52 protein-coding genes and 3 pseudogenes (2 of these 55 only partly in view) are annotated in these 56,701 nt (G+C 56.0%); 29 read left to right on the plus strand and 26 right to left on the minus strand.

All coding sequences use genetic code 11. The features are described from left to right. The 3 genes from IYV58_RS00255 to IYV58_RS00265 all read right to left on the minus strand — a co-directional run. Positions 1 to 860, minus strand: the 5' portion of a protein-coding gene (locus IYV58_RS00255) for a glycoside hydrolase family 88 protein (protein WP_195729361.1). The gene continues 319 nt to the left of window position 1, outside the view; the window shows 860 of its 1,179 coding nt (coding positions 1-860); its start codon is at positions 858 to 860; its stop codon lies off the left edge, out of view. Next, positions 857 to 1,339, minus strand: coding sequence for a PTS sugar transporter subunit IIA (locus IYV58_RS00260; RefSeq protein WP_004127145.1), 483 nt, complete (start codon positions 1,337 to 1,339; stop codon positions 857 to 859). The genes IYV58_RS00255 and IYV58_RS00260 overlap by 4 nt, the downstream gene beginning before the upstream one ends. Before the next feature lie 174 nt (positions 1,340 to 1,513). After that, entirely contained in the window at positions 1,514 to 4,117 is a 2,604-nt protein-coding gene (locus tag IYV58_RS00265; RefSeq protein WP_195729362.1) for a sigma 54-interacting transcriptional regulator, read from the minus strand. 548 nt (positions 4,118 to 4,665) lie between these two features. On the opposite strand from IYV58_RS00265, the gene IYV58_RS00270 reads away from it, so the two are divergent. The 7 genes from IYV58_RS00270 to IYV58_RS00300 are packed head-to-tail and all read left to right on the plus strand — an operon-like array spanning position 4,666 to position 9,485. Further along, on the plus strand, positions 4,666 to 5,646 hold the full coding sequence (locus tag IYV58_RS00270; protein WP_004127151.1) for a 6-phosphofructokinase: 981 nt from the start codon (positions 4,666 to 4,668) through the stop codon (positions 5,644 to 5,646). 11 nt (positions 5,647 to 5,657) lie between these two features. After that, positions 5,658 to 5,972 carry a PTS sugar transporter subunit IIB gene (locus IYV58_RS00275; RefSeq protein WP_004127154.1) on the plus strand — a complete coding sequence of 105 codons (315 nt, stop codon included), beginning with the start codon at positions 5,658 to 5,660 and terminating at the stop codon, positions 5,970 to 5,972. Further along, on the plus strand, positions 5,965 to 7,332 hold the full coding sequence (locus tag IYV58_RS00280) for a PTS sugar transporter subunit IIC (RefSeq protein WP_004127157.1): 1,368 nt from the start codon (positions 5,965 to 5,967) through the stop codon (positions 7,330 to 7,332). Before IYV58_RS00275 ends, IYV58_RS00280 begins: the two co-directional genes overlap by 8 nt. Beyond that, entirely contained in the window at positions 7,319 to 8,161 is an 843-nt protein-coding gene (locus tag IYV58_RS00285; protein WP_032741988.1) for a class II fructose-bisphosphate aldolase, read from the plus strand. The genes IYV58_RS00280 and IYV58_RS00285 overlap by 14 nt, the downstream gene beginning before the upstream one ends. 56 nt (positions 8,162 to 8,217) lie before the next feature. Next, positions 8,218 to 8,487: a hypothetical protein gene (locus tag IYV58_RS00290; protein ID WP_004127160.1), complete on the plus strand. Its 270-nt coding sequence runs from the start codon at positions 8,218 to 8,220 to the stop codon at positions 8,485 to 8,487. Between the two features lie 9 nt (positions 8,488 to 8,496). Then, positions 8,497 to 8,934 (plus strand): PTS sugar transporter subunit IIA, encoded by a 438-nt coding sequence (locus IYV58_RS00295; protein WP_004127161.1) that lies wholly within the window; start codon positions 8,497 to 8,499, stop codon positions 8,932 to 8,934. After that, positions 8,931 to 9,485 (plus strand): P-loop nucleotide/nucleoside kinase family protein, encoded by a 555-nt coding sequence (locus IYV58_RS00300; protein WP_004127162.1) that lies wholly within the window; start codon positions 8,931 to 8,933, stop codon positions 9,483 to 9,485. The genes IYV58_RS00295 and IYV58_RS00300 overlap by 4 nt, the downstream gene beginning before the upstream one ends. 90 nt (positions 9,486 to 9,575) lie before the next feature. Here IYV58_RS00300 and IYV58_RS00305 read toward each other — a convergent pair whose 3' ends face one another. Next, the gene (locus IYV58_RS00305; RefSeq protein ID WP_004127163.1) at positions 9,576 to 9,899 is read right to left on the minus strand and encodes an AzlD domain-containing protein; all 324 of its coding nucleotides are present in this window, start codon (positions 9,897 to 9,899) and stop codon (positions 9,576 to 9,578) included. Further along, the gene (locus IYV58_RS00310) at positions 9,899 to 10,558 is read right to left on the minus strand and encodes an AzlC family ABC transporter permease (protein WP_004127164.1); all 660 of its coding nucleotides are present in this window, start codon (positions 10,556 to 10,558) and stop codon (positions 9,899 to 9,901) included. Before IYV58_RS00310 ends, IYV58_RS00305 begins: the two co-directional genes overlap by 1 nt. A 100-nt stretch (positions 10,559 to 10,658) precedes the next feature. Here IYV58_RS00310 and IYV58_RS00315 point away from each other — a divergent pair, with 100 nt between their 5' ends. From IYV58_RS00315 to IYV58_RS00365, 11 genes and pseudogenes are all read left to right on the plus strand, one after another. Continuing rightward, a complete protein-coding gene (locus IYV58_RS00315; protein WP_004127167.1) occupies positions 10,659 to 11,207 on the plus strand; it encodes a helix-turn-helix domain-containing protein in 549 nt (182 codons plus the stop codon). A gap of 229 nt (positions 11,208 to 11,436) precedes the next feature. Next, positions 11,437 to 11,850, plus strand: a pseudogene (locus IYV58_RS00320) (DeoR family transcriptional regulator); the annotation flags it as partial. Beyond that, a pseudogene (locus IYV58_RS00325) lies at positions 11,846 to 12,040 on the plus strand (MFS transporter); the annotation flags it as partial. The pseudogenes IYV58_RS00320 and IYV58_RS00325, both read left to right, overlap by 5 nt. Positions 12,041 to 12,147: 107 nt before the next feature. Further along, the gene (locus tag IYV58_RS00330) at positions 12,148 to 13,143 is read left to right on the plus strand and encodes a substrate-binding domain-containing protein (RefSeq protein ID WP_004127172.1); all 996 of its coding nucleotides are present in this window, start codon (positions 12,148 to 12,150) and stop codon (positions 13,141 to 13,143) included. Positions 13,144 to 13,257: 114 nt separating this feature from the next. Next, complete coding sequence (locus tag IYV58_RS00335) at positions 13,258 to 15,381, plus strand: alpha-galactosidase (RefSeq protein ID WP_195729363.1); 2,124 nt, start codon at positions 13,258 to 13,260, stop codon at positions 15,379 to 15,381. Positions 15,382 to 15,422: 41 nt separating this feature from the next. Continuing rightward, on the plus strand, positions 15,423 to 16,688 hold the full coding sequence (locus IYV58_RS00340; protein ID WP_139529967.1) for an MFS transporter: 1,266 nt from the start codon (positions 15,423 to 15,425) through the stop codon (positions 16,686 to 16,688). Positions 16,689 to 16,743: 55 nt separating this feature from the next. Beyond that, complete coding sequence (locus tag IYV58_RS00345; protein ID WP_049113468.1) at positions 16,744 to 17,334, plus strand: DapH/DapD/GlmU-related protein; 591 nt, start codon at positions 16,744 to 16,746, stop codon at positions 17,332 to 17,334. 94 nt (positions 17,335 to 17,428) lie between these two features. Continuing rightward, positions 17,429 to 18,217: pseudogene (locus tag IYV58_RS00350) on the plus strand (carbohydrate porin); the annotation flags it as partial. A 471-nt stretch (positions 18,218 to 18,688) separates the two neighbouring features. Next, the gene (locus tag IYV58_RS00355) at positions 18,689 to 19,699 is read left to right on the plus strand and encodes a LacI family DNA-binding transcriptional regulator (RefSeq protein ID WP_004127185.1); all 1,011 of its coding nucleotides are present in this window, start codon (positions 18,689 to 18,691) and stop codon (positions 19,697 to 19,699) included. A gap of 69 nt (positions 19,700 to 19,768) precedes the next feature. Then, positions 19,769 to 21,157, plus strand: coding sequence for a glycoside-pentoside-hexuronide (GPH):cation symporter (locus tag IYV58_RS00360; RefSeq protein WP_004127186.1), 1,389 nt, complete (start codon positions 19,769 to 19,771; stop codon positions 21,155 to 21,157). Positions 21,158 to 21,254: 97 nt separating this feature from the next. Continuing rightward, positions 21,255 to 22,619 (plus strand): right-handed parallel beta-helix repeat-containing protein, encoded by a 1,365-nt coding sequence (locus IYV58_RS00365; RefSeq protein ID WP_195729364.1) that lies wholly within the window; start codon positions 21,255 to 21,257, stop codon positions 22,617 to 22,619. A 54-nt stretch (positions 22,620 to 22,673) separates the two neighbouring features. Here the strand turns inward: IYV58_RS00365 and rhaM are convergent, their stop codons facing one another. The 9 genes from rhaM to rhaB form a co-directional block, all read right to left on the minus strand. Further along, positions 22,674 to 22,988 (minus strand): L-rhamnose mutarotase, encoded by a 315-nt coding sequence (rhaM, locus tag IYV58_RS00370; protein WP_087828797.1) that lies wholly within the window; start codon positions 22,986 to 22,988, stop codon positions 22,674 to 22,676. Next, positions 22,985 to 24,133, minus strand: a complete 1,149-nt coding sequence (gene fucO, locus IYV58_RS00375) for a lactaldehyde reductase (RefSeq protein ID WP_004127190.1) — start codon at positions 24,131 to 24,133, stop codon at positions 22,985 to 22,987. The genes rhaM and fucO overlap by 4 nt, the downstream gene beginning before the upstream one ends. A 115-nt stretch (positions 24,134 to 24,248) precedes the next feature. Continuing rightward, on the minus strand, positions 24,249 to 25,253 hold the full coding sequence (locus IYV58_RS00380; RefSeq protein ID WP_195729365.1) for an ABC transporter permease: 1,005 nt from the start codon (positions 25,251 to 25,253) through the stop codon (positions 24,249 to 24,251). Then, entirely contained in the window at positions 25,250 to 26,254 is a 1,005-nt protein-coding gene (locus tag IYV58_RS00385) for an ABC transporter permease (RefSeq protein ID WP_195729366.1), read from the minus strand. Before IYV58_RS00385 ends, IYV58_RS00380 begins: the two co-directional genes overlap by 4 nt. After that, positions 26,254 to 27,765 carry a sugar ABC transporter ATP-binding protein gene (locus IYV58_RS00390; RefSeq protein WP_004127195.1) on the minus strand — a complete coding sequence of 504 codons (1,512 nt, stop codon included), beginning with the start codon at positions 27,763 to 27,765 and terminating at the stop codon, positions 26,254 to 26,256. Before IYV58_RS00390 ends, IYV58_RS00385 begins: the two co-directional genes overlap by 1 nt. Positions 27,766 to 27,861: 96 nt before the next feature. Then, positions 27,862 to 28,848: a rhamnose ABC transporter substrate-binding protein gene (gene rhaS / locus IYV58_RS00395; RefSeq protein WP_004127197.1), complete on the minus strand. Its 987-nt coding sequence runs from the start codon at positions 28,846 to 28,848 to the stop codon at positions 27,862 to 27,864. A gap of 85 nt (positions 28,849 to 28,933) precedes the next feature. Continuing rightward, positions 28,934 to 29,764, minus strand: a complete 831-nt coding sequence (gene rhaD / locus IYV58_RS00400; RefSeq protein WP_139529970.1) for a rhamnulose-1-phosphate aldolase — start codon at positions 29,762 to 29,764, stop codon at positions 28,934 to 28,936. A 136-nt stretch (positions 29,765 to 29,900) separates the two neighbouring features. Beyond that, a complete protein-coding gene (gene rhaA / locus IYV58_RS00405; RefSeq protein ID WP_087828801.1) occupies positions 29,901 to 31,160 on the minus strand; it encodes an L-rhamnose isomerase in 1,260 nt (419 codons plus the stop codon). Then, positions 31,157 to 32,623: a rhamnulokinase gene (gene rhaB, locus IYV58_RS00410; RefSeq protein ID WP_087828802.1), complete on the minus strand. Its 1,467-nt coding sequence runs from the start codon at positions 32,621 to 32,623 to the stop codon at positions 31,157 to 31,159. The genes rhaA and rhaB overlap by 4 nt, the downstream gene beginning before the upstream one ends. A gap of 311 nt (positions 32,624 to 32,934) precedes the next feature. Here rhaB and rhaS (IYV58_RS00415) point away from each other — a divergent pair, with 311 nt between their 5' ends. Both rhaS (IYV58_RS00415) and rhaR read left to right on the plus strand, forming a co-directional pair. Further along, on the plus strand, positions 32,935 to 33,771 hold the full coding sequence (gene rhaS, locus IYV58_RS00415; protein WP_004127210.1) for an HTH-type transcriptional activator RhaS: 837 nt from the start codon (positions 32,935 to 32,937) through the stop codon (positions 33,769 to 33,771). A 74-nt stretch (positions 33,772 to 33,845) separates the two neighbouring features. Continuing rightward, positions 33,846 to 34,694, plus strand: a complete 849-nt coding sequence (gene rhaR / locus IYV58_RS00420; RefSeq protein WP_004127212.1) for an HTH-type transcriptional activator RhaR — start codon at positions 33,846 to 33,848, stop codon at positions 34,692 to 34,694. Between the two features lie 5 nt (positions 34,695 to 34,699). On the opposite strand, the gene rhaT is transcribed toward rhaR, so the two are convergent. Then, a complete protein-coding gene (gene rhaT / locus IYV58_RS00425) occupies positions 34,700 to 35,734 on the minus strand; it encodes an L-rhamnose/proton symporter RhaT (RefSeq protein ID WP_004127216.1) in 1,035 nt (344 codons plus the stop codon). Between the two features lie 291 nt (positions 35,735 to 36,025). On the opposite strand from rhaT, the gene sodA reads away from it, so the two are divergent. Both sodA and yiiM read left to right on the plus strand, forming a co-directional pair. Next, positions 36,026 to 36,646, plus strand: a complete 621-nt coding sequence (sodA, locus tag IYV58_RS00430) for a superoxide dismutase [Mn] (protein ID WP_004127220.1) — start codon at positions 36,026 to 36,028, stop codon at positions 36,644 to 36,646. Between the two features lie 71 nt (positions 36,647 to 36,717). Then, complete coding sequence (gene yiiM / locus IYV58_RS00435; protein WP_024360578.1) at positions 36,718 to 37,392, plus strand: 6-hydroxyaminopurine reductase; 675 nt, start codon at positions 36,718 to 36,720, stop codon at positions 37,390 to 37,392. 92 nt (positions 37,393 to 37,484) lie between these two features. On the opposite strand, the gene cpxA is transcribed toward yiiM, so the two are convergent. Then, a complete protein-coding gene (gene cpxA / locus IYV58_RS00440; protein WP_004107505.1) occupies positions 37,485 to 38,858 on the minus strand; it encodes an envelope stress sensor histidine kinase CpxA in 1,374 nt (457 codons plus the stop codon). After that, complete coding sequence (cpxR, locus tag IYV58_RS00445) at positions 38,855 to 39,553, minus strand: envelope stress response regulator transcription factor CpxR (RefSeq protein ID WP_004127228.1); 699 nt, start codon at positions 39,551 to 39,553, stop codon at positions 38,855 to 38,857. The genes cpxA and cpxR overlap by 4 nt, the downstream gene beginning before the upstream one ends. Before the next feature lie 149 nt (positions 39,554 to 39,702). Here cpxR and cpxP point away from each other — a divergent pair, with 149 nt between their 5' ends. From cpxP to pfkA, 3 genes are all read left to right on the plus strand, one after another. Next, positions 39,703 to 40,206: a cell-envelope stress modulator CpxP gene (cpxP, locus tag IYV58_RS00450; protein ID WP_004127232.1), complete on the plus strand. Its 504-nt coding sequence runs from the start codon at positions 39,703 to 39,705 to the stop codon at positions 40,204 to 40,206. Positions 40,207 to 40,355: 149 nt separating this feature from the next. Continuing rightward, entirely contained in the window at positions 40,356 to 41,252 is an 897-nt protein-coding gene (gene fieF, locus IYV58_RS00455; RefSeq protein ID WP_195729367.1) for a CDF family cation-efflux transporter FieF, read from the plus strand. Between the two features lie 202 nt (positions 41,253 to 41,454). After that, positions 41,455 to 42,417 carry a 6-phosphofructokinase gene (gene pfkA / locus IYV58_RS00460; RefSeq protein WP_004127238.1) on the plus strand — a complete coding sequence of 321 codons (963 nt, stop codon included), beginning with the start codon at positions 41,455 to 41,457 and terminating at the stop codon, positions 42,415 to 42,417. Positions 42,418 to 42,476: 59 nt separating this feature from the next. Here the strand turns inward: pfkA and rraA are convergent, their stop codons facing one another. The 7 genes from rraA to priA form a co-directional block, all read right to left on the minus strand. Then, on the minus strand, positions 42,477 to 42,962 hold the full coding sequence (gene rraA / locus IYV58_RS00465) for a ribonuclease E activity regulator RraA (protein WP_004127241.1): 486 nt from the start codon (positions 42,960 to 42,962) through the stop codon (positions 42,477 to 42,479). Between the two features lie 92 nt (positions 42,963 to 43,054). Then, on the minus strand, positions 43,055 to 43,981 hold the full coding sequence (menA, locus tag IYV58_RS00470) for a 1,4-dihydroxy-2-naphthoate polyprenyltransferase (RefSeq protein WP_004127244.1): 927 nt from the start codon (positions 43,979 to 43,981) through the stop codon (positions 43,055 to 43,057). Between the two features lie 243 nt (positions 43,982 to 44,224). After that, positions 44,225 to 45,559 (minus strand): HslU--HslV peptidase ATPase subunit, encoded by a 1,335-nt coding sequence (gene hslU, locus IYV58_RS00475; RefSeq protein WP_004127247.1) that lies wholly within the window; start codon positions 45,557 to 45,559, stop codon positions 44,225 to 44,227. Between the two features lie 9 nt (positions 45,560 to 45,568). Continuing rightward, positions 45,569 to 46,099, minus strand: coding sequence for an ATP-dependent protease subunit HslV (gene hslV / locus IYV58_RS00480; protein ID WP_004127251.1), 531 nt, complete (start codon positions 46,097 to 46,099; stop codon positions 45,569 to 45,571). A gap of 91 nt (positions 46,100 to 46,190) precedes the next feature. Continuing rightward, a complete protein-coding gene (ftsN, locus tag IYV58_RS00485) occupies positions 46,191 to 47,165 on the minus strand; it encodes a cell division protein FtsN (RefSeq protein WP_071830616.1) in 975 nt (324 codons plus the stop codon). Between the two features lie 91 nt (positions 47,166 to 47,256). Next, positions 47,257 to 48,285 carry a DNA-binding transcriptional regulator CytR gene (cytR, locus tag IYV58_RS00490; RefSeq protein WP_195729368.1) on the minus strand — a complete coding sequence of 343 codons (1,029 nt, stop codon included), beginning with the start codon at positions 48,283 to 48,285 and terminating at the stop codon, positions 47,257 to 47,259. 150 nt (positions 48,286 to 48,435) lie between these two features. Then, positions 48,436 to 50,631: a primosomal protein N' gene (priA, locus tag IYV58_RS00495; RefSeq protein ID WP_087828804.1), complete on the minus strand. Its 2,196-nt coding sequence runs from the start codon at positions 50,629 to 50,631 to the stop codon at positions 48,436 to 48,438. A gap of 241 nt (positions 50,632 to 50,872) precedes the next feature. On the opposite strand from priA, the gene rpmE reads away from it, so the two are divergent. Then, complete coding sequence (rpmE, locus tag IYV58_RS00500; RefSeq protein ID WP_004107543.1) at positions 50,873 to 51,088, plus strand: 50S ribosomal protein L31; 216 nt, start codon at positions 50,873 to 50,875, stop codon at positions 51,086 to 51,088. Between the two features lie 94 nt (positions 51,089 to 51,182). Here the strand turns inward: rpmE and metJ are convergent, their stop codons facing one another. After that, the gene (gene metJ, locus IYV58_RS00505) at positions 51,183 to 51,500 is read right to left on the minus strand and encodes a met regulon transcriptional regulator MetJ (RefSeq protein WP_004107547.1); all 318 of its coding nucleotides are present in this window, start codon (positions 51,498 to 51,500) and stop codon (positions 51,183 to 51,185) included. A 266-nt stretch (positions 51,501 to 51,766) separates the two neighbouring features. Between metJ and metB the strand changes: the two genes are divergently transcribed. Both metB and IYV58_RS00515 read left to right on the plus strand, forming a co-directional pair. Continuing rightward, entirely contained in the window at positions 51,767 to 52,927 is a 1,161-nt protein-coding gene (gene metB, locus IYV58_RS00510; protein WP_004127265.1) for a cystathionine gamma-synthase, read from the plus strand. A gap of 2 nt (positions 52,928 to 52,929) precedes the next feature. Then, complete coding sequence (locus IYV58_RS00515; RefSeq protein ID WP_004127269.1) at positions 52,930 to 55,362, plus strand: bifunctional aspartate kinase/homoserine dehydrogenase II; 2,433 nt, start codon at positions 52,930 to 52,932, stop codon at positions 55,360 to 55,362. Positions 55,363 to 55,401: 39 nt separating this feature from the next. Here the strand turns inward: IYV58_RS00515 and IYV58_RS00520 are convergent, their stop codons facing one another. Then, entirely contained in the window at positions 55,402 to 55,773 is a 372-nt protein-coding gene (locus tag IYV58_RS00520) for a carboxymuconolactone decarboxylase family protein (RefSeq protein WP_004127273.1), read from the minus strand. Between the two features lie 91 nt (positions 55,774 to 55,864). Here IYV58_RS00520 and IYV58_RS00525 point away from each other — a divergent pair, with 91 nt between their 5' ends. Next, positions 55,865 to 56,701, plus strand: the 5' portion of a protein-coding gene (locus tag IYV58_RS00525; protein WP_049113492.1) for a LysR family transcriptional regulator. Its footprint extends 69 nt past the window's final position; only the first 837 of its 906 coding nucleotides appear in the window; it begins with the start codon at positions 55,865 to 55,867; its stop codon lies off the right edge, out of view.

Below are 56,701 nucleotides of genomic sequence, written 5' to 3' on the forward strand. Positions count from 1 at the left end.
CAATAGCAGACAAAGTCTTCCGGCAGGCGGTTAAGAAAATAGTGCGTCAGGCGGCGAGAGAGCTCGGGCTGCCAGGCATCGCCGGTGTGGGCATATCCCAGCGCAAAACCGTAAATTCCCCATGCCTGACCGCGCGACCAGCAGGAGCTATCGCTGAACCCCTGGTGCGTATCCCCGCGTAGCGGCTTGCCATTATGAACATCCATATAGAATGTATGAAAAGTAGAGGCGTCTCCACGCACCAGATAGCGTGCGGCCTGCGCCAGATGACAGCAGGCCGCATCGCGCCACCGTTGGTTACCGGTTTCGTTGGCGGCCCAAAAAAGCAGCGGAACATTGAGGTTGCAGTCGATGATCATTCGCCCCTGACGCGCCGGGTCATTTAAATCTCCCCACGCCTGAATGACGCCCGCCGTGGCGTTAAAGCGGCGATAGAGCAGCTCGGCCGCGCGCAGGGCGAGTTCGCGTGCGCGCAGGTTGCCGGTGAGCTTCCAGGCGTTAACGCAGGAGAGGAGATAGAGAAAGCCCAGGTCGTGGGTATCCACTTTAATCTGCTTATCGAGACGTTCTTCAAAGCTATCGAGCAGGCTTTCCGCCACCGCCCGATATTTATCATCGCCGGTAACCTCCCAGGCGAGCCACAGCATGCCGGTCCAGAATCCCTCGGTCCAGTCGACTCTTTCCACGCTTTCGTAGCGGCCATAGCTGGCGCTGGCCGCAGGAAAGGTTGCCGTAAAGCGCGGCAGAATGGCGTCGAGCCGGGTCAGAACGTCGCCGATGGCCCCGTCAAGCCAGGCGCGATCCAGCCCCGGCTGCGGTAAGAAGTAGCGGCTATCAAGCGCTTCAAGTGCGATAGTCACAGGGTGTCCTCCCCGGCAAAGAAATCATCAATATTGTCCTGCGTTTTATGCTGTGTCGCCTGGCGCGCCGCCATAATTTCCGGCAGCAGATTCATGTACTGCATTGCTCCGCTGGCGGCGGCAAATGCGTCCTGGAGCCGCAGGGCGGTATCGGTGTGTCCCGACATGCAAAACTCCATCAACATAATCAGGCTGGCGCCGCTGATGACGTGCGCGTGGGGATATTTGACCATCATCTGTACGGCGGTATTGTTGACGCTCCCGCCGGGCATATCGGTAAAGAGCACCAGCTCATTGCCGCGACCGGCCGCCTGCCGGGCGATAGCGTCAAAGCGGATGGCCAGTTCAGCCGTTGACTCAATTTCACCGCAGTAGGCGCAGACGGGCGTGACGCCATGGTCGTCGCCAATCAGCAGATTTAATGCCGACACTATCCCTTCTGCGTAGCGGCCATGGGTTGCGATGTACATCTCTCGCATTGCTTATTCCTTCATCTTTTCAGGTATCTGAAAAAGAAAAAAGCAATCAGCGTGCCAGATTTTTATTTGTATGTTTTTAAAGGATAAAAAATGTTTTTTGGACGCTTTTTGCAGTGTTGAATGGGCAATTTATTCAGTGTCGACAGGTTTGCCAGCCGACGCTGGCAACGGGGGTTAATGGTCGGGGTTAAAGCCGATCCACGGCTCCATGATTTCATAAATCATCAGCACTTCGGTAAGCGGCAGGGTGATATTGTATTTGCGGTTCAGGGCCTGGAAAAAGGTGTCGTGGACGGCGACAAACGTCTGCTGCGCCAGCGTAAGCTCCGCCTCTTCCCGGTGGCGCACGCCGTTGTTGACCATTACCCGCTCGATCATCAGGGCGATATGCATAAACAGATTGATGCGCAGATAGCTTTCAAAATGGATTTTATAGAAGGCTTCATACTGCTTAATGACCGCTTCGACTTCATCAATAATCACCACCGGATTGAGGAAGTTGAGGCGGCTGGCGACGCCTTCGACGGTAAACAGCTTGACCACTTCATCAATCATGGGCTCCAGACCGCCTTCCATTAGCAACCCGTTGAAATAATCGCGTTTTAACACCTGTGTCTTTTCTTTTATCAGCTGCTCTACGCTAAGTAGCGGAATATACCCGGCTTCCAGATCGGTAGTCGTAATGATCAGCCGTGTACCATTAAGCGCCGGATCGGCGTGGGCTATTTTCCATTTCAAATCGTCATACTCCATCGTAATGATATCGATCTCCTCCTGGGCCAGGAAACGCTGGACGATATCTTTCAGCTTGCGGGAGATCCCTTCGCCGGAGATGCAGGAGATAATGATTTTATTGCCCGGCAACACGCCCGCGTAGTAGCGCGTTTCCACCTCATACGCCCCTTTTGCGCTCTCAATAATCGCCTCCATCGGCAGCTTGTCCTGGATTTTGGCCGCAATATCCAGCGCCATGGCCGTGCTGACGTTGTTGATAACCAACAGCTCACCATGAAGATGGAGCTTAATCTCTTCGTAAATCTCTTTTAGCGACCCCATATCCACCAGAATAATCAGCCCCGCCCCCTGCCTAAGACGGGAAACATGGGCGATCAGCAGGTCGATAATCTCCCTGGTCGACGTCGCGTTCGCCATGTCGAAGGCTTTAAAGTAGTAACCCCCGGTCAGCTGGTTGGCGATACCGGCAATGCTCGACGCGGTGGCGCGGCCGTGGGAAACGATAATCCCCTGAATCGGATCGTCTTCGCCGGCGAGAGTATGAAAAGCGCAGCTTAGCAGCGGCAGCAGCAGGGGCAGCGGCTGCTGGGTGACATGTTTGCTCAGCAAAGCGAGACACTCCTCGGCCAGCAGCCGCGCCTTCGCGGAAACATAGTCGGAAATGGTTTGCAGTTCGCCTGCGTTGACCGTCTCCTCAGCGTCATGTAGCGCATAGCTAACGCAGAGCCAGACAGCCTTGCGGATCTCCTGGCTACAGGAGATACCGGTCAAACTCTCCAGTTCGTCGAGAGCGTGAACGGTGTTCTGCCAGATATAGCCGCGGTACAGTGCCTCGGCGGCAATCGCGCCGCTGACGGTGGTCAGCAGCTGTTCCATTTTGCGATTCAGCAGCAGAACATTACCGCTGTGGCAAAAGTCGCGAAAAATCACCTCATCGCGCATCGCCTTTGGCAGAAGCTGGCTGGCGCTCAGCGCGCCATTATCCGCATTAGCGGCAATACGGATTATTTCGCCGCCGGACGCTGGGCCGCGTAGCGTAATAACCTCGGCTTCGCGATTATCGCTCCAGGCGCTGGCGCACATCACTTTGATCTGGTTTTTTAACTCCCCGATATTGCCGCGCACGGGGCAGGTAACCAGCTGATGCATCAGCTGATTATCGAGATGGATATCCCGACGCAGGCTGCGCGCTTCTTGATGCAAAAAGTGGCTGACCTGCGCGACGCGCTCGGTAAGAGGGCGAGAAATATAGTTTGGCAGCGTAACGCGCACCGGAATACGGCGACGGAAGGTGTTGAGCAGGACGGTATCGATATTTTCCGTAGTGGCGAAGATAAAGCGCAGCGACGCCGGATGGCGCGTACGGTTATCGCCAAGGCGGTAGAAATACCCCTTGTCCATAAACAGAAATAACTTTTCCTGGTTCTCTGCCGAGAGGCGATGAACTTCGTCGAGAAATAGAAACCCACCATCGGCATCATCAAAAGCGCCGCGTTTTTCGCGGTCGGCTCCGGTGAAAGCGCCCCGGATATAGCCGAAAAGGGTCGCCGAAAGCAGCTCCGGGTTATTGGCATAGTCGGCGCAGTTAAGCTCAACGAAGGGTTTGTCTGCTGCGATAACGCCGCGATCGAGGGCATACTGATAAATCAGCGTCGCCAGATGGCTTTTGCCGACGCCGCTCTCCCCGGAGAGCAGGATAGGCAAACCGTCACCGGGATAATCTACCGCCGAGCGGCACAGCGCGACGGCTTCGGCCAGGCTGCCGTGCGCGCCAATCAACGGCTGAAAGGCGTCGTGCTTTTTCGACACTATGAGTGATGCCTGAACGCTTTCCTTACCGTTGGTCTGTACAAAGAAGCGCACCGGCCGGGTATTTTCTTTACTCAGATGGCCGTCATCGCACAGCCTGTTAAGGTAATGGCTGATAACGCTGCGGTTAACCTGCATAAAGTCCGCACAGTCCTGAGCCGTGAACCCCGCGGGTTTCTGCGCATAATGAGTAACTATTTTCTGGAATAACTTTTCTTTTGCCGACAGCGCCATTTTTCAATGTCCCGGGTAGAGTAGAAAATAGCGTCGATTCTATTTAGACACTAGACACTACTATTTTTATTAGACACTGAGTACTTTCTACGCTATTAGATAAAAATGAAACTACGTTTTGATTAGATTGTGATGAAGATCGCCACCGATTTGATGGGGTGTAGAAGCTGGCGCCCCGCGCGCAAGCGGCCGAAGAACCGGACTGCCTGAGCGGGGCGATAAACGCGCCGTGAACCTTCCTGACGCAAAAAAATGCGCTATTTATCACATTTCCGCCTTTTCATTATCGCTGGGCTTAAAGGTGAAAAGGGGCAGCCCGCCGGCGAAATTATCTCCTCAAGTAACCTGATGATCTAAAAGAAAATAAAAAGAGAACTGTTAAGGCGATCTCATTTTATAAAAGAGATTTTGATCACAAAAGTCAGGCAAATAAAACCACTGTCAATATTAGGCTGGCAGAGATTTATCAGCATATTGTGATCTCCCTTGCAAATAATGCCCTTGAACTCAGGGAAAAATGTGGGCAAGCAAAACAGCGGAGATGGGCAATGAAAATTGGCATTGTTATTAGCGGCGGCGATGTTTCAGGAATTAATAATTTTATATTCCAGATCGCCAGACTGGCGAATGCCGATATCACTATTTTTAATGGTGGAATTCCTGGGCTGTTGGATAAAAACCATCAGGAGGTGGCCTGGCGGGATCTGGTCGATTTCTCCATTGCCGCAATTCCGATCATTACCTCCGGGCGCACCAGCCGTCGATTGCTGCGTAGTGAATATGAAACAATAGCCAAAAAAATTAAATCACTGCGCATTGATGTGCTGATTATGGCTGGCGGCGACGGTAGCCTGCAGTTTCTCAATACGCTGAGTGAATTTGATATTAATTGCTTTGGCGTCGGGATGACTATCGATAATGATGTATACGGCAGTGATTATACGATTGGTTTCTCCACCGCCTGCGAGCAGATTATTAAAGAGGTTTCCCGCTTAAGAAATACCGGAAGAGCATTACCGGGCCGCGTCTTTATGGTTGAAATTCTGGGCGGGTATTGTGGAGAGCTAACGTTGCAATCCGCGATAAAAAGTAACGCCGATGTCGCCCTGATCCCGGAATCGCAGCTGCCGTTGGAAACGCTGGCCGAGCGGGTGAAGCATAAGCTGACACAGCAGAACAGCGTGGTGATCCTGTGCTCTGAAGGCTACACCAGGGAATACTCTCCCGGATTTCAGGGAGCCATTGATACCATGATTAAGCAGCTCGAACCGCAAATTGGCGTGCGTATTCGTAAAACTATCGTTGGCTACGGTTTGCGCAATGGCGATCCGACCTGCGAAGAGATTTACCAGGGCACGATTATGGCCAGTGAAGTGGTTCGTTGCATTCAGTCAGGGATGAAAAATAAAGCCATTATAATTAATTCAAGTAACAAACCTATTCCGATTGATTTAATTAGTATGAAAAAACGTCTGGTCGATACTGAAGGACATCATTATAAACTTGCCAAACAACTCAATATAATTTGAGGAGACCCTACATGCTGAAAATTCTATGCGTATGTGGCTGCGGCCTCGGTTCAAGCTTTGCCATTGAAATGACGGCGAAGGCGGTTTTAAAGAAGCTGGAGATTCCAGCACAGATTGAACATACCACTATTTCTGAAGCCGGGGCGTTTAAATCAGATATGATTCTGACGCAAAAAACCTTTGCCGATATATTAACGGCGGATGCCAGTGAGGAGGAAATTAAACGCGTAGTGGTACTGCATAAGCTGACGGATAAAGACGAAATTGAGGCAAAGATCGTCGCATTCTTAAAAGAACGTAATCTGAAGGTAGCGGACTATGAATAGCTTTGTAGAGTTTATTGTCAAAGATTTACTCGGCCAGGCATCGATATTAATTGCATTTATTGCGATGTTGGGCCTAATTTTGCAAAAAAAATCAGCGGGTAAAACGGCGGAAGGAACGTTTAAAACGCTGCTCGGTTTCTTAATTATGATGGCCGGGATCAACATTATTGTCGCCACGCTAACGTTCCTTAACGATATTTTCACGCAGGGATTTGGCATGAAAGGCTACATTACCGATGTCGCCGCTATTGCCGGATTAGCCAACCGTGAATTAGGTTCCGAAGTTGCGTTGACCCTGATGGTGATTTTTGCCGTCAATATCATTATCGCCCGCCTGACGCCGCTTAAATATATTTTTCTGACCGGCCAGGCGCTGCTGTGGATGGCGACTATCGGCGCGGTGATTGGCTATAAAGCCGGGCTGACCGGGCTTCCGCTGATTTTAACCGGCGGTATTTTCGGCGGCGTGATGGCGGTACTGATGCCTGCCCTGGCGCAACCGGTGGTCAGGCGCATCACCGGTTCCGATGACGTGGCGCTGGGGCACTTCTGCACTATCGGCTATCTGGTGCAGGCGGCGGTTGCTAAAGTGGTGGGTAAAGGATCCCGCTCAACGGAAGATCTTGAATTACCAGATAACTTTAAGTTTCTTCAGGATACCTATCTCGCGATGGCGGTAGTGATGGTGCCGATGTACCTCATTCCCGCGGTTGCGGCGGGTCCGGAATATATCGCGCAGTTCTCCAACGGCATTAACTACCTGATGTACGCCTTTATGCAGTCCATTCAGTTTGTGGCGGGGGTATTCGTTCTCTACAGCGGCGTGCGTCTGTTGCTCAACGAGCTGGTGCCGGCATTTCGCGGGATTGCGATGCGCATTGTCCCGGACGCTAAGCCTGCGCTGGATTGCCCAGTGCTGTTCCCCTATGCGCCTAACGCGGTGATCGTCGGCTTCCTGGCGACCACCGTCGGTTCCATCATCGGCATGCTGGTGTTTCCCATGTTTGGCCTGGCGATGATCCTGCCCGGCCTGTTAACCAACTTCTTTGCCGGGGGGACGGCGGGCGTCTTCGGCAACGCGCTGGGCGGCCGCCGCGGGGCGATGATTGGCGGCGTGATCCACGGCCTGTTTATCACCTTCCTGCCCGCCATTTTGGTACCGATGCTGGAAAGCTACGGTTTTACCGGCGTCACCTTCAGCGATTCGGACGTCATTAGTTCCGGTCTGGTATTAGGCCACGCCTTCCAGAATAACTGGCTATTTGTCGCCCTGTTCATTGTTTTTGTTGCCGCACTGGCATGGTTCGTTAACGGTAAATCAGCTAAGCCGAAAGGGGAAAATGTTCATGAGTCTGTATAACTTCAACGCTATTCTGAAAATTGCGCAGGAAAGAGATTTTAAAGCCATTGGCTCATTTAATTTGCACTGTATTGAAATGCTGCCCGCCTTTTTTAAAGCGGCGCAACAAAGCGATAGCCCATTAATGATTCAAATCTCTACCGGGACTGCGGAATATCTCGGCTATCGTTTACTGGTGGATGCGGTTCGTTCATTAGCGGAAAGTGAAGACGTGCCGACCTGCCTGCACCTGGATCACTGCTCTGATATTAGCGCCATTGAAACGGCCATGGATGCCGGATTTACATCAGTGATGTACGACGGCTCCCATCTGGATCTGGAGGAGAATATCGGCAACACCCGCATCGTGGTGGAGATGGCGCGCCCGCGGAATATCACGGTAGAAGGCGAGCTGGGGGCGATCGGCGGATCGGAAGACGGCAAAGCCGTGGCCGCGGAGGATATCTGCTTCACCACGGTGGAGGACGCCAAACGCTTTGTGGAGGAGACCCGGGTGGATATGCTGGCGGTCTCCGTGGGCACGGTGCACGGCCTGTATACCGGCAAGGCGCAAATCCAGCATCAGCGGCTAAAAGAGATTAGCGCCGCGACCGGCGTGCCGTTAGTGCTGCACGGCGGTACCGGCGTCAGCGATGAAGATATGCGCCAGGCCGTCACTGAAGGCATTAACAAAGTGAATGTCGGCACTGAAATGAACGTCCAGTGGGTCGATCGCTGTAAAACCACCTTTGAAAAAGGCAAAGTGAACGACAGCGTACGCAAATTTTTAATTCCGGCGAATAACGCGGTCACCAATGTATTAATGGAAAAAATCGCTCTGTTTAAATAAAAGCTTATTTTAAACCTTATTTTGTTGCCCTGCTGTCCGTCAGGGAGGAGCTCGCTATGTTTGAATCTTTGAAAACGTTGTGGAAAAAAGAGAATCAACCCCCGCAGGATTATGACGAACAGTCCCGTCAGCTGGCGGGGGAAATAGCCAGACTGGAAGCGGAACTACAGGGCAACCCGGCTAATGGCGAAATACAGAAAGCCTTAATGCTGATGTATAACCGGGCGTTGTCGGTCTATGCCAAAAGTCATACGCATCGCGAGGAAATCGATGCGCTTTTTATACGCATTGATGAGTTACGTAACATTATTCGCCGTAATATATAGGAAGTGATAATGACGATAAAAGAACTGCTTATTGAGGCCGATGCGATTCAGGTCGGCGTCACCGAGTCCGACTGGCAGAAAGTGATCCATCTGGCGGCCAGCCCGCTGGTCGCGAAAGGGTATATCTCGGCGGATTACGGTCAGGCGGTAATCGATAATACCCTGAACCACGGCGCCTATTACGTTTTCGATGAAGGCGTCGCCATCCCCCACGCCAGGCCGGAATGCGGCGTCAGGCGCAACTGTTTTAGCCTGGTCGTGTTAGATAAGCCGATTCATTTTGCCAATAGCGAGAAGGCGGATATTGTCATTATGTTCGGCGCGCGGGACAGCAATGCCCATATTGAGGAGGGCATTCGGGCGATTATCGCCCTGCTCGATAATAACGAGACCATGGCGAAGCTGCGCGCCGCCAGCAGCAGAGAGGAGGTCGTCGCGTTGTTATGAACAGACATCTCACACCCGGCTGCAAAACGGTGATTTTAATTAACGGCATTCCCGCCTCGGGCAAAAGCACCGTCACCAGGCAGCTATCGGCAACCTTCAATCTGCCGCAGCTGACTATCGACGGTATTAAAGAGCCGTTTATGGCGTGCTTTAGCGAAATCGACAGATCTTTCAACCGGCAGCTGGGCTGCGCCGCTTATGAAGTCATCTGGTCGATCGTCGGCCACGCTCCGGCAGGCTGTATCTGGTTAATTGACGCCTGGTTTGGTTTTCAGCCGCGCGAAACGTTGCAGCGGCAGCTGCAGCTAGCAGGCGTTGAAAAGGTTCTGGAGATCTGGAACCGCATCTCGCCCGAGCTTGCGGTGTCGCGTTATGCCAGCCGGTTGCAGGATCGCAGGCCGGGGCACCCGGGCGAAGAGTATCTGCCTGAGCTGGCCCAGCTGGCGCAGCGGGCGGAACCCATGCGGCTGGGGCCGGTGTTTACCGTCGATCAGCAAAAACCGCTGGATATGGCGCCTGTTATCCGTTGGCTCGAAGTACAAATGCAGTAGGTCCTTAACTGCAGCTGCCCGGCGGCGCTTCGTTTTCGCGGCCTACAGGAATTGCGTAGTTATTTGATATTTCGGGTTTCGTAGGCCGGGTCAGGCGATACCCGCCATCCGCAGCAGCGCCGTCGCCACGGCGGCGGCGATAATCACCACGATCAGCGGCATCTTGCGCCAGGCGAGGAACACGGCCAGGCCAACGCCCAGTACCCGCGCCATCCCGGCAAAATGTTCGCCCTCGTAAAAGGTGGTCGCCAGCGCTACGGAAAAGAGCAGCACCGTTGCCGCATCGGAGAGCAGGGCCTGGGAGCGCTCGGAAAACGCCAGCCGGCTGCCGAGCTTCGCTCCGCCTAAACGCATTAAGTAGGTGCCCAGCGATAGAATCGCAATACCGGCGATAAATAGCGTCATATTGCCCATTATTTTTTCCTCGTCAGCAGGCCAAACAGCGACAGCAAAACCGGCAGGCCAACCGGTGCGAAAGGCACGGCGGCCAGCGACAGGGCCGCTCCGCTGCAGGCGCGGATCAGCGTGGTGCGGTTTTTAAAGGCTGGCACAACCAGCGCCAGCAGAATCGCCGGGAATACCGCATCGAGGCCAATGGTTTCCGGGGCCGGGAGCAGTTTGCCTACCCCCGCGCCCAGGAGCGCCCCCAACGGCCAGATCAGCGCCACGCCCAGACCGCACAGCCAGTAGGCGGCCCGCCGCTGCTCGGGGGTTTTCTGCGACAGACCAAACACTACGCTTTCATCGTTCATAATATGGCAGCCGAGGAAGCTGGCGGCGCGCTGGCCGACCAGGTCGCGAACCGTCACGCCGAAGGGAATATGCCGTGCGTTGACCAGCAGCCCGGCCGCCGCCGCAGCCAGCGGGTTGCCGCCGCTGGCGACAATGCCGATAAACATAAACTCTGAAGCCCCCGCCAGGACGCAAACCGAAAGCACAAAGGGGACCCAAATCGGGAAACCATAGGCGACGGCCAGCGAGCCGTAGGACATCCCGACGATACCTACCGCGAGGCAGACTAAAACAATTGCTCTGAGGGTGTCGCCTTTAAGACTGGCGAAGTGCTGTTTCATACTCTTTAGCCATATCGAACGATTTTCCATTATAATGAACGCAACCGAATCGCATTTCAAGACGAACGAAACGTTCGTTATAAAAAACACGGAGGGCTGGATGACTCAGCCAATTAGCCTGATTGCCAAAAGCCTGGTACGTGAACGCGCGCGCACTGGCCTTTCCCTTGCTGAAGTTGCGCGGCGGGCGGGAATTGCCAAATCAACGTTATCGCAGTTGGAGTCCGGCAACGGCAACCCGAGCCTGGAAACCCTCTGGGCGCTGTGCGTGGCCCTTGATATTCCCTTTGCCCGGCTGCTGGAGCCGCAGGCCAACACCACGCAGGTGATCCGCCGCGGTGAGGGGACGAAGGTGGTCGCCGAGCAGGCAAACTATCAGGCGATTTTGCTGGCCGCCTGCCCGCCGGGCGCTCGGCGCGATATCTATCTTCTGCTGACCCAGCCGGGCGCAGACCGCATTTCCCATCCCCATCCGCCGGGTTCGGTGGAGCATATTATTGTCACCCAGGGGCGCGCGCGGGTCGGCCTGACGGAAGCGCCGGAAGAACTGGGGGAAGGCGATTACATCTGCTATCCCGCCGATAGGCAGCACGTTTTCCAGGCGCTGGAGCCGGACACCCAGGCGCTGCTGATTGCCGAGCAAAACTAAATTTAATAACATTCTGCGCATTTATTCGTAATACGCAGAATGTTATACCGTTATATATATTAATGACTCATATATTATTTTACTCCTTGTAGAGCCGGGAATATCGCTTTTCCGTTTATTCTTTTTCTTCATTTTTGTTTGCTTCTGTTTCGTCTGGAAACATGGGATTGATGTCACTCTTCCACCCTTAAGTGGTTTGTATACTGCAACGGTGATATTGGGGTTAATTATGTTTCTTGAAGAACGTAGGATGTCTATTTTACGATATTTAGATGAACATGATCGTGGTTGTGTTAATTATTTTTCTGCTTATTTTAATGTTGCAAAAGAAACGATTCGCAGTGATTTAAATACTCTTGCAGCGATGGGTTTGGTGCAGCGCTGTTATGGCGGAGCAATTATTTCGCGCCGTATTTTGCAGGCGGAACTTATTTCTGAAACCGGCGATAGTTTCGAGGTGCTGCTGCAACCTCTTAATCACCGTAAATCACCAGGCGATGAGCGACAAAAAGGAAAAGTTATGCAGGGAAAGGTAGGTGTATTTGGCTCGTGCAACGTTGACATTGTGGCTAAGGTTGAACGCTTCCCGCGAGGCGGTGAGTCGCTAATGGCGCTGGGTAGCAGTTTGGGGCCGGGGGGAAGAGCAGGTCGCTTCTCTCGGTGCTATCCAGAACTTTGGCGGTTTTCTGGGAGCAGCGCTGGCGCCGGTGATCACCGGGATTATCCTTGATGCTACCGGTCAGTTCACCAATGTCTTTATTCTCGGCGGCTGCCTGCTGTTTCTTGGCGCCTGTCTCTATGGCTTCTTTGTGCGTAAGCCGCTGACGCAGTAGTTTTTTACTCAGAACAAAGCGCCGAACGACGCTTTGTCGCTGTTGCTGGACGCCATGCCCGTATTGCGGGACACTAACCGCATTCTTCCGCGAAGACAGGCATACATATGTCGCTGAAAGCCATTGCTAAAGAACTTGGGATCTCGGTAACAACCGTCAGCCGCGCGTTAAACGGCTATGACGACGTGTCGCAGGAGACGCGCGCCCGCGTGGAAGCGGAAGCCCAGCGCCGCGGATATCGACCCAACACTTTCGCGCGTCGCCTGAAGATGGGCAAAATCGACGCCGTCGGCCTCGTTTTCCCCGTGCGCCCCGCGCCGCTGAATAACAACGTCTTTCTTGAAATGGTGGGCGAAATCAGCCACGAACTGGCGCGCTACGAGATTGATTTATTGCTGATTGCCGATGATGAACAGGCCGATAAGCACGGCTATATGCGTATGGTGCAGAGCCGTCGCGTCGATGCGCTTATCGTCGCGCATACGCTGGATGACGACCCGCGTCTGATTCAACTCCTCTCCGCCGGCTTTCCTTTTCTGGCGCTGGGCCGCAGCCGCCTGCCGCAGCCCTACGCCTGGTTTGATTTCGATAACCAGGCGGGAACGTATCGCGCCACCCGCCACCTGATTAGCCAGGGGCACCGGCGCATCGCGCTGCTGAGCGAAAATAACAATCAGGCGTTTATTACCCAGCGCCGCAACGGTTATCTACAGGCGCTGCGCGAGGCGGGCCTTACTGAAACCTGGCTGCGCAGCGTGCCGCCCACCCGCCGCGGCGGGTTTCAGGCAACCATGGAACTGCTGCGCTTGCCCGAACCGCCAACGGCGATTGTCACCGATTGCAACACTCACGGCGACGGCGCAGCGATGGCCCTGTCGCAGCTTGGACGTCTTACCGGTTCCGATCGCGTCTCACTGGTGGTTTACGATGGCCTACCGCAGGACAGCATCATCGAGACCCCGGTGGGCGCGGTGGTTCAGTCCACTCGTCAGGGCGTTGGCCGCCAGATAGCCAGCATGGTCCGCCGCTTAATCGCCGGCGACGATCTGGCCTCGCTCCAGGTACTTTGGCAGCCTGAATTCATCCCCGGCGAAACCGCCTGATTTCCCGCACCTCAGATTAATTTCCTGAACTCGATCACGGATCCGAAACGTTTTGGTTGGCACCCGAAACGTTTCGGATCAACAGTAAGACATTCCTTGTTGTGGAGATGTCTAATGTCTGATTCGATTTTACGCCTGCAAAGCGCAGCGGCCGACGTGGTGATCAAAACCCATCCGTTCGCCGAAATTATCTACTGGGGACCGCATTTAAGCCACTTTTCGCCTCAGGATGCCGCCAGTATCGCCCGTCCGGTGGCCAACGGCCGCCTCGACGTGGATTCACCGGTGACCTTGATGGCTGAATTGGGGCACGGTCTATTTGGCGCGCCGGGCATTGAGGGTCACCGCCAGGGGCTTGATGCCTCGCCTATTTTCACCACCACCGAGGTGGTGCAGGACGGGCGGAAGGTTACTCTTTTCAGCGAAGACGCGCAGGCTGGCCTGCGGTTATGCAGTGAAATCCAGCTTGATAGCAGCGGCGTGCTGAGCGTGCGCCATGGCTTAACCAACCTGCGCCCGCAGCCGTGGCAGGTGGAACGTCTGGCAGTCACGCTGCCGGTCGCCGAACGCGCCCGCGAAGTGATGGCTTTTCATGGCCGCTGGATCCGCGAATTCCAGCCTCATCGTTTGATCCTTGAACACGACAGCTTCGTGCTGGAAAACCGCCGCGGACGCACCTCTCACGAACATTTCCCGGCGCTGATTACCGGCAGCCGCGCCTTTAGCGAGATGCAGGGCGAAGTGTGGGGCGTGCATCTGGGCTGGAGCGGTAACCACCGCCTGCGGGCGGAAGTGAAAACCGACGGACGGCGCTACCTGCAGGCGGAAGCGCTCTATCTGGCGGGCGAAATGGCGCTGGCGGAAGGGGAAACGCTGTGGACGCCGAACCTCTACGCCAGCTATTCAGCACAAGGGCTGAACGGCATGAGCCAGCAGTTCCACCGCTATTTGCGCGAACAGATTATTCGCTTCCCGGACAACAAACCGCGTCCGGTGCATCTCAACACCTGGGAAGGGATCTATTTCGACCACGACCCGCAGTACATCATGCGCATGGCGGATGAGGCGGCGGGGCTGGGCGTGGAGCGCTTTATTATTGATGATGGCTGGTTTAAAGGGCGCAATGACGACTGGGCGGCGCTCGGCGACTGGTATCTTGATGAGGAAAAATATCCTGACGGTTTGACCCCGGTTATCGACCATGTGAAGTCGCTGGGGATGGAGTTCGGCATCTGGGTTGAGCCAGAGATGATCAACCCGAACTCCGATTTATACCGCGCACATCCTGACTGGTTGCTGGCGCTGCCGGGCTATACGCCGATCCCCGGACGTCATCAGTTTGTCCTGAACCTGAATATCCCGGAAGCCTTTGATTATCTGCTGGAACGAATGAGCTGGCTGCTGGGCGAGCACGCCGTGGACTATGTGAAGTGGGATATGAACCGTGAACTGGTGCAGCCTGCCCATAATGGTAAAGCCGCCGCCGATGCGCAAACTCGCCAGTTCTATCGCCTGCTGGATACGCTGGTGGCCCGCTTCCCGCATATTGAATTTGAATCCTGCTCCTCCGGCGGAGGGCGTATCGATTATGAAGTGCTGAAGCGCAGCCATCGCTTCTGGGCTTCCGACAATAATGATGCCCTCGAGCGCAACACCATCCAGCGCGGTATGAGCTACTTCTTCCCGCCGGAAGTGATGGGCGCGCACATCGGCAACCGCCACTGCCACGCCACCTTCCGCCAGCACAGCATTGCGTTTCGCGGCCTGACGGCGCTGTTTGGCCATATGGGGCTTGAGCTGGATCCGGTGACCGCCGATGAGCAGGAGCGCGCGGGCTACCGTAAATACGCGGCGCTGCATAAGCAGTGGCGCGATGTCATTCATCATGGCCTGCAGTGGCGTATCGATATGCCGGACGCCACAACCCTCGCGCACGGTGTGGTGAGTGAAGATCGGAGCCGGGCAATCTTCCTCGTCAGTCAACTGGCGATGCCGGACTACACCCTGATGGCGCCGCTGCGCGTGGCGGGACTGGAAGCGGGAGCCCGCTACCGGGTGACGCTGCTCGACCATCCTGATATCCAGATTACGGGAGAGGGCGGCCATACGATGCGTAAGCTGCCGGAATGGATGACGACGCCGCAGACCGTCAGCGGCGAGTGGTTACAACTGGCGGGGCTGGCGCTGCCAATCCTCGACCCGGAAAGCGCCATTTTGATTGGCCTGCAACGCGTGTGATGGTAACGGGCCGCGCGTCGGCCCTTTTTGAGGAGTACACAATGAACCCGACCGCCTGTACCCATAAAAACAACCCCAATTTCTGGATTTTCGGGCTGTTCTTCTTTCTCTACTTTTTCATTATGGCCACCTGCTTTCCGTTTTTGCCAATCTGGCTATCGGACGTCATCGGCCTGAATAAAACCGAGACCGGTATTGTTTTCTCCAGCCTGTCGCTGTTCGCTATCTGCTTTCAGCCGATACTGGGCGTGATCTCCGATAAGCTGGGGCTGAAAAAGCATCTTATGTGGATTGTGACGGTGCTGCTGGTGCTGATCGCCCCCTTTTTCCTCTATGTCTTTGCGCCGCTGCTGAAAAGCAATATCTGGCTCGGGGCGCTGAGCGGCGGGGCCTATATCGGTTTTGTTTTCTCCGCCGGCGCCGGGGCGATGGAAGCCTATATTGAGCGCGTGAGCCGCAACAGCGGGTTTGAATACGGCAAGGCACGGACTTTTGGCTGCCTCGGCTGGGCGCTGTGCGCCACCACGGCGGGGATGCTGTTCAGCGTTAATCCCGAGTGGGTGTTCTGGATGGGGTCGGCCGCCGCGCTAGTGCTGGTCGTACTGGTGGCTATCGCGAAACCGCAGGCCAGCCAGACCGCGCAGGTGATGGATTCGCTGGGCGCTAACCGTTCGTCGGTCGATTTAAAAACCGCCGTGCGCATGTTTCGTCAGCGCAAAATGTGGATGTTCATTCTCTACGTTATCGGCGTCGCCTGCGTATATGACGTCTTTGACCAGCAGTTTGCCACCTTCTTCAAATCTTTCTTCGCCACGCCGGAATCGGGCACCCGCGCCTTTGGTTTTGCGACCACTGCCGGGGAAATATGCAACGCGATTATTATGTTCAGTTCGCCGTGGATTATTAACCGCATCGGGGCGAAGAATACGCTGCTGATTGCCGGGATGGTGATGGCGGCGAGGATGATCGGTTCATCGTTCGCCACGACGGCCGCTGAAGTGGTGGCGCTGAAAATGCTCCATGCGCTGGAGGTCCCGTTCTTGCTGGTAGGCGCGTTTAAATATATTACCGGCGTGTTTGACGTTCGCCTGTCGGCGACGATTTACCTGGTCGGCTTCCAGTTTTCCAAACAGGTGGCGGCGATTTTTCTCTCCGCTTTTGCCGGAAATATGTATGACCGTATCGGCTTCCAGGATACTTATATGATCCTTGGCGGCATTGCCCTGACCGTCACCTTGATATCCGCCTTTACCTTATCGGGCAAAGCCGCGTCGGAAAAGATGCGCGATAACGCGATGACGGTTTAGAAAACAGGTCGATAATGCACTGGGATGTGCTGGCGAGATGAGGAAAATTTGCACTATGGATATGAAAGCAAGAATGAACAGCGGCGAACTCTATCTTGATTCAGGATATGGTTTACCGGAACAGCGGCTGATGGGCAAGGCGCGAGCTTATGAATACAACCACTCGCACCCCTTTAATCAGGAATTAAGAAACGACATTATTCAGCGGATGTTCGCCGCCGTGGGCGAGCAGTGCTGGATAGAACCGCCGATTCACGTAGCCTACGGCACCCACACCACCATTGGCGATAATTTTTACGCGAACTTTAACCTGACGCTGGTTGATGATGCCGACATTATCATCGGCAATAACGTGATGTTTGCGCCCAATGTGACCATTTCCACCGCGGGCCATCCGGTTCATCCGGATCTGCGCCACACCCAGCAGCAGTTCTCTCAGCCGGTTATCATCGAGGATGGCGTATGGCTTGGTACCGGGGTAATTATCAACCCTGGCGTCACAATTGGTAAAAACTCGGTCATTGGAGCCGGCAGCGTGGTGAACCGTTCCATACCGGCGAACGTGGTGGCCGTTGGGGTCCCCTGTCGGGTATTAAGAGAAATTACCGATGAGGATAAAAATAAATATCAGCTGTTCGCGGGATGAATATCCAAAATAAAACAGAAAATGTGCGTGATATAAAAAATATACGGGTGAGTTTATGACTCACCTGGCCCTCTTTTACCTCCGAATAATAAAAATGAATAAAACAGCATTATCGATAGCCATAGGTTTATGTTTAATAACTGGTTCAGCGGTAGCGAAAAATAATCACCTGATGCTGGAACAATGTATGGGGCTGCTTGAAGCGCGGCTTGCCGCCGCTGAACGCCGGGCGGCGTTGGCCGAAGGTCAGGTGCGGGATTTACAGGCGAAGCAGAATGCCGCTATGCAGACGGCGCAAACCAGCATCGCTGGTTAAAAGCGTGGCTCCGGTTGCTGAGAGTAAAAAGAATATTTCAGTCCCTGAGCTGAAATTATCCGGCTATGGCGATCTGAAAATCTACGGTGACGCGGAATTCAATATGGATGCGGAAAGCAAACGTGGCCTGCTGGCCATGACCAATGCCGACGTCGGCAGCGATCCCACCTACGATAAGTGGGATTTAAACGGCCGTATTCTGCTCGGTTTTGACGGTATCCATAAAACGGACAACAGCTATTTAGCCGGGTTCTCTGTCCAGCCGCTAGCGGACATAACCGGTTCGATGAACCTCGACAACGCGGTTTTCTTCTTTAGTCAGGAGAACGACTGGCAGGTGAAAGTAGGGTGTTTTGAGGCGTAAGATATGTTCCCACTGAATCAGGATACCTTCGTCGAGCACTCCGGCAATACCGCCAACGACCTATATAGCGACGGTCATGGCTAAATCTATACGACCGCGCCGGCGATGGCCTGACTATGACCTGGAACGGCCTGAAGAGCGACCCGGATAACGGGGTCGTGATGAATCTGAACACCGCTTATATGGATGCCAGCAACGAGAAGCTGAGCCAGGGTGATGATGACAATCGCTACGGCGCGCGGGTGCGTTTTAAGTATTTCTTCTAATAATTGTAGTTATACGCAGAGTGTATTCTCTTTAATTGAACATTATTTAAATGAATGATGGCCGCTATAAATAATTAAGCCAGTATTTCTCATGCTTCATCCTGAGTGAAGGAGCAATCTGACATTCTGTTGTTTACACGAAAAAAGGATGAGGGACCTTCATGCGTTATGTATCTTTTAGTGAAACCCCACACGATCGCCAGCAATATTTTTTTGACATAATATATTATCCTTTTTCGCTGATTTATGCTTTTGTATAGGCCCGTCTTTAAGCCATGGAAAGAATAATAAAAATGCGAAGGCTAAACGTGATTCCATGTAACAAAGCAACATGTGAACTGGCTTACATTTTCGATCGCGATCACAATTTATAGTGAGCACCAGTGTTAGGGGGCGTACTCAATCATCATGGCATCGATCAAAGACGTAGCGAAAAGAGCGGGGGTCTCGACGGCGACCGTATCACGAGTCCTTAACAATCATCCCAGCGTGGTGCCGGAAACCCGGCAGGCGGTACGCGATGCGATGGATTATCTCTGCTACGTCCCCAGTAAGAGTTCGTTTCAGCTTAGCGGTAAATGTTCAGGGCTAATTGGCGTGGTGTTGCCTAACCTGGTAAATCCTCACTTCTGTGAACTATTAGCGACAGTGGAGGAAGAGGCCCGGTATATTGGAAAATCGGTGATCGTTAAAACGCATCAGAATCAGCCGCAGCAGGATAAACATATTATTCATACGCTGGTGGGGATGGGCATTGACAGTTTGTTATGGGTACCGACGGAAGCGGAGGCCGACCTTTCCGAATGGTTAGCCATTACCCGAATCCCGGTCGCCGTTGTTACCCAGGTGTCTCGGTTCTTTAATTCCGTTTCGATTAATCAGGATCGCGGGGCGGAAAGTATTGCGGAACATTTTATCCACACGGGTCATCTTTCATTTGGCTTTGTTGCCCAGGAAGGTGTTGATAATCGCAAGGTATCATCGTATAGCAAAAAAATAGCGAGCCACGGCTTAACGCTCGCCAAAGATAATTTGTTCTGGATAGCCAAAGGTGAAGGCGAGAGAGTTTCCGGGCATATTCAAATTCTTGATGTCATTATCGAGAAGCTCAGCGAGCCTGAGCGTACCTGTTCATGCCTGTTGGTGTATAACGATATTGCCGCTAACTATATTATCGATGGACTTAAAGAAAAAGGTATCTCCGTTCCAGAAGATATTGCTATTGCCAGTTTTGATAATACCCTGCTGGCGCAAACAAAAAAAATCACCAGCGTGGCGCAGCCGGTCAATGAGATTGCCCACCTCGCGTTCCAGATGGTGAAGCATCAACAGCAGCCAGACAGTATTGAAATGCATGAAATCGTCTCCCGGTTAATTATCCGCGAGAGCAGCGTAAAGATTAATATTACCTCCCTGTAAAGGATAGGTATTTAGTAATGGCGCAACGTTTGCGCCATGGGCTCCTTTTAACCAAAAATAGGTGTATTTATGTCTGCTACCGCAATGGAAAAGCCAGGCGCTTATGAAAAGCTCGGGCTCAGGGAGAAGATAGGCTACGGCATGGGTGACGCCGGGTCGGGAATGATATGGAGCGTCCTGGCGCTATATCTGACGTGGTTTTATACCGATGTTTATGGCCTGAATGCCGGGGTGGTTGGCACATTATTCCTGGTTATCCGTATCTTTGACGCTTTTAGCGATCCGCTAATGGGGGCAATCTGCGACCGCACCATCTCGCGCTGGGGTAAATTCCGTCCATGGTTATTATGGATGGCGCTTCCGTTTGGCCTGGGCGCGGTACTGATGTTTACTACCCCCGATCTCAGCATGAACGGCAAGATTATCTATGCCTGGGTCACCTATCTTGTCATGTCGCTGATTTACACCGCGATTAATATTCCCTATTGCTCGGTCGGCGGCGTGATTACCCTCAATCAGAAAGAGCGTATGGGCTGTCTGTCCTGGCGTTTTTTCCTTAATGGCCTGGCGACATTAATTATTTCCTCCTCTATTCTGCCGTTAACGGACTGGCTGGGTAACGGCGATCGCGCCTCCGGTTTCCAACTGACCATGATCATTATGGGCGGCGCGGCAACGCTGATGTTCCTGTTCTGCTTTTCCAGCATTAAAGAGCGGGTGGTGTCGGTGAAGCAAAACGAGTCGTTGAAGAAAGACCTGCGCGATATTATCAAAAACGATCAGTGGCTCCTGATGATCGCTATTACCTTCCTGAACGTTTTCCCGGCATTTATCCGCGGTGGCGTCACTATCTATTATGCTACTTACGTCATGAAAGAGTCGGTTGGATTTATTACCTTCTTTATGGCGCTGGGCGTGGCCTGTAATATGCTGGGCAGCGTGCTTGCCAAACCGCTAACCGATCGCTTTGATAAGCTGGCGCTGTTCCGCGTTATTAATATTATTCTCGGCATTCTCTCATTTGCGCTGTGGTTTGTTGATCCGCAATCCCTGACCCCGCTGATGACGCTGTTCATCATTATTAACGTTCTGCATTTAATACAGTCTGGCCCTATTCTGTGGGCGATGATGTCCGACGTCGACGATTACGGCGACTGGAAATTTGGTAAACGCCTGACCGGCATCTCCTTCGCGGGAAACCTGTTTATGCTCAAAATGGGTCTGGCGGTCGCCGGCGCGATCGTCGCCTGGATTCTGGCGTTTACCGGCTATGTCGCGAATGAGCCGCAGCAAAATTCGCAGACCATTCAAGGTATTATCATGATGTTTTCACTGCTGCCGATGGTGAGTTATTTCATCAGCGCGTATCTGGTGCGCTATTTTAAGCTGAATAACGCTTTCCTTGAAAGAATTAAAACGGATCTGGCAAAGCGCGAGCTGGAAAAAGGCCACGGTTAATGACCTGGAGCGCAGAGTATCGGTTTTATTCAACAATGAAATAACTACCGTTTAAATATTGCTTATTAATTTCTATTTAATATAAAAGGAGGTTTTTATGGTGCCTGAAAATTATTATGATGTCACGCGGTGGCCGGTGGGTAATTCCTATCAGGATATTGGTGAAGTAATTAATAGTATTATCGCCGATATTAAATCCCGGCAAACCGAAACCGATATCAACGACGGCGGAAAACCGGGCGCCGCTATCTTTATCCCGCCCGGCGATTATCATCTGACGACGCAGGTCTTGATTGATATAAGCTATTTAAAAATAATGGGCGCCGGGCATGGTTTTGTCTCCTCAAGCATTCGCTTTAATACCCCAGCGGATGAATGGGCGAATCTGCACGATCTGTGGCCGGGCGGGAGCCGTATCCTGGTCGATCTTTGTCCGCAGGACGGCGATGAAGAGCACGCCGGCGCCGCGTTTTATGTAAAGCGCAGCGGGGCGCCGCGTATCAGTTCGGTGGCGTTCGAAAACTTCTGTATTGATGGTCTGCACTTTGTGGATGATGGGCTGGGAAACAACGATCCGGAAAATACCTACACCAACGGTAAAACCGGAATTTATATCGCCAGCGCGCAGGACGCCTTTCGGATCACCGGGATGGGGTTCATCTACCTCGAGCATGGCCTCACCGCGTACAACAGCGATGCGATGGCGATCCATAATAACTTTATTGCCGAATGTGGTAACTGTATTGAACTCCGCGGCGCCGGGCAGGCGTCAAAAATAACCGATAACTTGATTGGCGCAGGTTATAAAGGCTATTCCATTTACGCGCAAAACTTCGGCGGGTTATTAATTTCTACCAACAATATTTTCCCGCGCGGCGCCAGCAGCGTCCACTTATCCGGCGTTGTACGCTCCTGCGTCACCAGCAACCGATTCCATTCGTTTTATCCTGGCATGCTGATAATGGAGAACAACTGCGCGGAGAATCTGATCTCGGCAAACCACTTCTTGCGCGATCGTGAGCCCTGGCCGCCGATGCAGGCTTATGACAATGGGCGAGATGATACCTATGGTCTGCTGTATATTGACGGGAGTAATAACTCGATTATTGCCAATCATATTTCCGAAACCGTCGATGTCCAGTATCTCAAGCCGCAGGGAATAAAGCCGATCGTCATCCGTCTTGTTGCCGGCAAGGGGAACTACCTTGCCAATAACCATATCGTGGCGACGACTGAGGCGTCGGCGGCGCAGGCGCAAACTTTGGAAGAGGATGCCTGCTTTGCGGCGCAGGTCAGCGCCTTGCTCACCACGGACAGATTAAAAGCCCTCGATGCGGTCGCCGTGCTGGTAGAAAAGCGCTCTGCGCAAAACACGATCCTGGATAGCGGAAGTGACAATCAGGTGCTGATGGACAGGGCGGTAAACGCCTTCAGGGCCACGCCTGTTCCCGGAACGATGTAACGCTCTTCAACCTCAAGCGGTGGCCCCGCTAAACGCAGCGGGGCCGTCAGGGATTTAATCGAGATAAAACACCTCTTTGAGCTCCGCGCTTACCGGACTGTTGTCCGGGTTGGCGGGCATCACGTCGCGCATATGCCGCCACCAGCGCTGGCACACCTCCGTGTTGGCGACGGCATCCCAGCGCGCTTCGGACTCAATCTCCACCGTGGCGAACAGCAGATGGCGCGCTTTATCGAGATATATCGCGTAATGTTGCGCGCCGTGGGCTTTCAGCACCGCTTCCAGCTCCGGCCAAATGGGGTTATGGCGGCGCTGATACTCTTCATGCGCGTCCGGGTTGACCTGCATAACGAAAGCTTTGCGGATCATAAGGCCTCCAGATAGAGTTCGCGAACTTCATCGCGGCTGGCGGCGCGCGGGTTGCACGGCGCGCACGGGTCGGCCAGCGCTTTGTCCAGCCAGCCTTCGATATCGGCTTTGCTAACGCCAAGCTGGCTGAAGCCTTGCGGAATGCCGACGCGTTTGCTCAGCGCGCGGATGGCGTTGATTGCCTCCATGCTGGCCGCCTCATCGCTCATGCCGCGGGTATCGACGTCCATCGCCTGCGCCACGCGGGCGAAACGGGAGACGGCGTTCGGGCGGTTAAAGTTTTCGATGATCGGCAGCAGGATGGCGTTGCACACGCCGTGCGGCAGGTTGTGGGTGGCGCCCGGCTGATGGGCCAGCGCGTGCACCAGGCCCAGACCGGCGCTGTTAAACGCCATGCCCGCCAGATACTGGCCAAACGCCATCTGCTCGCGGGCTTCAAGGTTATGTCCGTCGTCCACGGCTTTCGGCAGCCACAGGTTGATCAGGCGAATCGCCTCCAGGGCGTTGGCGTCGGTCAGCGGATGCGCGCCAACGGACACGAAGGCTTCAATGGCGTGGGTCAGCGCGTCCATGCCGGTGGCGGCGGTAATGGATGGCGGGATATCCAGCATCACGCTGGCGTCATCGACGGCAATATCCGGGATGATATTGGGGTCGATAATCACCTCTTTCACCTTGCGCTCGGCGTCGATGATCACCGCGTTGCTGGTCATCTCCGCCGCTGTTCCGGCGGTGGTGTTGATCGCCACCAGCGGCACGCCGGCGTTTTTCACCTTGCCGACGCCGGAGTAGGCGGTGGACGGTCCCGGATTGGCGGTGAGGATTTTGACCGCTTTGGCGGTATCAATTGGGCTGCCGCCGCCGAAGGCGATAATAAAGTCGCAGTTTGCTTCCTGATACGCCGCGTAGCCTTGTTGCACCAGCGCTTCCGTTGGGTTAGGGAACACCTCGTCAAACAGATGGTAAGACATCTGCTGGGCGTCCAGGGCGGTGAACAGGCTATCGAGCAGGCCCATTTTGACCAGATGACCGTCGGTGACGATCAGCGCTTTACCCCACTGTTTGCCCGCCACCAGCTTGACCATATCACCGATTGCGCCCGCGCCGTGGAGGCTGATTTTGGGCAGTGCCAACATAAAACTCATGATAATTCTCCTTAATGTTGATTTTGGGTAATCCGTTTCCCTTCATCCGCCCCCGGGTCGCGGCTGGCGCCTTACCCGGACTACACGTACCGGTCAGATTAGGGTGAAGGGGAAATTAAATTCGTCTTCGCTGCATCATCCGCCGGGTAATAATCGGCAGCGAGATCACCACGATCAGCATCGCGCCGATAATGATCGACATCACGATCCCCGGCACGTTGAGCAGGCTCAGGCCAAACGTCACCAGCCCCATCAGGAAAGCGGCGATAATCACCCCCACCATGCTGCCGGAGCCGCCGAGAATATTGATGCCTCCGAGCACCGCCATCGTGATGACCGCCAGCTCCCAGCCCATCGCCAGCGTCGGGCGGGTGCTGCCGAGCCTCGAGGTCAGCAGGACCGCCGCCAGCCCGGCCATCAGCCCGACCAGCGCGAACAGCACCAGATTGTGACGCTTGACGTTGATGCCAGAGAACCAGGCCCCGGTTGGGTTATTGCCGATGGCGTAGGTCCGGCGGCCAAAGTTGGTTTTATGCAGCAGGAAGGTAAAGGCGGCGGCGAGGAGGATAAACAGCGCGAACTCAAAAGAGAGCGCCCCCCACACGTAGCCCTGGCCGAACCAGGCGAAGCTCTCCGGGTAGTGATTGAGCGCCTTGTCGCCGAGCAGAATGTAGGTTATCCCGCGATACAGGCTCATGGTACCGATGGTGATGACGATCGATGATAGGTTAAAGCGCGTCACCAGGATACCGTTGAACAGGCCGCACAGCAGCCCCACGCCCAGCCCGACGGCCACCAGCAGCGGCGTATCCATACCCGCCGCCGCGCAGAAGCCCATCGCCGTTGAGCTCAGCGCCATCGTCGACGCCACCGAAAGGTCGATCTCTCTGGCGATAATCAGCATCGCCATTGGCAACACGATGATCGCTTTTTCGGTGAAGTTAAACGTGGCGTCCGACAGGTTCCAGATATTAAGGAAGTAGGGCGACGCCAGGGCGTTAACCACGAATACCGCCAGGGTTACCGCCAGCAGAAACCCTTCCCAGCACAGCAGACGGCGCAGCGGCGACGGCGCGGCCGGGGCGCTTTTCATCTCTTCAGACATCATTATTTTGCTCATGATTTCACCGCCTGTTTCTGCCGCGCCAGCGCCGCGTTGCGCAGGATTAATCGCCCGCTACCTTTATTACCGCGTTCGTTAAGCAGCACCGCAATGACGATCACCGCGCCGGAAATGGCCATTTGCCAGAACGGCGAAATGCCAATCACCGGCAGCGCGTTATTAATCACCCCAAGGAACAGCGCGCCGCACAGACAGCCGAGCACGCGACCGGTTCCGCCCATGGTGCTGATGCCGCCGATGACGCAGGCGGCGACTACCTGCAGTTCAAAACCGTTGGCGACATCGACATAGGCGACGGCGAAGCGCGAGATCCACAGATAGCCGCAGAACCCGGCCAGCGCGCCGGAGAGGCAGAAGCTGACAAACTGCATTTTCCCGGCGTTAATCCCGGTGTAGTACGCCGCCGTCGCGTTGCCGCCCGCGGTGTACAAAGCCCGACCGGTGCGGCTGAAGCGCAGGAAATAGCCCACCAGCAGCAGTGCGGCGATGGCGCACCAGCTCAGCAGCGGCAGCCCCAGCAGCGAGGCGCGCGGCAGGCCGAGAAAATCGGCGCTCATCTGGTGCGAGTTCACCCAGCCGCCGTCGGAGAGCAGGAAGATAATCCCGCGATAAATACTCATGGTGCCCAGCGTGACCACGATGGCCGGGATGCCGAGCCGCCAGACCAGCAGGCCGTTAATTATCCCCATCAGCAGGCCCAGCAGGGTCGCCAGCGCCAGCAGCGCCGCCACCGGAATACCCGGATAGTGGGCGTTGAGCAGGGCGATGATCATCCCGGTCAGCGCCAGGTTGGCGGCCATCGACAGATCGATGCCTTTGGTGAGCAGTACCATCATCTGGCCGAGGGCGAGGATGATGAGGATGGCGGTGTCGTTAAACATCTCCACCAGATTGCCCGGCGAGACGAACGACGGCGCCCGGCTGCCGATCGCGCCGATCATCAAAATGACGACCGCCGCCAGCAGCGCTTCACGGTGTTTAAGCAGTTGTCGGCCCATTACGCTGCCTCCTGACCAATGCCGCTGGCGGCGCTAACGATGGTTTCCGCCGTCGCTTCACCGGCGCGGTACTCGGCGACCATCAGCCCTTCATGCATCACGATAATCCGGTCGGCCATACCCATCACTTCCGGCAGCTCCGAAGAGACCATAATCACCGCCAGCCCCTGGCTGACCAGCTCGGACATAAACTGGTGCACCGCCGCTTTGGAGCCGATATCGATGCCTTTGGTCGGTTCGTCGAGGATAATCACCTCGGGATGGGTCGCCAGCCATTTGCCGATCACCACTTTTTGCTGATTGCCACCGGAAAGGGTTTCCACCGCCTGCCGCCAGCTAAAGGCCTTAACCTGCAGGCGCGAAGCGTACTCGTCCGCCAGCCGCCATTCGCGGGCGTCGTTAAGCACGCCGCCGGGGTTCAGTTTGCTGAGCTGCGGCAGGCTGATGTTCTGGGCGATCGGCAGGGCGATAATCGCTCCCTGCTTCTGCCGCTCTTCCGGCACGCAGACGATACCGGCGCCGATCGCGTCGGCCGGCTGGCGAAAGCGCATCGGTTTCCCCTTCAGCACAATATCGCCGGAAGAGGGATGTGAGACTCCGGAGAGCGCCTGCATCAGCTCGGTGCGCCCGGCGCCCACCAGGCCGTAAAAGCCAAGAATCTCCCCTTTGCGCAGGCTGAAGCTGATATGGGCGAACTCGGTGGGGTGGCAAAGGTCTTTCACCTCCAGCACCGTTTCTCCCGGAATACAGTCGACTTTCGGGTAGGTTTGGGTAATCGCGCGGCCCACCATCATCGCCACCATCCGCTCTTCGGTGATGTCGTTAATCGCGCCGGAGCTGACGTACACGCCGTCGCGCAGAATGGTGTAGTAGTCCGCCAGCTCGAAAATCTCATCGAACTTATGCGAGATAAACAGAATCGCTTTACCGTCCTGCTTCAGGCGCTCAACGATTTGATAAAACTCCAGAATTTCATGCTGCGAGAGCGCCGCCGTCGGTTCATCGAGGATCACCACCTGGGCTTCAAAGGAGAGCGCCCGGGCGATGGCTACCATATGGCGTTGGGCGATGCTGAGGGTTTTCAGCGTCGCGCGAGGGTCAATCTGTACCTCGAGGCGGGTGAGAATTTCGCTGGCTTTGCGGTGCATGGCGGGCCAGTCGAGCTTCTTCAGCAGGCCGCGATGCAGATACTGGCCGACGAAGATATTTTCGGTCACCGAGAGTTCGTCGAACAACACGGTTTCCTGATGAATCGCGGTGATCCCGACCTTGTGCGCCGACTCCGGGTTCGGCAGTTGGATAGGGATCGCTTTATAGAGAATCTCGCCCTCTTCGGGCTGATAAATGCCGGTCATCACTTTGACCAGCGTAGATTTCCCCGCGCCGTTTTCGCCGATTAAAGCGGTCACTTTGCCGGGCCAGAGATCGAGCTGCACGTTTTCAAGGGCGCGGACACCGGGAAAAACCTTGGTGATGCCCTTCAGCGACAGCAGTGGGGTGGATGCTGACATGATAGTTCTCCGTCAAATTACCCTTTACCCTCCCCCAAAGAGCGAGAGAGTGGTTTGTTCCCTCTCCCTTGAGGAGAGAGGGTCGGGTAAGGGGGATTAGAAGATTTTTGAGAACTTATCGATGTTGCTCGCATCGTAGACGAACGGTTCGGCCATCGCGCCGCTACCGTCGGCGTCCAGCTTCACTTTGCCCAGTTTGCCCATATTGGCTTCGGTTTTGGTCGCCGTGCCTTTGACTAAATCGTCGGCCAGATACGTGGCGGCGTAGCCGAGGTCAATCGGGTTCCAGATGGCGAAGCTTTTGCTGGCGCCGGATTTAATCGCCCCAGCCATTTCCGACGGTAGCCCCAGCCCGGTAACGTAGACCTTGCCGATTTTGCCCTGATCTTTTACCGCCTGCGCGGCGGCCACGATCCCCACCGACGAAGGCGAAACAATCACTTTCAGGTCAGGGTATGACTTCAGCAGGCCCACCGCTTCGCGGTAGCTTTTATCCGACAGATCGTCCCCGTAGGCGACGGTCACCAGATTGACGGACGGGTACTGCGGCAGCACCTTTTTCATCTCCTCAATCCAGATGTTCTGGTTGGTGGAGGTTGGGGTGGCGCTTAAAATCGCCACATCGCCTTTTTCCACGTTCAGCGCCTTCAGCGCATCGGCGGCGAGCTTAACGTTGGTTTCGCCAATCAGCGCGTTATTGGACGGATTAAGATGGATCTGGCGGCCCGCTGGCGCGACGCCGGAGTCCCAGGAGACCACCTTAATACCGCGCTGCATCGCTTTTTTCAGCACCGGCACCACGGCGTCGGGATCGTTAGCGGAAATGGCGATCGCATCCACCCCCTGGGCGATCAAACCATTCAGCACTTCGATCTGCGCTTCGGCGGTGGTGGTGGTCGGGCCGGTATAGATCACTTTGACATCGCCTAACTCTTTGGCTGCTTCCTGCGCGCCGACGTTCGCTGCTTCGAAGAATCCATTTCCCAATGATTTCGCCACGAGGGCGATTTTGACTTCGGCTAAAGCGGAACCGGACAACGCCAGGATGGCAACGGTGAGGATCAAGCTTGTGTTTGTTTTCATTGCTTTTACTCCACATAATCGAGTTAGTTTGTAGGGTTTGCAGGTGCTTTTTTCGCCCCGTCTCGGTGAGCGGGGCGCGATGTTGTTATTGATAAAGGTCTAATGCGGACTGCAGGGGTTGAACGTTGAAGCGTTTGCCAAGGGCTATCAGCTCTTCGCGGGTGATAGTTTGTTTCATCCCGCCCATTGAATAGACTTTCACCAGCACCTCGGCGGATTTCTCGGCGGTATCGATCAGGCCGAAGGTTTCGTCCAGATTGGGGCCGCTGCCGAAAACGCCGTGGAACGGCCACAGCACCAGCGAATGTTTCTGCATCGCCTCGGCGGTGGCCTGGCCGATTTCGTCGGTGCCCGGCACCATCCACGGCAGGATGCCGACGCCGTCCGGGAAGACCACCAGACATTCGGTACTTCCTTCCCACAGCTTGCGGGTGAACAGATCGCTGCTGTTCTCCAGCACGTAGGTCAGGGCGATCAGGTTGGTGGCGTGACAGTGCATGATCACCCGGTCTTTGCCGTTGGTCAGCCGGATGCGCTCGCTGTGCGACAGGAAGTGCGCCGGCAGCTCGGAAGTGGGCACCGCGTCGTTGGTCAGGCCCCAAAGAATATGGTATCCCGCGCCGTCGCTGTCGACTTTCACCACCCCGAGGTTAGCCGCCGGGTCGAGCTGGACGTTTCGGAAGAATTTACCGGAACCGGTGACGATAAACGGCTGGTTAGCCAGCGTCGGCATCGGCTGGCTCAGGGCGATATAGCGCGGTTTGGCGTGAAAATCCGCCGCGTAGGGTTCAATATCCGCTTCGTCCAGGCGCAGCGTCAGGTTGCCGCCGTTGCGCTCGTCCCAGCCTTTCAGCCAGGCGTCGGAAGTGGCTTTAATCATGCCCTGGACGAACCAGGCGTCGATAATGGTCTGCATAGTCTTGTCTTTCCTGTTGATTCGGCGCGGGGTTGGCCCCTCGCCCTGAATATGTGCGAGCCCCGGATTGCGCCGTAAACGGCTTATCCGGGCTACCAGTTCGTAGCCCGGCCGCGACCCGGGGAACGTCCAGGCATTACCCGCGCTGGCTCAGAACCGCATTTTCATAAGCGCGTACGTTATCCAGCCACTGGCTGCCCGCCGGCGTATCGTGACGCTGACAGTACATCTCCCAGATGGCCTGCCACGGCAGGCACTTCTGCTCTTCCAGCAGCGCCAGACGGGCGGTGTAGTCGCCGTCGACTTCCAGCTGACGCAGCTGGGCGGTCGGTTCCAGCAGGGCGCGCAGCAGCGCTTTCTTCATATTGCGCGTGCCAATCACCCACGCCGCGATGCGGTTAATCGAAGCGTCGAAGAAATCGAGGCCGATATGCACGCGGTCGAACAGATCGTGACGGATGATTTCGCTGGCGATGGCCTGGGTTTCGTCATCCAGCAGTACCACGTGGTCGCTGTCCCAGCGTACCGGGCGGCTAACGTGCAGCAGCAGGCGCGGGATATAGAGCATCGCGGCGGAGATCTTGTCGGAGATGACTTCCGTCGGATGGAAGTGGCCTGCATCCAGGCACAGGGCGGTCTGGCGGCTGGTGGCGTAACCCATGTAGAACTCGTTGGAGCCGACGGTGTAGCTTTCCGCGCCGATACCGAACAGCTTGCTCTCCACGGCGTCAATGTGGTGCGCCGGGTCGAGCTTTTCGCTAATCACTTCATCGAGCGCGTTCAGCAGACGCTGGCGCGGCGCGAAGCGGTCGACGGTAATATCCTTCATGCCGTCCGGGATCCAGATATTCATCACTGACGGCGTGCCCAGCTGCTCGCCGAAGTAAGCGGAAATACGGCGGCTGGCCTTGCAGTGATCGATCCAGAACTGACGGATTTCATCGTTGGCGTGCGACAGCGTAAAGCCGTCGGCGCTCAGCGGATGCGAGAAGCAGGAGGGGTTAAAATCCAGCCCCAGCTTGTTGGCTTTCGCCCACTTCACCCAGTTTTTAAAGTGCTCCGGCTTAATTTCATTGCGCGATACCGGCGTATCGGATTCCAGATAGAGCGCGTGCAGGTTCAGGCGTTTTGGCCCGGGGATCAGGCTCATCGCCTGCTCAAGGTCGGCGCGCAGCTCGCTGGCGTTACGCGCTTTACCCGGGTAGTTGCCGGTGGCCTGAATACCGCCGGTCAGGCTTCCTTCCGGGTTTTCGAAACCGACGACGTCATCGCCCTGCCAGCAGTGCATGGACACGGGCAGGCGATCCAGCTGGCGCAAGGCCTCCTCGACGTCCACGCCGACGCTGGCGTAGCGCTGTTTGGCAATTTCCCAGGCTTGTTCAAGTTGAGTGGTCATGCGCAAAGCTCCTTGTTCTGTTGTGGCTGAAACTGCGCGACGAAGCGGGCAATTTCATTTTCAGGATTAGGGGTAAAGGTAGTGAGAGCGTAGTTTTGTCGTACCACCTGACGGAATTCATCGACGTTGTTCAACTCATCCAGGGTCATCAGCTGGATACCGATATTGCCAAGCGTGGAGGCCTCAACCGGGCCGGCAACCACGGTGATGCCGCAGGCGTCGGCGCACAGCTGGTTAAGCAGTTCGTTCTGGCAGCCGCCGCCGACGATATGCAGCTGGCTGAACGGCTGACCGCGCAGCGCCGCCAGCTCGTTGAGCACCCGGGCGTAGAGCAGCGCCAGGCTGTCGAAAATGCAGCGCGCCAGTTCGGCGTCGGTATCAGGAACCGGCTGCCCGGATTCGCGGCAGGCGGCCTGGATTTCCGCGCTCATGTGGTCCGGGTTGATAAAGCGGTCATCGTTGCAGTCGATGACGAAGCGGCAGGCCGGAAGCGCAGCAGTACGCGCGATCAGCGCTGGCAGGTCGCCGACGTTTTGCTCCTTGAGCACCCGCTGCAGCAGCCACAGGCCCATAATATTTTTCAGCACCCGATAGCGGCCTTCGGCGCCGCCTTCGTTGGTGATATTGGCTCTTAGCGCCGCATCGCTGGTGCAGGGGGTTTTGCTTTCAAAGCCCATCAGCGACCAGGTGCCGGAAGAGAGGTAGGCGGCGTTTTTGCTGGCCAGCGGCGAGGCGATAACCGCGCTGGCGGTATCGTGGCTGGCGACGGCGACCACCGGGATGTGATTGCCCTGCGGGCAAATCCAGTGGCCGATGACGTTGCCGGGATGGGTCGGCGTACCGAACCATTCGCGCGGCGCGCCGCTCCAGTTCAGCAGGTCTTCATCCCAGCTATCGCTGTTGATGTTGACCAACTGCGTGGTGGTGGCGTTGGTGTATTCCCAGTTCATGTTGCCGGTCAGGCGGAAGCTAAAGTAGTCCGGGATCAGCAGCGCGTGCGCGGCCTGGCTGACCAGCTCCGGCTGCTGTTCAACCAGCGCGCGCAGCTGATAAAGGGTGTTAAACGGCAGAAACTGAATGCCGCTGCGGCGGTAGATTTCCGCGCGGCCCAGTTGGGCTTCGGCGTGGCGCATCAGGCCCTGGGTGCGAGAGTCGCGATAGGAAACCGGCAGGCCGACACGCTGGCCCTGTTTATCCAGCAGGACATAATCCACGCCCCAGGTATCAATGCCGATGCTGTCGATCAGGATGCCCTGTTCGCAGACCTTCTCCAGACCGCGGCGAATTTCCTCTTCCAGGCTATCGAGATCCCAGCAGTCGAAGCCATCGACCTTCTGCAGACTATTGGTAAAGCGGTGAATTTCGCGCAGGGCCAGGGTTTGCTGGCCGGGTTGATAGCTGGCTAGCATCACCCGCCCGCTGGAGGCGCCTAAATCAACGGCGACACAATGACGAAGACTCATGGGAAGATCCTTGTGAAAATCATTGCATGCAGTCTAAAAAAGTCGCGTCAGGCTCACCTTCTTGTTACTGACAGGGAAAATTGGCCGCTGGCAAGAAAGCAAAGGTGACCGTGAGAGAGGTCACAGTTTCGTTTTCTCCGCGGTGGCGTGCGGGATGTGATGTTGTCCGCAGTTCCCGATCTTTCCCGTCATTTCTTGAAAAAGCGGCAGGCTTTACGAATTTTACGGTCAAAAATTGAAGGCCGGATCGCCGCCCCTTAATTACTATTTGCTCCACTGATTGATAACATTTCTCATTTCGAGGAGCTGCTATGACCATGTTGCACAGTGTGGATTTCTTTAAGTCCGGCGTTTCAGCTGTCGCCATTGAGCCGCGGCTCCCGCAATCCGCTTTTCCTGAACATCACCATGATTTTCATGAGATTGTTATTGTGGAACACGGTACGGGAATTCACGTTTTCAACGGCCAGCCCTACACCATCAGCGGCGGTTCGGTCTGCTTTATTCGCGATCACGACCGCCATCTCTACGAACATACCGATAATTTGTGCCTGACCAATGTGCTCTATCGCGCGCCGGACGCGTTTCGCTTTTTGTCCGGCCTGAACGCGCTGCTGCCGCAGGAGCAAGAGGGAAATTACCTTTCGCACTGGCGGGTTAATCAGAGCGCTTTGCAGCAGGTGCGCCAGATTGTGGATCAGATGGAGGAGGTCGGCGCGGATGCGGATATGCACGCTATCGCCAGCCGCGAGATTTTATTTATGCAACTGCTGGTGCACCTGCGTAAAAGCAGTCTGGCTGAAGGGGCGTCGGACAACGAGGCGCGGCTGAACCATTTAATGGCCTGGCTGGAAGACCATTTTGCCGAAGATATCTGCTGGGAAGAGGTCGCGGCGCGGTTTTCACTCTCCCTGCGAACCCTGCATCGCCAGTTAAAACAGCAAACCGGACTGACGCCGCAGCGCTATCTGAATCGGGTGCGGTTGATGAAGGCGCGCCATCTGCTGCGCCATAGCGATGATAGTGTGACCGATATCGCCTATCGCTGTGGATTCGGCGACAGTAACCACTTTTCGACGCTTTTTCGCCGGGAGTTTGCCTGGTCTCCGCGTGATATTCGCCAGGGACGCGACGCCATTCTTCAGTAACGCGAGAGCAGTCAACGTTTTAGCAGGCATAAACGCGAATAATGACTCGTTTTTTCGCGTCCGGAGTTGATGTCGTGGCAGGTCAGCTGATTCTTCGCAAAGATGAATTTTTCGCCTCCCCCGCTCAGGCGGTGGCGGTAGCGGATCGCTATCCGCAAAACGTCTTCGCCGAGCATACCCACGAGTTCTGCGAACTGGTGCTGGTGTGGCGGGGGAACGGCCTGCACGTCCTTAACGATCGCCCGTGGCGGATTACCCGCGGCGATCTGTTCTATATCCGCGCGGAAGACAAACACTCCTACGCCTCGGTGAACGATCTCGTCCTGCAAAACGTCATTTACTGCCCGGACCGGCTGCGGCTTAACTTTGACTGGGCGGCGCATATTCCCGGTCTGTTCGGCACTCCGTGGGTTCCGCACTGGCGGATTGGCAGCAGCGGCATGGCCCAGGTCAGGCAGGTGATTACCCAGCTGGAGCATGAAAGCAGCCGCAGCGATGCGCAGGCCAATAATATGGCCGAACTGCTGTTTGCCCAGCTGGCGCTTATTCTTCAGCGCTATCGCTACGCCACCGATAATCTGGCGGCAACCCAAAGCGAAGCGCTGCTCGATAAGCTGCTCACCGAGCTGGCGGGCAGCCTCAATCGTCCCTTCTTTCTTGACCGTTTTTGCGAGCGCGAAGGGTGCAGCGAACGCGCGCTGCGTCAGCAGTTTCGTCAGCAGACGGGGATGACCATCAACCACTACCTGCGCCAGCTGCGCATCTGTCACGCGCAGTATCTGCTGCAGCATACCGAACGGCTGATTGGCGAAGTGGCGATGCAGTGCGGGTTTGAAGACAGCAACTACTTTTCGGTGGTGTTTAACCGCGAGATAGGCATGACGCCAGGGCAGTGGCGGCAGCGCAGTCGCACCGCCGCCTGACGACGCTAGTTCGCCATTCCCAGACCAACGATATTGGCGGCGATAATAATCACCACGCAGCCGAGGCTGAGGACGCCCACCGGACGACGACCGGCGTTGTTCCACTCTTTCAGTATCAGACCCACCAGGCCGCCGCACAGCACATAGAAGCTCATATGCAGCATCCAGCTCATGTAGTCGTACTGCGCCGGAATGCTGGCGTGGCCCCAGGCATAGAAGAAGAACTGGAGATACCACATCAGGCCGCCTAACGCCGAAAGCAGGATATTGCTGACGATGAGCGGTTTTGCCAGCGAGAAGTCGGCTTTTATCGACAGGTTTTTCACTTTTGCCAGACGAATAAAGCAGAAGCCGAGGTTAACCAGCGCGCCGCCGCCCATGATCACCACATAGCTTGGCAGCGCGGTATAGAGCGGGTCAACGCCGAGCGCGGCGGCCGCTTCATGCATCGGCTTGGCGGCGTTCATGGCGAACGACATACCGGCCGAGAAGATGCCGCACATCACCGCCAGGACCAGCCCCTTTTTCAGGTTGAAGTCTTCGGCTTTGATGCCCATTTTGCGCTCTTTCAACTGGCCGGCGCGGGTGACGATCCCCACGCCAATCACCGCGACCAGCACGCCGAGCAGCGTCATCTGGCCGCCTTTGGTGTTAATGAGAACAGCAAACTGACCGTTAAGAATCGGCGTCATTAAGGTGCCAACAATCAGCGTGATACCAATCGCGATGCCGATCCCCATCGACATGCCGAGGTAGCGCATCGTCAGGCCGTAGTTGATATTACCGATACCCCACATGGCGCCGAACAGGAAAACGGGCAGCAGCGTGGAGGCGTTAAAAGAGCCGTAATAGGCCCAGAAATCGGGCAGCAGCATGGCGCTGATGGCCCAGGGGAGGATCAGCCAGGAGACAATACCGCCGATAGACCACATGGTTTCCCAGGACCAATGTTTAACTTTCTTGAACGGGGCATAGAAACAGGCTGCACTGGCCGCACCTATCAAATGCCAAAAAATACCCATCGTAATCGCGTGATTCATTGATTTTATCCTCATCTATTTTTTATCGGATAAATCTTCTTCCGACCCGGTGAGTGTAAAAATCGGTCAGTTTTTCCGCCTTTAAGCTGTTGCCACCGGAAGCCTGAACCTGGCAACCAAAAACTTAATTAGTTGTTCTGTATCACAAAACGACATCAATCCCCCCCTGTTATAACCTTATTAAAAATACGGCATTGATAAGCGTTTTCAATATCATTTAATTAACTATAATGAACCAACTGCTTACGCGGCATTAACACTTTCCGCCGCTCGACAATAATGGAGATGATTATGAGTTACACACTGCCTGCCCTGCCGTACGCTTATGACGCCCTGGAACCGCATTTTGACAAGCAGACGATGGAAATCCATCACACTAAACACCACCAGACCTACGTGAACAACGCCAACGCGGCGCTGGAAAGCCTGCCTGAATTCGCGAGCCTGTCCGCAGAAGAGCTGATTACCAAACTGGATCAGCTGCCGGCAGACAAAAAAACCGTTCTGCGTAACAACGCCGGCGGCCACGCTAACCACAGCCTGTTCTGGAAAGGCCTGAAAACCGGTACCACCTTGCAGGGCGACCTGAAAGCGGCTATCGAGCGCGATTTCGGTTCCGTTGACAACTTCAAAGCGGAATTTGAAAAAGCGGCTGCGACCCGTTTCGGCTCCGGCTGGGCGTGGCTGGTGCTGAAAGGCGACAAGCTGGCGGTGGTTTCTACCGCTAACCAGGACTCCCCGCTGATGGGTGAAGCTATCTCCGGCGCTTCCGGCTTTCCGATTATCGGCCTGGACGTGTGGGAACACGCTTACTACCTGAAATTCCAGAACCGTCGTCCGGACTACATCAAAGCGTTCTGGGACGTCGTGAACTGGGACGAAGCCGCAGCGCGTTTTGCCGCCAAAAAATAAGGTTGCATTGTGCTGAGCGAGAAGCGAGTCTGATGACTCGCTTTTTTTATATCCGCAGCAAAGGAGCAGCGATGCACTATCCGGTGAATGTCTTTGTGGGCAAGGTAAGGGATTACGACGGCAGCCGTCCAAGCGCCATCGGGAAAGTCCAGGTCGATGGTGAACTGACCCTCGGCGATTTGGGGCTGGAGGGCGATGAGCAGGCCGAGAAGAAAATTCACGGCGGACCGGACCGCGCGCTGTGCCACTATCCCCGAGAACACTATGCCCATTGGGCGCTTGAACTTCCGCAGCAGGCGGATCTTTTCTGCGCCCCGGCGTTTGGCGAGAATCTCTCGACCGAAGGGCTGACGGAAAAAAATGTCTACATCGGCGATATCTTTCGCTGGGGAGAGGCGCTGATCCAGGTGACGCAGCCGCGCTCTCCCTGCTTCAAGCTCAACTATCATTTTGCCGTCAGCGATATGGCCCAGCTTATGCAGAACAGCGGTAAAACCGGCTGGTTGTATCGGGTGGTGGCGGGTGGGCAAGTCTCCAGCGATGCGCCGCTGGCGCTGGTATCCCGGCTCAGCGACGTCAGCGTTCACGAAGCGGGCGCCATCGCCTGGCAGATGCCGTTCGATGATGACCAGTACCGACGTTTACTTTCCGCGGCGGGGCTGTCGGTAAGCTGGAGCAGAACGATGCAGAAGCGGCGTTTAAGCGGGCAGATCGAGAATAATTCGCGGAGATTGTGGGGAAAATAGCGCTTCCGTGCGCGTTCCCGGATGGCGGCGCTTTGCGCTTTATCCGGGCTCCCCGTTTCGAACCCGGCCTGGCGAAGCGCAGGCCGGGGGCATCAGGTGCGCTTATACAGCGGCAGCCAGAGGGTTAAACGCAGACCGCCCAGCGGGCTGTCGTCGGCTTTTACCCAACCGCGGTGCTGTTGAATCGCCGCTTCGACAATCGCCAGACCCAGGCCGGTACCGCCAGACTCGCGGTCGCGCGCCTCATCGGTACGGTAGAACGGACGGAAAATCTGCTCGCGATCCTCCGGACTCACGCCCGGCCCGTCATCATCGACGTTAACCGTAATTCCGTCTTTATCCACCGAGAAGCTTACTGAAATTTTGGTATGCGAATAGCGCAGCGCGTTACGTACAATATTTTCCAGCGCGCTCTCCAGCGCATTGGGGTTACCGTACAGCGGCCAGGGCCCCGGCGGATACTCGACGGTGAACGATTTCCCCATCTGTTCGGCTTCAAAGGCGGCGTTATCCAGCACCTCGCCCCACAGCTGGTTGGCTTTCACCGTTTCGCTGACCAGCGCGGTTTTCGCCTGATTGCGCGACATCACCAGCAGGTCGTTGATCATGCTATCCAGCCGGTGCGCTTCCATCTCAATGCGCTCCAGCTCTTTGCTTTCCCCGCTGCGGCGGCGCAGCAACGCGGTGCCTAACTGCAGGCGGGTCAGCGGCGTGCGCAGTTCGTGCGAGATATCGGACAGTAGACGATGCTGGCTGGACATCATGCGCTCCAGCGCGGTCACCATCTGGTTAAAACTGGTCCCGGCGGCTAAAAACTCCTGCGGACCGGCTTCCAGCTCCGGATGCTGACGCAGGTTGCCCTGGGCGACTTCATCGGCGGCATTTTTCAGCTTACGTGCGGGTTTCGCCAGGCTCCACGCCAGCCACAGCAGCAGCGGGGCGCTGACTAACATGGTGACGATCAGCAGCAGTAACGGCCGATCGAACAGCAGATTGATGAAGTCTGATTGTGATGTATTGGCAGGGCGAATCAGATAGAGCTGGTAGTTATCTTCTCCATCCCTGACGGAAAAAGGCCCGACCATTTCCAGACGACCATAGCGCTTTTTCTGCGGATGGTCGGCGTTATCCGCCTGGCCGATAAAGTTGCGGATAATCTGCATTTCGTTGCGCTCGGCGCCGATAACGCGACCTTCGCTGGTAACCAGCAGCAAACGCTGGCCCGGCGGAGCCCACTTATCGATGGCGCGAAACAGACGACGCCACCACATCAGGTCGTTTGGCGGATCGTTCGCCAGTTCGGCCTCGACGTGCTGTTCAATCATGATGCCCTGACGTTGCTCGCTCTCCAGCAGCTCGGTCATCTGGCGCGAGTCCAGCTTGGGCAGCATCAGAACCAGCATCAACACCAGCGCCAGCGTGAGCCAGAAAATAGCGAAGATGCGTGCGGTTAAACTTCCAATCATGAAGCCGATACCATCAGATAGCCGCGTCCGCGCAGGGTTTTAAACCACGGATGGCCGTCTTTGCGCTCCGGCAGCTTGCGCCGCAGGTTGGAGATGTGCATGTCGATCGCGCGATCGAATGGCGTCAGGCGTTTACCCAGCACTTCCTGGCTAAGATGCTCACGCGATACCACCTGGCCAAGATGCTGCGCCAGAAGATAGAGCAGGGTGAACTCGGTGCCGGTCAGTTCCAGGGTCAGACCATCGAAGCTGGCTTCCTGGCGACCGGGGTTAAGGCTTAGCGCATCCACTTCCAGCGTCGGTGAACCGGCTTCGGTTGTCTGCTGCTGCTCGCTCCAGTGCGACCGGCGCAGAATCGCGCGTATACGCGCCACCAGCTCACGATCGTTGAACGGCTTAGGCAAATAATCGTCCGCGCCCAGCTCGAGGCCGAGAACGCGATCCAGCTCGCTCCCGCGGGCCGTTAGCATGATAACCGGGGTCTGGTGTGTCTGACGCAACTCTTTGAGCGTGTCGATACCGTTTTTCTTCGGCATCATCACATCAAGCAAAAGTAAATCGATGCTGTCGTCCAGAAGGGCCAGCGCCTGTTCCCCATCATGGGCGACGAGCACATTAAAACCTTCCATATCGAGCAGCTCTTTTAACAGGGAGGTGAGCTCCCGGTCATCATCTACTAACAGGATTTTATTCATTGTTTAAATACCTCCGAGGCAGAAATTACGTCATCAAGGCTCGCTAATCCATGACTTTACGTTGTTTTACACCCCCTGACGCATGTTTGCAGCCTGCATCGTAAACTCTCTCTCGTTGAATCGCGACACAAACGTTTTGGGAGTATGTGATGCGCAATGTTATCGCTGCCGTCATGGCCTCAACGCTGGCGCTAAGTGCATATAGCCAAGCCGCTGAAGTCGTCACCAGCGTTAACTGGCTTCCCGGAGACGAAGGGGTCCAGCGCAGCAGCCAGAGCCATATGTTTGACGGCATAAGTTTAACTGAACACCAACGGCAACAGTTACGAGATCTTATGCAGCGGGCACGCCACGACAGGCCACCCGTTAATGTTAGCGAAATGGAGACAATGCATCGCCTTGTCACCGCAGAAAATTTTGATGAAAACGCTGTACGCGCTCAGGCAGATAAGATGGCGCAGGAACAGGTTGCCCGCCAGGTTGAAATGGCAAAAGTTCGCAACCAGATGTATCACCTGCTAACGCCAGAGCAGCAAGCGGTTTTAAACGCTAAGCACCAGCAACGAATGGATCAGTTGCGTGAGGTTGCACGGATGCATAAAGGCTCAGCGATGATGCTTTCGAGTAGTAGCAATACCCTGCAACCCCAGTAACAACCCTGTTTTCCTTGCCATAGACACCATCCCTGTCTTCCCCCACATGATGTGGGGGTTTTTTTTGCCCGTTATTCAGCGCCCTCCTGCCTCCCCGTCCCGGTAAAAGATCGGGTTATACTAAGCGCATCGCGAAGTAAGGAGCGTTTATGAATCAATCTTATGGGCAGCTGGTGAGCCGCGCGGCGATTGCGGCGACGGTGATGGCCTCTGCGTTACTTTTGATCAAGATTTTTGCATGGTGGTATACCGGGTCTGTGAGTATTCTGGCGGCGCTGGTTGATTCACTGGTGGATATCGCCGCCTCGTTGACCAACCTGCTGGTGGTGCGTTATTCGCTGCAGCCTGCCGATGAAGAACATACCTTTGGCCATGGTAAAGCGGAATCGCTGGCCGCGCTGGCGCAAAGTATGTTTATCTCCGGCTCGGCGCTGTTTCTGTTCTTGACCGGTATTGATCATCTCGTTCGTCCTGAGCCGATGAATGCGGCGGGCGTTGGGATGGCGGTGACGCTGATTGCGCTGGTCAGCACGCTGCTGCTGGTCACGTTCCAGCGCTGGGTCGTAAGAAAAACACAAAGTCAGGCGGTACGGGCGGATATGCTTCATTATCAGTCTGATGTTATGATGAACGGCGCAATTCTGGTGGCGCTGGCCCTCTCCTGGTACGGCTGGCACCGTGCTGATGCGCTGTTTGCATTAGGTATAGGCGTCTATATTTTATATAGCGCGCTGCGCATGGCTTATGACGCCGTTCAGTCGTTGTTAGACCGCGCGCTTCCTGATGAGGAACGCCAGGAAATTATCAATATCGTGACCGCGTGGCCAGGCGTCAGCGGGGCGCACGATCTACGAACGCGGCAGTCAGGGCCGACTCGCTTTATTCAGATTCATTTGGAAATGGAAGATAACCTCCCGCTGGTTCAGGCACACGTAATTGCCGACCAGGTGGAGCAGGCGTTGTTGCTCCGTTTTCCCGGGTCCGATGTCATTATCCACCAGGACCCCTGCTCTGTGGTGCCGTTAGGGCGGCAGGGTGTTTTATGATCTTTAGGTTATAGTCTGTAAACTCGATGTAAAAGTGTGGGGCGGATCGGCATTTTTTGTATAAATTACCGCCATTTGGTCTGACCTGAATCAATTCAGCCAGAAGCGTTTGATATACTATTGCAATTATCGTTGTGCACTCCTGGTGAGGGGCGCTTCAGGCAACAGGATTATTTTTTGCTTCCTAAGTTCAGAGGTAGTCATGATTAAGAAAATCGGTGTGTTGACAAGTGGCGGTGATGCCCCGGGCATGAACGCAGCAATTCGTGGCGTTGTGCGTGCGGCATTAACGGAAGGTCTGGAAGTTTTTGGAATCTATGACGGTTACCTCGGCCTGTATGAAGATCGTATGGTTCAGCTCGACCGCTACAGCGTTTCCGACATGATCAACCGCGGCGGCACCTTCCTGGGGTCGGCGCGTTTTCCAGAATTCCGCGAAGAACATATTCGCGCAGTCGCCATTGAAAATATGAGAAAGCGCGGCCTGGATGCGCTGGTGGTTATCGGTGGTGACGGTTCCTATATGGGTGCCGTGCGTCTGACTGAGATGGGCTTCCCCTGCATCGGCCTGCCGGGCACTATCGACAACGATATCAAAGGCACCGACTATACCATTGGCTTCTTCACCGCATTGAGCACCGTGGTAGAGGCAATTGACCGCCTGCGTGACACCTCTTCCTCCCACCAGCGTATTTCCGTTGTGGAAGTGATGGGCCGTTACTGCGGCGACCTGACCCTGGCGGCAGCTATCTCCGGCGGCTGTGAGTTCATCATGGTGCCTGAGGTTGAATACACTCGCGACGACCTGGTATCAGAAATTAAGGCGGGCATCGCCAAAGGCAAAAAGCACGCGATTGTGGCGATCACCGAGCATATGTGCGACGTCGACGAGCTGGCTCACTACATCGAGAAAGAGACCGGCCGTGAAACTCGCGCAACCGTACTGGGCCACATTCAGCGCGGCGGCTCTCCGGTTCCTTATGACCGTATTCTGGCATCCCGCATGGGCGCGTACGCGATTGACCTGCTGCTGCAGGGCTTCGGCGGCCGCTGCGTCGGTATTCAGAACGAGAAGCTGGTGCACCACGACATTATCGACGCTATTGAGAACATGAAACGTCCGTTCAAAAGCGACTGGCTGGATTGCGCTAAGAAGCTGTACTAAGCTTCCAACGGAAACAAAAAGGCCTTCTCAGAGAGAAGGCCTTTTTTATGGGCGGGAAGCTACTCGATATCCAGGGCATCCTCGGAAAGGATAATCCCGGTATTATCGGCGTAGAGATGGTCGCCGGAAAAGAAGGTGACGCCGCCGAAGTTGACGCGCACGTCGCTTTCGCCGATCCCTTCACCTGCGGCTCCGACGGGGATGGCGGCCAGCGCCTGGATACCGATATCCAGCTCTTCCAGATCGTCAACCTGACGCACCGCGCCATAGACGACCAGCCCTTCCCACTCGTTTTGTACGGCCAGACGCGCCAGGTCAGCGTCAATCAATGCGCGTCGAACGGAACCACCACCGTCAACCAACAGGACATGACCACGGCCGTTCTGTTCGAGCATATCGTAGAGCAACCCGTTATCCTCGAAACATTTTACCGTGATGATTTGTCCACCAAACGACGAGCGCCCCCCAAAGTTGGAGAACAGAGGTTCCACGACGTTGACATCCTCCTGGTAGATGTCACAAAGCTCGGAAGTATCGTATTTCATAGGCTTAACGTTCAGTTGCTGCGAGAATTTTCAGTATATCTCGTGAATCACGCTGTTGGCAAAATCATCAATTGTTAATTGATATTTGTCAGTTAAGCCGCAAGCCTGCTGCAAATAATTCCGATAACAAACAGCAGGTTGGTCAGCAGTGCCCCTTTAACGGTTCTTTCGAGCATTGGACGCATGGCGACGGGGTCGCGCTCCCGCATCACATAACGCGCCTGCTTAACCAGCAGCGGCGTCGCCAGCAGGAACAGCCAGCCCCACGGATTATGCAGCGAGATCAGGTTAAACAGCGCCAGGCACAGCAGCGCGCCAAACAGCAGGCAAGCGTGATAGCGGCGAGCGTTAACCGGCCCCAGGCGCACGGCGAGGGTGTTTTTACCGTTTTCACGATCGCTGTCGATATCGCGCAGATTGTTAATATTCAGCACCGCCGTCGCCAGCAGACCGCAGGCGGTGGCGGGTAAGAAAATGGCCGCTTCAACGCTGTGCGCCTGCAGATACCAGCTCCCGACGACGCTAAGCCAGCCGAAGAACACCAGCACGGAGATATCGCCAAGGCCGATGTAGCCGTAAGGGCGAGTGCCGACGGTATAGGTAATGGCGGCAACGATCGCGAGACCGCCGAGGACCATAAAACCGATAAAATCGGCCATGGTTTGCCAGGCCAGGAATAGCAACGTCAGGCCGGAGAGACAAATCAGCGCCACGGTAAGAATCAACGCGCGTTTCATCTGCGCCTGGGTGATGGCGCCTTTCTGCATACCGCGCAGCGGGCCGATACGGTCAGGTTTATCGCTGCCTTTTATCGCGTCGCCATAATCGTTGGCCAGATTGGAGAGGATTTGTAATAAACCGGCGGTAATGATGGCCAGCAGCGCAACCCAGGGATCGAAACTGCCCTGATGCCAGGCAAGCGCGGAGCCAACAATAATGGCAGCAAAGGCCAGAGGTAACGTTTTGGGGCGCAGGCTTTCCAGCCAGGCCTGGGTGCGAGTGATTGCGTGTTCGGTCATAAGTCCCGGCCAATAAAAATGGGGCCCTACCCTTCATACTTCAGGCTGCAGATACGTAGGCTACGCTCATTCACCCCAGTCATGTACTTATGCACACTCCTGGGGATGAATTCCCTTGCCGCGTGATTTGGCCTTCGGGGCCAGCGTAAGGTCTGTTCAAACGGTTAACCGTTTTGTCCTGCAACTCGAATGAGTAGGGTATCTATAGCCCCATCTAGTGTGATGAAAATATATTGAACCGGATTATAAGATAAAACGGCTCAGATCTTCATCTGCCACCAGAACATCCAGATGCTTACCGACATATTCCGCATCGATGGTGACGGTTTGGCCATTCATTTCGCTGGCATCGTAGGAGATGTCTTCGATCAGACGCTCCAGTACGGTATGCAGACGACGTGCACCGATGTTCTCGGTAGTTTCGTTGACCTGCCATGCGGCCTGAGCGATACGCTTGATGCCATCTTCCGTGAATTCGATATTGACGCCCTCGGTCGCCATCAGCGCTTTATACTGCACGGTGATAGACGCGTTCGGCTCGGTCAAAATACGCTCGAAGTCGTGGGTGGTCAGCGCTTTCAGCTCAACGCGAATCGGCAGACGACCCTGCAGTTCCGGGATTAAGTCAGACGGGCTGGCGACCTGGAACGCGCCGGAGGCGATAAACAGAATGTGATCGGTTTTCACCATACCGTGCTTAGTGGAGACGGTGCAGCCTTCAACCAGCGGCAGCAGGTCGCGCTGTACGCCTTCACGAGATACGTCAGGGCCGGAAGAGTTGCCGCCGCGCTTACAGATTTTGTCGATTTCGTCGATAAACACGATACCGTGCTGCTCAACGGCGTCGATGGCATCCTGCTTCAGCTCTTCCGGGTTGACCAGCTTCGCCGCTTCTTCTTCAATCAGCAGCTTCATCGCGTCTTTAATTTTCAGCTTACGCGGTTTTTGCTTCTGGCCGCCCAGGTTCTGGAACATGGACTGCAGCTGGCTGGTCATCTCTTCCATGCCCGGAGGGGACATGATTTCAACGCCCATCGGCGCAGCCGCGAGATCGATTTCAATCTCTTTATCATCAAGCTGACCTTCGCGCAGTTTTTTACGGAAAGACTGGCGCGCGGCGGAAGGTTCCTGAGGCTGTTCGGCCTGGCCCCAGTTGTTTTTCGCCGGCGGGATCAGCACGTCGAGGATGCGCTCTTCCGCCAGCTCTTCCGCACGATAGCGGTTTTTGTCGATGGACTGCATGCGCACCATTTTGATCGCCGCATCGGTCAGATCGCGGATGATGGAGTCCACTTCCTTACCAACATAGCCGACTTCGGTGAATTTAGTCGCTTCAACCTTGATAAATGGCGCGTTGGCAAGCTTTGCCAGACGACGGGCGATTTCCGTTTTACCGACGCCGGTCGGGCCGATCATCAGAATGTTTTTGGGCGTGACTTCGTGACGCAGCTCTTCGTTGAGCTGCATACGACGCCAGCGGTTACGCAGAGCGATGGCGACGGAGCGCTTGGCTGCGTCCTGGCCGATAATGTGTTTGTCCAGTTCGCTGACAATTTCGCGTGGGGTCATTTCAGACATGGGAGATCCTTACGCTTTGGAGGTCAATTCTTCGATGGTATGGAAGTGGTTGGTATAAATGCAGATATCACCTGCAATACTCAACGCTTTCTCTGCGATATCGCGTGCGCCCATATCGGTATTTTCCAGCAGGGCGCGAGCCGCGGCCTGGGCGTAGGGACCGCCGGAGCCGATAGCAATCAAATCGTTTTCTGGCTGCACCACGTCACCGTTACCGGTGATGATGAGCGAGGCGTTTTCGTCAGCCACCGCCAGCAGCGCTTCGAGCTTGCGCAGCATCCGGTCGGTACGCCAGTCTTTCGCCAGCTCAACGGCGGCTTTCACCAGGTGGCCCTGATGCATTTCCAGCTTACGTTCAAACAGTTCGAACAGCGTGAAGGCGTCAGCGGTGCCGCCCGCAAAGCCGGCAATCACTTTGTCGTTATACAGGCGGCGCACTTTTTTCACGTTGCCTTTCATTACGGTGTTGCCCAGCGTGGCCTGGCCATCACCGGCAATAACGACATGGCCGTTACGGCGAACACTTACAATTGTAGTCACGAGCAGACCCCTTGGTTGCAAAAGCGGAATAGGGGCCCCGCGGTTTACGCGGGGCAGAATGCAATTATAGATGGGGGGGATTTTGAGGGTTTCAACCCCTGGCGGCGAGACGAATGCAGTTTGCGTGTCCGGCCATTTTCAGCCGTTCAATCATATTGCTGGCGTTTTCTTTGCCTTTCAGCGGGCCAATCACCACGCGGTTCCAGCCGTTATTGGTGGTGATGTGCGAGGCGAAGCCTTCAAACGCCAGCTGCGCGCGCACGGTTTCCGCCTGCTCAGCGCCTTTAAAGGACCCGCACTGGATCATCCAGCTGCGATCGTCTTTTTTCTCCGTCGCGGCGGTTTTCGGCGCTTCTTCTACACGGGTTACCGGCGCGGCGGCCTGGGCTTTAGGCTGCGCGGTACTGGTATGCGCTGGCGTTTGCAGCAGGTCCTGATACGGCTGCTGATTCGACGCCGTCTGCCTCGGCTGCTGTTGTACCGGCTTCGGCTGCTCGACAACCCGCGGCTGGGTTCGCGGTTGCTGTACCTGCGTCTGCTGTTGGGCCTGCGCGAGCTGCTGTTGCTGTACCTGCTGCTGAGCTAAACGCTGACGCTGCAAGGTTTGCTGACGCTGTGCCGGAGTTTGTTCATTCCACGGCACTTCGGTCAGCTGCGTGGGCTGCTGACGCATATCGGCCTGCATCTGCGCCAGTAGCTGGCGCTGCTCATCCGTCAACTGCTCCGGCTTCATGACTTCTCCGCCCGCGGTGGGTTCCGTAGGCGCGCGTACCCCGGGCTGACGGCTTTCCAGCTCTTTAATATAGCGCCAACGCTCTTCCGGCTTCGGCGGCAGGCCGTTGCCCGCGGCCTGGCGGTTCTGCAGCGCTTCAGCTTCTTCTTTCTTATGGTGAGTGATGAAGTACAGTCCACCGATAAAGGCCACCAGCACTGCCGCAGCGATGGCCACCATAGTCGGTGAAACCGCCGAAAGGCCGCCTTGTTTGTTCCTTGAGCTTCGCGTATTGCTCTTTTTGCGCCGCGAAGAAGCCGGTTGGCTGCGGCGTACATAATCTCGTTGTGCCACTATCGTTTCGCTGTCTTATTCGTTTTTCAGCCCGCCATGTTACTTAAGCGGCGGGGCTTTGACCAGAAGAGCAGGCCCGAAAGCCTGGTGGTTATGTTCGGATTTTGCGCGTACTGCCGCGAACGATAAGCTCGCAGTCAAGTAATCGTGATCCGCTGCTGACGTTATGACCGTGCAGTTGATCCAGCAAAAGCAGCATCGCTTCGCGGCCAATATCAAAACGTGGTTGCGCGACGGTCGTCAATGGCGGATCGCAAAATTCAGACAAAGAGATGTTATCAAAACCAATAATAGACAGATCTTCAGGAACTTTCAGGCCGTGACGTTTCGCCAGCGATAGCGCCCCCAGCGCCATAATATCGCTATGGCAGAAAATAGCCGTTGGCGGTACCGGCAGCGCCAGCAGCTGTTCCAGCGCGCTGGCGCCGGCTTCATAGGTAAAGTTGCCGCGGGCGATATAGTGCGGATCGACGGTTATCCCGCTGCGACGGAGCGCCTGGACATAGCCCTGCAGGCGGTAATGGCACAGCGGCATCTCTTCCGGGCCGGCGATACAGCCGATGCGGCGGTGCCCCAGCTCGTGCAGATAGTTCACAGCGTTAAACGCGGCGGTGAGGTTATCGATATGCACCGTCGGCAACTCCAGCTCGGGAGCGAATTCATTGGCCATCACCATTGGCGGCAGATTGCGCTGCTCTTCCACGCCCGCATCGAAGGGTAAACGGGAGCCCAGCAGCAGCATGCCATCGATCTGCTTGGTAATGATCAGGTCGATAAAGGTCTTTTCCTGACGGTTCTGGTGGGCGCAATCGCCGATCAACACCAGGTACTCTTGCTCCGCGGCGGTGACTTCAATACCGCGAATGATCTCGCTGAAGAAGGGGTCGCAGATATCCGGCACAATCACCAGGATGGTGCGCGACTCGTTGCGCTTCATATTGCGCCCGAGCGATTGCGGTAAATAGCCGACTTCAAGCGCGGCCTGCTCGACCCGGTTACGGGTGCTCTGCGAAACCTTATCGGGGTTCATTAACGCTCGGGATACGGTTGCCGTGGAAACGTTTGCCTTTTGGGCAACGTCTTTCATAGTGGCGGCAACGACCTGTTTTTTGGGCTTCACCTGATTTCTCCTCGCTGACTGGCGCAGACACATCCCTGGCGTTCTGACATCAGCAACATTTTTAACAGATAGTACATCCAGAGAGTTACAGAATTTTCATGAAAAACGTGATGACGGTTGAATTTTTCGATCCGCCTCGCAAGAGAAGCCTTAACCTTCAATAGGATCGACGTCCAGTACCCATTTCACTTTTCGCGCTTCGGGTAGCGTGTTAATCAACGCCAGCGTTCCGCTGACGATATGCTGCAGCTGAACGCGCGACGGATGCTGAAGGAGAATTTGCCAGCGCCAGCGGCCGCCGCGCTTTGGCGCCAGCGCCGGAACCGGCCCGAGCACCCACAGTTTCTTATCGGCCAGCGGGCTGGCCTGCAGCAGATTGCGCAGCTGCTGTAAAAAAAGCGGCGCCTGCTGGTTGTTATGATCTTCGGCGCGAATCAGCACGTGGCTGGTCCACGGCGGCAGCTGCATGCTTTGCCGTTCCGCCAGCGCCTGCTCGGCAAACGCGTCGTATCCTTTATAAAGCAGCGTTTGCAGCAGCGGGTGCTCCGGGTGGTGGGTCTGCAGGATCACCTCGCCCTGTTTGCCCGCCCGGCCTGCGCGGCCTGAAACCTGCGTGTAGAGCTGAGCGAAGCGCTCCGCCGAGCGGAAATCGGCGGAAAACAGCGCGCCGTCAACGTCCAGCAGGGAAACCAGGGTGACATCCGGGAAGTGGTGCCCCTTCGCCAGCATTTGGGTGCCGATAAGAATGCGCGCGCCGCCGCGGTTGACGTCGGCAAGATATTGCTCAAGCGCGCCTTTGCGGCTGGTGGTATCCCGGTCGATACGGGAAATCGGGATATCGGGAAACAGCGGCCCCAGGGCCTGTTCAAGTTGTTCAGTTCCCAGACCGACCGGTACCAGATGCGTCGAACCGCAGGAGGGGCACTGGCGCGGAATCGGGCGCTGGCTGTCGCAGTGGTGGCAGCGCAGATGATGCTGGGCCTGGTGCAGCGTGTAGTAGCTGTCGCAGCGCGGACACTCCGCTATCCAGCCGCAGTCGTGACACAGCAGCGCCGGCGCGAAGCCACGGCGGTTCAAAAACAGAATCACCTGGTTATCGGCCTGCAGATGCTGGCGCATGCGGCCTATCAGCGCCGGAGACAGTCCGGCCTGCAGCTGCTGGCCCTTTAAATCCAGAACGTGCTGCTGAGCCGGGCGCGCATTGCCCGCTCGTTTGGTGAGCTTCAGCTGGCGATACTTGCCCTGGCGAACGTTATAAAGCGTCTCCAGCGCCGGAGTCGCCGAGCCGAGAATAATCGGGATTTGCTCGCTGTGGGCGCGCCAGACCGCCAGATCGCGGGCGTGATAGCGCCAGCCCTCCTGCTGTTTGTAAGAGCTGTCGTGCTCTTCATCGATGACGATCACCCCGAGGTCTTTAAAAGGAGTGAATAGCGACGAGCGAGTACCGATCACAATCGCTGCTTCGCCGTTTTTAGCTTTTAGCCACGCGGAGAGGCGTTCGCTGTCGTTCAGCCCGGAGTGCAGCACTTCCACCGGGGCGTTAAAACGGTGGCGGAAACGGGCGATAGTCTGCGGCGTCAGGCCGATTTCTGGCACCATCACCAGCGCCTGGCGACCCTGCGCCAGCACGTTTTCAAGGACGCTCAGATACACTTCCGTTTTGCCCGAGCCGGTGATCCCGGCCAGCAGCCAGGCGGAAAAGCTGTCCGAGGCGCTGTGGATCGCGCCCACGGCGGTGGCCTGTTCGGTATTAAGACGCAGGCGTTCGCCGGGTACCGAGAAGCCTGCGCGCCAGTCGGCGATAGCCGGCGCTTCGCTGGCCAGCTCCGCCAGGCCTTTACCCCTCAGCGCCTGCAGGGCGGCGTCGTTAAATTCCAGTTCGGCAACCTGATGGCGCCAGATCTTCCCCTGACGCAGCGCCGCCAGCGCCTGCTGTTGTTTCGGTGAGCGCTTAAGGCTGTTGATATCAACCGCTTGCCCCTGTTCGGTGGCAAACCAGTACCACATTGGCGTCGCGCTGGCGGGCTTTCCCTGGCGCAGCACGATCGGTAGCGCGTGAAACAGCACATCGCCGATGGGATGATGGTAGTAGTCCGCCGCCCACAGCAGCAGCCGCCAGACCGAAGCGGAGAAGACCGGCCCGGCGTCGAGGACTTCAGCCACCGGCTTGAGTTCGTTGAGCGGCAGTTCGCTGCGCTCACTGACCGCCGTTACGATACCTATCCGCTCCTGTTTGCCGAACGGGACGCGCACGCGACAGCCCGCTTTGACCGGCATGCCGTCAGGCAGCCAATAGTCAAAAGTGCGGGGCAGCGGAACGGGCAGGGCAACGTGAGCGACGGGCATTTAATCTTCCTGACTTGAAATCTGGCGGGTTAGTATACACATTGTGATAAGGGCTCGCGGATCAGTTTGCATATGCTGGTCAAATTCTGTATGATTCGCCGCCTTTGATGCGCTTTATGCGGTATCAAAATCTATTACCCGGCAATTTCGCTTTGCGCAATCGCACCGGGAAATTATTAACATCGCGTGGTGTCTGGCGTTAGGGCTGGAAGAGCGACGCGGCCTTAACTGAGGTTCTCCCATGAAAAAAGATATTCATCCGAAATACGAAGAAGTTACTGCTTCCTGCTCTTGCGGTAACGTCATGAAAATCCGTTCTACCGTAGGTCACGACCTGAACCTCGACGTGTGCGGTAAATGCCACCCGTTCTACACCGGCAAACAGCGTGATGTTGCTACCGGTGGCCGTGTTGACCGCTTCAACAAGCGCTTCAGCGTACCGGGTACCAGCAAGTAATTTGCTGAAGAAGCCGCCTCAGGGCGGCTTTTTTGTCTCTCGCGCGCAACCGCGCAAAAAAAGCAGAAGATTCCTTCTGCTTTTTTTTATGGTTTTAGTATTCCCACGTATCCGGGTCGATTCCCAGCTCGCGCATAATCTCTTTCGCCGCTTCCGGGATTTCATCGCTGCGCTCTTTACGCAGGTCTTCATCGTTAGGCAACGGTTGACCGGTAAAGGCATGCAGGAACGCTTCGCACAGCAGTTCGCTGTTGGTCGCGTGACGCAGGTTATTCACCTGACGACGCGTGCGTTCATCGGTGAGGATTTTTAACACCTTCAGAGGAATGGAAACCGTAATTTTTTTTACTTGCTCACTCTTCTTACCGTGCTCAGCGTATGGGCTGATATATTCGCCGCTCCATTCAGCCATGAGTTACCTTTAATCCTCTATTCATTAGTTAAGGGCCTGAACGCGAGTTCTGGCCATAATTGCGCGTAGTTTACCGTAGAGGGGCGCATCTGACACCAAACAAGCCGCTACGGATGTGCGCTAATGCATATAATTTTAACGGCTATTTCCAGTTTGCTCAATCTATACGCAAAGAAGTTTAGATGTCCAGATGTATTGACGTCTATTATAACAATGATTACTCTGGTGCCTGACTTTTCACCGACTCAGCCCAGGAACTCCCCAACATGACGCGTAAACAGGCCACCATCGCAGTGCGTAGCGGTTTAAATGACGACGAGCAGTACGGTTGCGTTGTCCCGCCCATTCATCTCTCCAGCACCTATAACTTCACCGGATTTAACGAACCTCGCGCCCACGACTACTCTCGTCGCGGTAACCCGACCCGTGATGTGGTGCAGCGTGCGCTGGCGGAGCTGGAGGGCGGCGCGGGGGCGGTTCTGACCAATACCGGCATGTCGGCTATTTTGCTGGTCACCACCGTATTCCTGAAACCGGGCGATCTGCTGGTGGCACCGCACGACTGCTACGGCGGCAGCTACCGCCTGTTTGATAGCCTGGCGAAGCGCGGCTGCTATCGCGTGCTGTTTGTCGATCAGAACGACGAGCAGGCGCTGAGCGCCGCGCTGGCGGAAAAACCGAAGCTGGTTCTGGTCGAAAGCCCAAGTAATCCATTGCTGAGAGTTGTGGATATTGCGAAAATCTGCGGTCTGGCGCGTGAGGCCGGAGCGGTCAGCGTGGTGGATAACACCTTCCTGAGCCCGGCTTTGCAGAATCCGCTGGCGCTGGGCGCCGATCTGGTGTTGCATTCATGCACCAAATATCTGAACGGCCACTCTGACGTGGTGGCCGGGGTGGTTATCGCCAAAGATCCGGCGACCGTCACCGAACTGGCATGGTGGGCGAATAATATCGGCGTCACCGGCGGAGCGTTTGATAGCTATCTGCTGCTGCGCGGCTTACGTACGCTTTCTCCGCGTATGGAAGTGGCGCAGCGCAACGCGCTGGCGATTGTCGACTATCTGAAAACCCAGCCGCTGGTGAAAAAACTGTACCATCCGTCCCTGCCGGAAAACCAGGGGCATGAGATTGCGGCGCGTCAGCAAAAAGGTTTTGGGGCGATGTTAAGCTTCGAACTGGATGGCGATGAGCAGACGCTGCGTCGTTTCCTGAGCGGGCTATCGCTGTTTACGCTGGCGGAATCGCTGGGCGGCGTGGAAAGTCTGATTTCCCACGCAGCGACGATGACCCATGCGGGCATGGCGCCTGAAGCGCGTGCGGCCGCCGGGATCTCAGAAACGCTTCTGCGGATTTCGACCGGTATTGAAGATGGTGAAGATTTAATTGCCGACCTGGAAAATGGCTTCCGGGCAGCAAACGAGGAATAAACATGAGTGTGATTGCGCAGGCAGGGGCGAAGGGTCGTCAGCTGCACAAATTTGGTGGGAGTAGTTTAGCGGATGCGAAATGTTACCTGCGCGTCGCGGGTATCATGACGGAGTATTCGCAGGCGGGCGATATGATGGTCGTCTCTGCCGCCGGCAGTACCACCAACCAGTTGATCAGCTGGCTGAAGCTCAGCCAGACCGATCGCCTCTCTGCGCATCAGGTGCAACAATCGCTCCGTCGTTATCAGATGGATCTCATTTCCGGATTGCTGTCGCCAGACGCTGCCGACACGCTGATCGCCACGTTTATTCAGGATCTTGAGCGTCTTGCCGGGCTGCTGGATGGCGGCGTTACTGACGCGGTATATGCCGAAGTCGTTGGTCACGGCGAAGTCTGGTCGGCCCGCCTGATGGCGGCGGTGCTGAACCATCTGGGCGTAGAGGCCGCCTGGCTGGATGCGCGTAGCTTCTTACGCGCCGAGCGCTCCCCGCAGCCGCAGGTGGATGAAGGCCTCTCCTATCCGCTTTTGCAGCAGCTGATGGCTCAGCACCCGAACAAACGTCTGGTGGTGACCGGCTTTATCTCGCGTAACAATGCCGGAGAAACCGTTCTGCTGGGGCGTAATGGTTCCGATTATTCCGCCACCCAAATCGGCGCGCTGGCCGGGGCGTCTCGCGTCACTATCTGGAGCGACGTGGCCGGGGTCTACAGCGCGGATCCGCGGAAAGTGAAAGATGCATGCCTGCTACCGCTGCTGCGCCTTGATGAAGCCAGCGAGCTGGCCCGCCTGGCGGCGCCGGTGCTACACGCCCGTACGCTGCAGCCGGTCTCCGGCAGCGATATCGATTTACAATTACGCTGTAGCTACACCCCGGATCAGGGCTCTACGCGCATCGAACGCGTGCTGGCTTCCGGCACCGGGGCGCGTATCGTCACCAGCCACGATGATGTCTGCCTGATTGAGTTTCAGGTGCCTGGTGGTCAGGATTTCAAACTGGCGCATAAAGAGCTGGACGCCATTTTAAAACGCGCCCAGCTGAGGCCGCTGGCGGTTGGCGTACACGCCGACCGTAAGCTGCTGCAGTTCTGCTACACCTCTGAAGTGGCCGACAGCGCGCTGAAGCTGCTGGACGAAGCGGGGCTGCCGGGCGAGCTGCGTCTGCGTCAGAAGCTGGCGCTGGTGGCGATGGTCGGCGCCGGCGTGACCCGTAATCCGCTACACTGCCACCGTTTCTGGCAGCAGCTGAAAGGCCAGCCGGTAGAGTTTACCTGGCAATCAGAAGAGGGCATCAGCCTGGTCGCGGTACTGCGCGCCGGGCCGACGGAAAGCCTTATTCAGGGCCTGCATCAGTCGTTGTTCCGCGCGGAAAAGCGTATTGGGCTGGTACTGTTTGGTAAAGGCAATATCGGTTCACGCTGGCTGGAGTTGTTCGCCCGTGAGCAAACGACACTTTCCGCCCGTACCGGTTTTGAATTTATTCTTGCCGGCGTCGTGGATAGCCGCCGCAGCCTGCTCAATTATGAAGGCCTCGACGCCAGTCGTGCGCTGGCTTTCTTTAATGATGAAGCGATTGAACAGGATGAAGAGTCGTTGTTCCTGTGGATGCGTGCGCATCCGTATGATGATTTAGTTGTGCTTGATGTGACCGCCAGCGAGCAGTTGGCCGATCAGTATCTTGATTTCGCCAGCCATGGCTTCCACGTTATTAGCGCGAATAAGCTGGCTGGTGCCAGCAGCAGCAGCAAATATCGCCAGATCCACGATGCGTTCGAGAAAACCGGGCGACATTGGCTGTACAACGCTACCGTCGGAGCCGGTTTACCGGTCAACCACACGGTACGTGACTTGATTGATAGCGGCGATACCATTCTCGCGCTAAGCGGTATTTTCTCCGGCACCCTCTCCTGGCTGTTCCTGCAGTTTGACGGTACCGTGCCGTTTACTGACCTCGTCGATCAGGCCTGGCAGCAGGGGCTGACGGAGCCGGACCCGCGTGTCGATCTCTCCGGGAAAGACGTGATGCGTAAGCTGGTGATCCTGGCCCGTGAGGCGGGTTACGATATCGAGCCGGATCAGGTGCGCGTAGAGTCGCTGGTGCCCGCTCATTGCGAAGAGGGTTCTGTTGATCACTTCTTCGAGAACGGTGAAGAGCTGAACGAACAGATGCTGCAGCGCCTGGAGGCGGCGCGTGAAATGGGTCTGGTATTGCGCTACGTGGCGCGTTTTGATGCCAATGGTAAAGCCCGCGTCGGCGTTGAAGCGGTGCGCGAAGAGCATCCGCTGGCGGCGCTACTGCCGTGCGACAACGTCTTCGCCATTGAGAGCCGCTGGTATCGCGATAACCCGCTGGTCATCCGTGGTCCGGGCGCCGGTCGTGATGTGACCGCCGGGGCGATTCAGTCGGATATCAACCGCCTGGCGCAGCTGCTGTAGTCATAAATAAAAGACCAGGCAACGCCTGGTCTTTTCGCCTTAGTGCGCAGCGAAAACTTCTTTGGCGGCAAACAGGCCATTCAGGGCCGCCGGGAATCCGGCATAGACCGCCATCTGCATGATAACTTCGGTAATCTCTTCCTGTGTCAGGCCGACATTTAACCCGGCGGCGATATGCACTTTTAGCTGTGGTGCGGCATTGCCGAGGGCCGTGAGCGCGGCGATGGTGGCAACTTCACGGCTGCGCAAATCGAGCCCTGGTCTGGCGTAAATATCGCCGAAGGGGAACTCAATCAGATAGCGGGCAAAATCGGGGGCGATATCCTTCAGGCTGTTGACGACGGCATCGCCGCCTTTGCCGTCCACGCGCTGTAGCATTTCTTGTCCGGTGGTATAACGTGCGCTGCTCATAGCCTATTCCTCAGTGTGATTATGCGTTACGAGGAAGGTTAGGGAGGTTTACCGGACTTGAGTAATACCCTTTTCGTGATACCTTTTCAGTATGACAAATTCACGCTTACAGAATCTGGATGTCCGCCTGCTGCGCTATTTCGCAGTGGTTGCGGAGGAAAGTAACATCAGCCGAGCGGCTCAGCGGCTCTTTATTTCGCAGCCGCCGCTGAGCCGTCATATTCGTCATCTGGAATCTCAACTGGGGGTGGCGCTATTTTTGCGCCACACCAAAGGCTTGATTCTGACCGATGAGGGAAAACGGGTGCTGGACATCGTTCGGCCGCTGTTGTGTCTTCAGGAGCGCACCCTGTCGGCGCTGAGCCAGCTCTCGGCGCCTGCGCAGCAGCTTCTGCGGATCGGGCTGACGACGGCCTTTGAACAGGGCGTTTTCGCCGCCGCGGAATCCGCTCTGGGGGAACAGACCGGCGCTTTACATATCACTCGTCAGTCATCACCGGCGTTGGCCCGGCTGGTGCGAAAGGGCAAGCTGGATGCGGCGCTGGTGGCGCTGCCGCTGAATACCGAGGGGCTTCACCTGCATCCTTTGTCTTACCAGGAGCCGCTCATCGTAGCGTTACCCGCATCCTGGCCGGAGGCCGTTAGGGCGGACCTGACGTTAAGCGCGCTCAATCACCGGCCGTTGTTCTGGTTTCCACGCGAGCGTAATCCTGATTTTTTTGACTATACGCGGCGTATTTTTGATCGGGCAGGCTATTCGCCCGCTTACGTTGAGGAGCCCGCCGAGCATGATGTTCTGCTGGCGCGCATTGCGCGCGGAGAAGGCATGATCCTTCTGCCAGCCTCTTTTTCCGCGATTCAGCGGCAAGGGGTGGTCTTTTGTCCTCTTCGGGACGCCAGCCAGCAGCTTCCTCTTAGGCTTGGTGTG

Source organism: Klebsiella sp. BDA134-6, from assembly GCF_015601345.1.
Taxonomy (GTDB): domain Bacteria; phylum Pseudomonadota; class Gammaproteobacteria; order Enterobacterales; family Enterobacteriaceae; genus Klebsiella; species Klebsiella grimontii.

Bases quoted from the DNA above. Each gene is read 5' to 3' on its own strand.
- IYV58_RS00315 (WP_004127167.1), top strand. From the start codon at position 10,659: ATGACTCAGCCAATTAGCCTGATTGCCAAAAGCCTGGTACGTGAACGC.
- IYV58_RS00275 (WP_004127154.1), top strand. From the start codon at position 5,658: ATGCTGAAAATTCTATGCGTATGTGGCTGCGGCCTCGGTTCAAGCTTT.
- yiiM (WP_024360578.1), top strand. From the start codon at position 36,718: ATGCACTATCCGGTGAATGTCTTTGTGGGCAAGGTAAGGGATTACGAC.
- cpxA (WP_004107505.1), bottom strand. From the start codon at position 38,858: ATGATTGGAAGTTTAACCGCACGCATCTTCGCTATTTTCTGGCTCACG.
- IYV58_RS00345 (WP_049113468.1), top strand. From the start codon at position 16,744: ATGGATATGAAAGCAAGAATGAACAGCGGCGAACTCTATCTTGATTCA.
- IYV58_RS00360 (WP_004127186.1), top strand. From the start codon at position 19,769: ATGTCTGCTACCGCAATGGAAAAGCCAGGCGCTTATGAAAAGCTCGGG.
- metB (WP_004127265.1), top strand. From the start codon at position 51,767: ATGACGCGTAAACAGGCCACCATCGCAGTGCGTAGCGGTTTAAATGAC.
- rhaB (WP_087828802.1), bottom strand. From the start codon at position 32,623: ATGAGTCTTCGTCATTGTGTCGCCGTTGATTTAGGCGCCTCCAGCGGG.
- IYV58_RS00300 (WP_004127162.1), top strand. From the start codon at position 8,931: ATGAACAGACATCTCACACCCGGCTGCAAAACGGTGATTTTAATTAAC.
- rhaS (WP_004127210.1), top strand. From the start codon at position 32,935: ATGACCATGTTGCACAGTGTGGATTTCTTTAAGTCCGGCGTTTCAGCT.
- IYV58_RS00355 (WP_004127185.1), top strand. From the start codon at position 18,689: ATGGCATCGATCAAAGACGTAGCGAAAAGAGCGGGGGTCTCGACGGCG.
- rhaS (WP_004127197.1), bottom strand. From the start codon at position 28,848: ATGAAAACAAACACAAGCTTGATCCTCACCGTTGCCATCCTGGCGTTG.
- IYV58_RS00515 (WP_004127269.1), top strand. From the start codon at position 52,930: ATGAGTGTGATTGCGCAGGCAGGGGCGAAGGGTCGTCAGCTGCACAAA.
- rhaA (WP_087828801.1), bottom strand. From the start codon at position 31,160: ATGACCACTCAACTTGAACAAGCCTGGGAAATTGCCAAACAGCGCTAC.
- IYV58_RS00335 (WP_195729363.1), top strand. From the start codon at position 13,258: ATGTCTGATTCGATTTTACGCCTGCAAAGCGCAGCGGCCGACGTGGTG.
- rpmE (WP_004107543.1), top strand. From the start codon at position 50,873: ATGAAAAAAGATATTCATCCGAAATACGAAGAAGTTACTGCTTCCTGC.
- rhaT (WP_004127216.1), bottom strand. From the start codon at position 35,734: ATGAATCACGCGATTACGATGGGTATTTTTTGGCATTTGATAGGTGCG.
- IYV58_RS00330 (WP_004127172.1), top strand. From the start codon at position 12,148: ATGTCGCTGAAAGCCATTGCTAAAGAACTTGGGATCTCGGTAACAACC.
- IYV58_RS00295 (WP_004127161.1), top strand. From the start codon at position 8,497: ATGACGATAAAAGAACTGCTTATTGAGGCCGATGCGATTCAGGTCGGC.
- pfkA (WP_004127238.1), top strand. From the start codon at position 41,455: ATGATTAAGAAAATCGGTGTGTTGACAAGTGGCGGTGATGCCCCGGGC.
- IYV58_RS00385 (WP_195729366.1), bottom strand. From the start codon at position 26,254: ATGGGCCGACAACTGCTTAAACACCGTGAAGCGCTGCTGGCGGCGGTC.
- IYV58_RS00290 (WP_004127160.1), top strand. From the start codon at position 8,218: ATGTTTGAATCTTTGAAAACGTTGTGGAAAAAAGAGAATCAACCCCCG.
- IYV58_RS00310 (WP_004127164.1), bottom strand. From the start codon at position 10,558: ATGAAACAGCACTTCGCCAGTCTTAAAGGCGACACCCTCAGAGCAATT.
- IYV58_RS00340 (WP_139529967.1), top strand. From the start codon at position 15,423: ATGAACCCGACCGCCTGTACCCATAAAAACAACCCCAATTTCTGGATT.
- IYV58_RS00520 (WP_004127273.1), bottom strand. From the start codon at position 55,773: ATGAGCAGCGCACGTTATACCACCGGACAAGAAATGCTACAGCGCGTG.
- rraA (WP_004127241.1), bottom strand. From the start codon at position 42,962: ATGAAATACGATACTTCCGAGCTTTGTGACATCTACCAGGAGGATGTC.
- IYV58_RS00285 (WP_032741988.1), top strand. From the start codon at position 7,319: ATGAGTCTGTATAACTTCAACGCTATTCTGAAAATTGCGCAGGAAAGA.
- IYV58_RS00280 (WP_004127157.1), top strand. From the start codon at position 5,965: ATGAATAGCTTTGTAGAGTTTATTGTCAAAGATTTACTCGGCCAGGCA.
- rhaM (WP_087828797.1), bottom strand. From the start codon at position 22,988: ATGATCCGCAAAGCTTTCGTTATGCAGGTCAACCCGGACGCGCATGAA.
- hslU (WP_004127247.1), bottom strand. From the start codon at position 45,559: ATGTCTGAAATGACCCCACGCGAAATTGTCAGCGAACTGGACAAACAC.
- IYV58_RS00270 (WP_004127151.1), top strand. From the start codon at position 4,666: ATGAAAATTGGCATTGTTATTAGCGGCGGCGATGTTTCAGGAATTAAT.
- fieF (WP_195729367.1), top strand. From the start codon at position 40,356: ATGAATCAATCTTATGGGCAGCTGGTGAGCCGCGCGGCGATTGCGGCG.
- IYV58_RS00260 (WP_004127145.1), bottom strand. From the start codon at position 1,339: ATGCGAGAGATGTACATCGCAACCCATGGCCGCTACGCAGAAGGGATA.
- cpxR (WP_004127228.1), bottom strand. From the start codon at position 39,553: ATGAATAAAATCCTGTTAGTAGATGATGACCGGGAGCTCACCTCCCTG.
- sodA (WP_004127220.1), top strand. From the start codon at position 36,026: ATGAGTTACACACTGCCTGCCCTGCCGTACGCTTATGACGCCCTGGAA.
- IYV58_RS00265 (WP_195729362.1), bottom strand. From the start codon at position 4,117: ATGGCGCTGTCGGCAAAAGAAAAGTTATTCCAGAAAATAGTTACTCAT.
- metJ (WP_004107547.1), bottom strand. From the start codon at position 51,500: ATGGCTGAATGGAGCGGCGAATATATCAGCCCATACGCTGAGCACGGT.
- IYV58_RS00305 (WP_004127163.1), bottom strand. From the start codon at position 9,899: ATGGGCAATATGACGCTATTTATCGCCGGTATTGCGATTCTATCGCTG.
- rhaD (WP_139529970.1), bottom strand. From the start codon at position 29,764: ATGCAGACCATTATCGACGCCTGGTTCGTCCAGGGCATGATTAAAGCC.
- menA (WP_004127244.1), bottom strand. From the start codon at position 43,981: ATGACCGAACACGCAATCACTCGCACCCAGGCCTGGCTGGAAAGCCTG.
- cpxP (WP_004127232.1), top strand. From the start codon at position 39,703: ATGCGCAATGTTATCGCTGCCGTCATGGCCTCAACGCTGGCGCTAAGT.
- IYV58_RS00365 (WP_195729364.1), top strand. From the start codon at position 21,255: ATGGTGCCTGAAAATTATTATGATGTCACGCGGTGGCCGGTGGGTAAT.
- IYV58_RS00380 (WP_195729365.1), bottom strand. From the start codon at position 25,253: ATGAGCAAAATAATGATGTCTGAAGAGATGAAAAGCGCCCCGGCCGCG.
- IYV58_RS00390 (WP_004127195.1), bottom strand. From the start codon at position 27,765: ATGTCAGCATCCACCCCACTGCTGTCGCTGAAGGGCATCACCAAGGTT.
- priA (WP_087828804.1), bottom strand. From the start codon at position 50,631: ATGCCCGTCGCTCACGTTGCCCTGCCCGTTCCGCTGCCCCGCACTTTT.
- fucO (WP_004127190.1), bottom strand. From the start codon at position 24,133: ATGAGTTTTATGTTGGCACTGCCCAAAATCAGCCTCCACGGCGCGGGC.